We start from the raw sequence: 57,263 nt of genomic DNA on the forward strand, positions 1-57,263 counted from the left end.
CGCAATCTAAAAATTTATGAGCGAATAAGACGGTCAGCCAACCAGACGAGGCGCCGCAAGGACTCCGCTCGGCCGGCATCGGCTCCGGCGACATCCGATCCCGCGGTTGCCCCACGGTGGGTGCAGGTGGTATCGTCCGCGCGACACGCGGGAGAGAACTTCTATCTGAATGGCAGAAGTCGCCGAAGGCGCAACCCCCGGAACCGCTCAGGCAAAAGGACCGCGCGTGCAGTAAAAGTCTGGAGAGCGATACGAGCGCGCTGCGTTTGCGTATCCACCGAAGGGGCACTCCGTTGCCGCGCGCCTGAGTCTATATATATGTGGAGGACGGTGAGGACGGAAAATCTCTCAGGTACAAGGGACAGATGGGGCGAACCTGGCGATGCGCTGTGTTCGTCCCTTTTCGTTCACCCCTACGGAGCGCCTCCGCGATGACAACTGCTGCCAAGCAAACCCCACTCCACGCCGCCCATGTCGCTTCAGGTGCACGCATGGTCGACTTTGCCGGCTGGGACATGCCGGTCAACTATGGATCACAGATCGAGGAGCACCATGCAGTGCGCCGCGACGCCGGTATGTTCGACGTCTCGCACATGCTCGCCCTCGACCTCGCGGGCCCGGACGCCACCCATTGGCTGCGCCGGCTGCTCGCCAACGATGTGGCCAAGCTCAAGGAGAGTGGCAAGGCGCTCTACTCCTGCATGCTCAACCCGAACGGCGGGGTGATCGACGATCTCATCGTTTATCGCTTCAGTGAGGCCGACTACCGGATCGTTGTCAATGCGGGCACGGCGGACAAGGACGTGGCGTGGATGCGCCAACAGATCGCATCCACAGGGGTCAATGTGACCCTGCAGGCGCGCCGCGATCTGGCGATGATCGCGGTACAGGGCCCGCGCGCGATCCAGCGCGCAACCGCGGCGCTACCCGAACTTTCCACCGCTAGCGGCATTCCCGCCCCCTTCAGCGGCGCCCGGGTGGGCGACCTGCTGATCGCCCGCACCGGATACACCGGCGAGGACGGCCTCGAGATCGCCGTGCCGGCCGCCCGCGCCGAGGCAATGTGGAACGCACTTGCGGCCTCTGGGGTGAAGCCCTGCGGCCTCGGTGCGCGCGACACGCTTCGCCTTGAAGCAGGCATGAACCTTTACGGGCAGGACATGGACGACACCGTATCGCCGCTCGACGCCGGACTGTCCTGGACGGTGGACCTGAAAGACGAAGCGCGCGACTTTGTCGGCCGCACTGCACTGGGGGCCCGACCGGCCACCCAGCGCCTGCTCGGCCTCATCCTCGAAGACAAGGGCGTGCTGCGCTCGCACATGAAGGTCTCCACCGCTGCCGGCGAGGGTGAGACCACCAGCGGCAGCTTCTCCCCCACGCTCGAGAAATCCATCGCCTTCGCACGCGTTCCGCTGGGGAGCAAGGCCGGCGAAGACGTCGAAGTGGAGGTTCGCGGCAAGCGCCTGAGGGCGCGCACCGTAAAACTTCCCTTCGTGCGCAACGGCAAGCCACTCGTCTAACCCCCTCCCGGGCGCGGCGACACGCCGTCGCGCCCACTTCCACCGTCCGCAGCGAAGCAGCTCGGTCGGTAAGCAGTCATCCGGAATTCCCACCTTCACGATTGGAGCGCGCCATGAGCAACATCCCCGCCAACCTCAAGTACACCAAGTCGCACGAATGGATCCGCGTTGAAGACGACGGCACCCTGACCATCGGCGTCACCGACCACGCCCAGGAAGCTCTCGGCGACGTGGTCTTTCTCGAACTGCCCGACGCAGGTCGCAGCCTTTCGGCCGGCGAAGCGTGCGCGGTGATCGAGTCGGTCAAGGCCGCCTCCGACATCTACGCCCCAGTGGCAGGTGAAGTGATCGCCAACAACCAGGACGCGATCGACACCCCCGAGAGCATCAACGCCGACGCCTACGCCAACTGGCTGTTCAAGCTCAAGCCGGCCAACGCAGCCGACGTCGCCGCGCTGATGGATGCCGCTACCTACGAAGCGGAAATTGCCCAGGCCTGATCATGAGCGACTCCCTGCTTTCCGCCCCGCTCGCCCGGCTCGAGCAGCGCGACGCATTCATCGGTCGCCATCTCGGCCCCAACGCCGAAGAGATCGCGTGCATGTGCGCAGCGATCGGCGTACCCAATCTGGACACCCTGATCGCGCAGACAGTACCGGCCGATATCCGCCTCGCGTCGCCGCTGCCGCTCGCTAATCCGATGCCCGAGCATGAGGCCCTCGCCCGCCTGAAGGCCATCGCCGGCCGCAACGTGGTGAAGAAATCCCTGATCGGCCAGGGCTACTACGGCACCCACGTCCCCGCGGTCGTGCTGCGCAACGTGCTCGAAAACCCGGGCTGGTACACCGCCTACACGCCCTACCAGGCCGAGATCTCCCAAGGCAGGCTCGAAGCCCTGCTGAACTACCAGCAGATGGTGATCGACCTCACCGGCCTGGAACTCGCCAACGCCTCCCTGCTTGACGAAGCCACCGCCGCTGCCGAGGCGATGACGATGGCGCGCCGCGTGTCGAAGTCGAAGTCGAACGTATTCTTCATCGACGAGGCCTGCTTCGCGCAGACCATCAACGTGGTGCGCACGCGCGCGCACTATTTCGGCTACGAACTGGTCTATGGCAAGGCCGCCGAGGCCGGCAGCCACGACTGCTTCGGTGCGCTGCTGCAGTACCCGAACGCGCGCGGCGAGGTCGTCGACCTCACCATGCCAATCGCCGAGCTCAAGGCCAGGGGCACCGTGGTCGCGGTCGCCAGTGATCTGATGGCCCTGGTGCTGCTCAAGAGCCCCGGCAGCATGGGCGCCGACATCGCCCTCGGCTCGGCGCAGCGCTTCGGCGTGCCGATGGGTTTCGGCGGCCCGCACGCCGCCTTCTTCGCCACCCGCGAAGGCTACGTGCGCTCGATGCCGGGCCGCATCATCGGCGTCTCCAAGGACGCGCGCGGCAAGACCGCGCTGCGCATGACGCTGCAGACGCGCGAGCAGCACATCCGCCGCGAGAAGGCGAACTCGAACATCTGCACCTCGCAGGTGCTGCTCGCGAATCTCTCCGGCTTCTATGCGGTGTATCACGGCCCGCAGGGCCTGCGCACCATCGCCGCGCGCATCCATCGCCTCGCCGCCGTGCTCGCCGCCGGCCTGCGCGAGGCCGGCTTCGGCCTGCACGACCGCCCCTTCTTCGACACCGTCGAGGTCGAGGTCGGCGTGCGCGCGCCCGCCATCCTGCGCGCGGCCGAGGAAGCCGGCTTCAACCTGCGCAGCGTCTCCGGCACCACGCTCGGCCTCGCAGTGGATGAGACCACCACGCGCGAGGACATCGCGGCAATCCTGGGCTGCTTCGGCGCCTCCACCGACCTCAGTGCACTCGACGCTCGCGTCGCGGCCGCCGGCGGCGCGCTGCCCGTAGAGTTACTGCGTAGCGACGCCGTGCTCGCCCACCCGGTGTTCAACACGCACCACACCGAGCACGAGATGCTGCGCTACCTCAAGAAGCTGCAGAACCGCGACCTGGCGCTCGACCACTCGATGATCTCGCTCGGCTCGTGCACGATGAAGCTCAACGCGACCAGCGAGATGATCCCCATCACTTGGCCGGAGTTCGCCAACATTCACCCGTTCGCGCCGCGCGAGCAGGCTGCTGGCTACCTCGAGATGATCGAGGGCCTGGCCGACTACTTGCGCGCGGTCACCGGCTTCCCGGCGATCAGCATGCAGCCCAACTCGGGCGCCCAGGGCGAGTACGCCGGCCTGGTGGCGATCGCGCGCTACCACGCCAGCCGCGGCGAGGCCAACCGCAGGATCTGCCTGATCCCGAAGTCTGCGCACGGAACCAACCCGGCGACTGCGCAGATGTGCGGCATGCAGGTGGTGGTGGTCGAGTGCGACGACAACGGAAACGTGGACGTTGCGGACCTGCGCGCCAAGGCCGAGAAGCACGCCGCCGACCTGGCCGCGCTGATGATCACCTACCCGTCCACCCATGGCGTGTTCGAAGAGTCGATCCGCGAGATCTGTGACCTGATCCACCAATACGGCGGCCAGGTATACATGGACGGCGCCAACCTCAACGCCCAGGTCGGCCTGACCTCCCCGGCGACGATCGGCGCCGACGTGTCGCACATGAACCTGCACAAGACCTTCTGCATTCCGCACGGCGGCGGCGGTCCGGGCATGGGGCCGATCGGCCTGGCGGCACATCTGGCGCCCTTCATGGCCGACCACGTGATCCAGCCGACTGGCGACGCCGGACGGCCCAACCTGGGCCAGGGCGCAGTCTCGGCGGCACCCTTCGGCTCGGCGAGCATCCTGCCGATCTCCTGGATGTACATCACGATGATGGGCGGAGAAGGTCTCAAGCAGGCAACCGAGGTGGCGATACTCAACGCCAACTACCTTGCCGCGCGGCTGGTGGATCACTACCCGGTACTGTATTCCGGCAGCCAGGGTCGGGTCGCGCACGAGTGCATCCTCGACATCCGCCCAATCAAGGCGGCGACCGGCATCTCCGAGGTCGACATCGCCAAGCGCCTGATGGACTACGGCTTCCACGCGCCGACCATGTCCTTCCCGGTGCCTGGCACGATCATGGTCGAACCGACCGAGTCGGAGGACCTCGCAGAGTTGGAACGCTTCGTGGCCGCGATGGTTGCGATCCGCGAAGAGATCCGCCAGATCGAGACCGGGAACTGGCCCGCAGAGGACAACCCGCTCAAGCAGGCGCCGCATACCCAGGCCGACTTCCTCGGCGACTGGAACCGGCCGTACACGCGCGAGCAGGCGGTGTTCCCGCTGCCCTGGGTGGCGGAGAACAAGTTCTGGCCCAGCGTCAATCGCATTGACGATGTCTACGGCGACCGCAACCTGTTCTGCGCCTGCGTGCCCATGAGCGACTACGCGGCATGACGCAGTAGCGCTGTTAGAATCCGGCGAACCCGGGAGCAGGCCACGCCTTCGGGCGTGGCCTTTTTTCTTGCCGGCGCACGGCGATCGCCGTGCCCCCTCATCCTTGAACGGAAGCACCGAAGGTGTTCATCGCGCCCCGTACCGACCGCAAGCAGCTCTGGCTCGCTCTCCTGCTCTCGAGCCTTGGGGTTCTGCTGCTGCTCGCCCTGATGCTCTGGGATCAGAGCCGCCCCGTGCCCATGCACGACCTGCATCTCGCCGAGGGCGAAAAGCTGCGCTGTGTCTCCTACGCCCCCTACCATCGCCCCGGGCAGACGCCACTGCGGCCGGAAACGCGGATCGAGCGCGAACAGATCGCCACCGACCTTGCCGCACTGGCAGAGATCACCAACTGCATCCGCCTCTACTCGGTCAGCCAGGGGCTGGAGCAGGTGCCGGAACTTGCCCGCAACGTAGGGCTGAAGGTCCTGCTCGGCGCTTGGATCGGCTACGACAAGACGATCAACGCAGCGGAGCTCGAGCGCGCCCTGGCGCTCGCCAACGCCAACACCGACGTGGTGCGCGGACTGATTGTCGGTAACGAGGTCCTGCTTCGCCGCGAGCGCACCGAAGACGAGATGCGCGAACTCATCCGCCACGCCAAGACCCATGCCAAGGTCCCGGTCACCTATGCCGACGTGTGGGAGTTCTGGACCCGCCACGACAGCCTCGCCGCCGAGGTTGACTTCATCACCGTGCACATCCTGCCCTTCTGGGAAGACGAGCCGGTGGATATCGACCGGGCGCTAGAACACGTCGCGGCAACCCGCGAGCACGTCGGCCAACACTTCGCCGGCAAGCCCATCCTGATCGGCGAAACCGGATGGCCGAGCGCAGGCCGCCAGCGCGAGGAATCGAAGCCCTCGCGCGTGAATCAGGCACGCTACATCCGCGAGTTCGTCCACCGCGCCCATGCAGAAGACTGGGACTACAACCTGATCGAAGCCATCGATCAGCCCTGGAAGCGCGCCCTGGAGGGTACGGTCGGCGGCTACTGGGGCATGCTCGAGGCCTCGGAGCTCGCCCCCAAGTTTCCCTTTTCCGGGCCGGTGGCCGAGCGCGAGACCCTATTCGGTCCGATCGGCGGTGCGCTCCTCGGCGGAGTGCTCGGCTTCCTTCTCTCCGCCACCGGCCGGCGCACCTACTGCTTGCGCGTCAGCGCCCTCAGCCTCACCGGCGCAATGGGCGGGCTGGTCGCGGTGCTGCATTGGGAGCACGCCCACCTGGCCTACCGCAATGCACTCGAATGGTCGGTACTAGGCACCGTTGCGGCGCTGGCCGGGCTCCTGCCGCTGGTGCTCACACGTTGGTTCGGCGAGCCGGTTCCCTGCACGCGGCGCGCCGCACGGATCCTCTGGCACGCCGACCGCCTGCGCACCAAGGCGGCATCGATCGGCATGCTGCGCGGACTGCTGCTGTTCGCCGCGGCGGTCGCCGCCCTGCTGCTCTGGGTGGACCCGCGCTACCGGGACTTCCCGGTCCTGCTCTATCTGGCTCCGGCCGTGGTCCTCGGCGTCACCGGCTGGTGGCGCAACGGCACCACCCACGCCGAGCGCCTGTGCGCGGCTGTTCTGCTCTTCTCGGCGCTGGCCCGCTGGTCATCGGAACCGGCCAACCCCCAGGCCATCGCCTGGGCGCTGACCGGCGCCGCATTGGCCCTGCCGGTGCTCCTGGTGCGGCCGCATCAGCACGATCAGGCCTAGGAGCGTGCCGACCGCCGCCGGGTCGTAACTGTAGAGGATCAGCCCGACCAGGCCGGAGAGCCAGGCAAGCCACGCCACCGCCCGCCAGCCGGCAAGGAAGGAGGCCACGCCCGCAGCCAGGCTCAACCACCCCACGCGCTGGTGCTGGAAGCCCTGCACCAGCAGGTCGCGGGCAAGGCAGGCAGGTCCCCCGGAAGTCCCGTCGGAACATGCACTTGCGAGCACCCCGGCCTCGATCACCCGATACCGGAGCCAGAGTGCGACCAGCGCAAGTAGCGTGCCCCAGATCCAGACTGCTGCACCGCCGCATTTCGACCCAATATTTCGCGCCATCCACTGAATTCCCTGCAGAATCAGCCCGCTTTGGACAGGCTGCGACACTGTTGCAAATTGGCACGCTCACGTGCTCGTAAGCATATGAAATCGCGCATAAAATGCGCGCAGCTGCCGAGTTGCACCGGGCTTCGCAGCCATTCTCCGCATTGTGTCACAAGGCTTGCAGGACACGAGAAGCGCAGCGCAACAACACATTCCCCCTTCGGTGACGTCGCCCCTCGTCACCGAACACAAGACTCCGCTCAAAAGGCACTGTTGCAGCCCGCCCAACCGGCGGGTCAAGTACTGGAAACACGATGACCAAAGCCGTCTCCCACCTTGGCCGCCTGGCCATCGCGATCGCCATCGCAGCCGTCGTTGCGCTCACGCAATACTGGATCTGGCACCAGCTCAATCGCAGCGCCGAGTTCACAGGCACCAACCAGAGCATCAAGGGTTTCGCTTACAACGGTTTCCAGCGCGAGCAGAGCCCGCTCAAGGGCACCTTCCCCACGCGCGAGGAGATTGCCTCGGACCTCGACCTGCTCGGGCGCAAATCCGACGGGCTGCGCACCTACGGCGTTACCGACCTGCCCCCGCTGCTCGAACTCGCGGGTCAGCGTGACATGCTCGTCACCGCTGGCGCCTGGCTCGATGCCAACATGGAAACCAACGAGCGCGAGATCACGGCGCTGATCGACGCCGCTCGCAAGATGCGCCACGTCGAGCGCGTGATGGTCGGCAACGAGGCCATCCTGCGCGGAGATCTGAAAGTCGAGGAAATGATCGGCTATCTCGACCGCGTGCGCAAAGCGATCCGCAAACCCGTCTCTACCGCGGAGCCCTGGCACGTCTGGCTGCGCTACCCGGAGCTCGCCAAGCACGTCGACTACATCACCGTTCACCTGCTTCCCTACCACGAGGGGCTGCCCGTCGAGCAGGCGGTCGAATACGCCTTCCAGCGCTACGACGAGGTGGCGCAAGCCCATCCGCGCAAGAAGATCGTGGTGGGCGAGATCGGCTGGCCAAGCCGGGGGCCCACCATCGATGCCGCCGTACCCTCGCTCGACAACCAGGCGCGCTTCGTTCGCGAATTCCTCGCCCATCCTCGCACCGCACGCATCGACTACTTCCTGATGGAAGCCATCGACCAGCCCTGGAAGGTGGACGTCGAAGGCTGGGCCGGTCCCTATTGGGGCATGTTCAACGCCGACCGCGAGCAGAAGTACGCACTGGAAGGCATCGTCGAACGCGATCCGCACTGGTCGACCAAAGCGATCAACGCCGCCGCCCTAGCCTTCATCCCGATGATGCTCACCGCGTTCTTTCTGCCCGGCTGGAGCGTCTTCGGTCGCGTGTTCCTTGCCGCACTGATCCAGGCCTGCGTGTCGACGCTGATCATCGGCATCAACGTGCCGGTCGAGTACTACCTCACCCAGCGTGACCTGATCGGCCTCGCGCTGCTCATCGGCGCCACCGGCATGACCGCGGCGGTGCTGCTGTCCCACGGCTTCGAGTTCGGCGAGGTCCTGTTCAAGAAGAAGTGGCACCGCCGCTTCATGCCGCTGCCGCCGCACGCCCCCGACCAGCAACCCTTCGTATCCATCCACCTTGCGTGCTACAACGAGCCGCCCGAGATGGTGATCGCCACCATCGACAGTCTGGCGAAGATGAACTACCAGAACTTCGAAGTCCTGGTGCTGGACAACAACACCCGCGACGAGGCGCTGTGGAAGCCGCTCGAGCGCCGCTGCGCCGAGCTCGGCCCGCGTTTCCGCTTCTTCCACCTCGCCAACTGGCCCGGCTTCAAGGCTGGCGCGCTCAACTACGGACTCAAGGTCACCGACCCGCATGCCGAGGTCGTCGGCGTGGTGGACGCGGACTACGTCGTCGATCCCGACTGGCTCGCCTGTCTGATCCCGCACTTCGATCAGCCGGACGTCGCCGTGGTGCAGGCGCCGCAAGCGCATCGTGACTGGGAAACCCAGCCCTTCAAGCGCATGTGCAACTGGGAGTTCGACGGTTTCTTCCGCATCGGCATGCACCACCGCAACGAACGCAACGCGCTGATCCAGCACGGCACCATGACCCTGGTGCGCCGTCTGGCGCTGGAGGAGGTCGGCGGCTGGTCCGAGTGGTGCATCTGCGAGGACACCGAACTCGGCCTGCGCCTGATCGAGAAGGGCTATGACACCCGCTACGTCGACCACATCCTTGGCCGCGGCCTCACCCCCTCCGGCTTCGCCGCGATCAAGAGCCAGCGCTTCCGCTGGGCCTTCGGCGCGATGCAGATCCTGAAGGCGCACCTGCCACAGATGATCGGGCGCAGCAGCTTGAACCTCGCCCAGCGCTACCACTTCCTCACGGGCTGGTTCGCCTGGCTGGGCGACGCGCTGCAGCTGGTGTTCGCCTTCGGAAGCCTGCTCTGGACGCTTGGCATCCTGCTGTTTCCGAAGGCCTTCGGCCTGCCGGTGGTGTCCCTCGCGCTGCCGATCTTCGGCTTCATGATCTTCAAGGCGGCACTCGGCCCCATTCTGTACCGCCGCACCATGGACTGTCCCTGGAGGGACATCCTCGGCGCCTCGATCCTGTCGGTGGGGCTCGCACATGCGATCGCGCGCGGCGTGTTCGCCGGCCTGGTGAAGAAGAAAGGCGTCTTCGTGGTTACGCCCAAGGGCTGGCGCGGCGGCGGTGCGCTTGCTTTCTTCAACCCCATCCGCGAAGAGATCGGCATGCTGGTCGCACTGCTGATGGGCGCGGCAACGCTGGTCGCACAGCGTGGCGCGGACAACCTGGAGACGCAGCTATGGGTCGGCATCCTTTGCCTGCAGTGCATCCCCTACGTGGCCGCCATCTTGTGCCAGGTCGCCGCCTACATGCCCGAACGGCGCAACGCTGGGGCCTCATGCGCCCTGCCCGGCTCGGCCTGAGGAACCTGAGGAACAGGCAGCCGCACACGGGGCGCGGCACCGCCGCCCTGGCTTTGTGGCGCTGCACGCGTCAGTACAGCGCGAGCGCCAGGGCTGCAGCAACGATCAGTACTGGGTAGATAAGCGCTGTCACACGCAGGCCGCCAGCAATCATCGCCCTCTGCGGCACATGTCCGCTGCCGAAGATGATCGCATTGGGCGGCGTCGCCACCGGCAGCATGAAGGCGCAGGAGGTTCCCACCGCAACCAGCACCGCAAGCGGGACCTGATCCACCTGCGGCGCCAACCCCAGGAAAAGCGGGATCAGCAGCGCGGCGCTCGCGGTGTTGCTGGTGACCTCGGTGAGCAGCAGGGCGAACAGCACCATCAGCGCCAGACACAGCAGCGCAGGCATGCCTGCCAGCGGCCCGCCCAGCTGGGCCGCCAGCCAGCTCGCGGCGCCGCTTTCGCCCAGCACCTTGCTCAGGGTGAGCCCTCCCCCGAACAGCAGCAGCACGCCCCAGTCGGTACTCCGCTCCACGTCCTTCCACTCGGCCAGGCGCAGGCCATGCAGCAGCACCAGAGCCAGAACCGCCACCATCGCGTCATAGCCGCGCGCCAGCCCCAGCCAGTTCGAAAGCGGTGCACCGAGGACCCACAGCAGCACCGTGGCCCCGAACACAGCGATCATCCGTCGCTGCGCTTCCGTCCAGGCCGCCGGCGGCGGGGGAGGTGAAACACAGGCGCTCAGGCGCGGCTTCAGCGCCCAGCGCAACCCGAGCTCCATCAAGGGCATCAGCACCACGACCAGCGGCAGACCCCAGGCCATCCACTGCGCAAAGCCCAGCCCCACATTTGCGGCTGCGATCGCGTTCGGCGGGCTACCGACCAAGGTACCGATGCCGCCGATGTTGGCCGCAAAGGCCACCCCGAGTAGCACGTACATCCAGGTCCGGCGCTCGTCCTGCAGCGGTAGCGGCGCAAGCAGGCCGAGCGCAAGCGGCAGCATCATTGCCGCGGTGGCAGTATTGCTGATCCACATCGACAGCAAGGCGGTGAGCCAGAACAGCCAGCGCACCGCCCGGCCAAGATCCGAGCCCGCACGCCGCATCACATGCGCCGCAATCCAGCGATCCAGCCCCTGGCGCTGCAGACCCGCGGCAAGGGCGAAGCCGCCGAGGAACAGGAAGATGACCGGGTCCGCAAACTGCAGCAGCGCGTCGTCGAAGGCGAGGACGCCCGAGAGCGCCGCCAGCAGCGGCACCAGCAAGGCCGTCACGCTGACATGCAGTGCCTCGGTGATCCATAGCCAGGCGATGGTCACCAGCAGCGCGATCCCCGCCCCGCTCTGCTCGGGCAATCCCTGCAGTCCGGCGAGCAGCCCGACGTAGAGCACCAGCGCGAAGATCAGCTTGAAACTACGGTGCACGACCCTGGCTCCGTCAAAGCGAATGACACGCGCGCCAACCCTGCAGGACACTCGGCGTACCCGGTCGCGCCTCGGGGCACCGCACCCCGCCGCCTCAGCCCTGCCAGGGCGGCAGGCGGGCCGGTACCTGCGCCCAATCAAAGGGGCGATAGTCCGGCAGACCGCCGCGCACCGGCTGCACGACCTCGCCCGAGATCAGCGGGCGGATGTACTCACAGGCCGCAGGCGTGACGTGGAGGCCATCTGCAGCGATGAACCCGGGCGGCAGCGTGCGCTCGAGGTTTGCAATCCCGGCCGTGTCCACCGCCTCGATCGCCCATGCATACGGCTCACTCCCCAACCGCCGAATCCCCGGCATCATGCCACCCTGCCCAGCCAGCGCAAACCGGACCGCCGCCTCCCCGACCGCCAGCGCCTGGGCCTGGTCGGCGGCCGAGAGCCAGTGCCCGGCAGACCTCTGCATGTAATCGGGGATAGCCCAGTGGTACTTGTAGCCGAGCCGTTCGTGAATGAGGCGCGCGACCGCGAGCCCTGCGCCGCCGAGCTGCACGTAGCCACGCGCATCGCGCGATTTTTCCATCAGCAGCCCACCATCGGCACGACGAATCCCCTCGGACACCGTGACCGCGCAGTAGCCCAGTCGCTCGGTAACGCTCCGCACCCGGGCGAGAAAGGACGCTTCGTCGAAAGGCACCTCCGGCACCAGCACGATATGCGGCGGTCGGTCGGGGTCGCCGCCCGCGGCGAGTGCGGTGGCCGCGGCCAACCAGCCCGTGTTGCGCCCCATCACCTCCATCACGAACACGCTGCCCTTGGCGCCCACCATGGACGCGATGTCCAGCCCGGACTCGAGCATCGAGGTGGCGACGTACTTCGCAGCCGACCCGAAGCCGGGGCAACAGTCGGTGCCGACGATATCGTTATCCACCGTCTTGGGCACCCCGATGCAGATGAGCGGGTGAGCCCGCCGCCGCGCCTCGGCCTGAATGCGGGCCACGGCGTCCATCGAGCCGTTGCCCCCGTTGTAGAGCAACCAGCCGATACGATGTGCGTCGAAGGTCGCGAACAGGCGGTCCATCACGCGTCCGCCATCGTCGTGCGGCAGGTCGAATCGGCACGAGCCGAAGGCACCGCCCGGCGTACGCGCCAGACGCTCGACCGCCTCATCGTCGAGGGTGGAGGTGTCGATCAGATCCTCGTTCAGCACACCCGCGATACCCCGGTGGGCCGCATACACCTTCGCGATCCGCCCGCCCTGCGCACGCGCAGTGCGAATGACCGCCGCAGCGGTGGCATTGATGACCGCGGTCACGCCGCCCGAGTGTGCATACAGCAGCTTGTCGTGATTCATCGCACGCCGCTCCTGGCCGGCCTCGGGAAGCACATCCCGGGCATCGAAATGAAAGCGGCGCGGCCCGCCACCCCGCAGGGGGCGCAACCGCACCGCTGTTGCCGCACGCTTCGGGCGTCGCGGCACGTCCGCACCAGCGCTTACTTGAGCGCGTCGAATGCGCGTGTGGTGATCTCGTCGACCGCTCCCAGCCCCGAGATCTTGCGCACCTTGGGCGCCTTGGCATCCCCCGATGCAGCCCACTTGCTGTAGTACTCGACCAGCGGCTTGGTCTGCGAGTGGTAGACGTCGAGGCGCTTCTTGACGGTTTCTTCCTTGTCGTCGTCGCGCTGCACCAGGTCTTCGCCGGTGACGTCGTCCTTGCCCTCGACCTTGGGCGGGTTGTACTTGACGTGATAGGTGCGACCGGAGGCGAGGTGGGCGCGGCGGCCACTCATGCGTTCGACAATCTCGGCATCAGGCACATCGATCTCGAGCACGAAGTCGATCGGTACGCCAGCGTCCTTCATCGCGTCGGCCTGCGGAAGGGTGCGCGGGAAGCCGTCGAACATGTAGCCCGACTTGCAGTCGTCCTGCTGCAGGCGGTCCTTGACCAGGCCGATGATGATGTCGTCGGACACGAGGCCGCCGGCATCCATGACCTTCTTGGCCTCCAGGCCCAGCGGGGTGCCCGCCTTCACCGCGGCGCGCAGCATGTCGCCGGTGGAGATCTGCGGAATGCCGAACTTCTCCTTGATGAAGTTGGCTTGCGTACCCTTGCCGGCGCCCGGCGGTCCCAACAGAATCAGTCGCATACTCCCTCCCGTAAATGGACGGCCAGTGCATGGCCGTTTCCTTATTGATTGAACAGCAGAAACTTAACTGACGCGCGTCGGGTGGTCAAACCCCTCCAGCCGCGAAGAATGCGCGTACCCGCTCCAGATCCTGTGGGGTGTCGACCCCGGCCGCGGGAGCCTGCGCAAGCTCGAGCACCCGGATGCGGTGGCCATGCCACAGCGCACGCAGTTGTTCCAGCGCCTCCCAGTGCTCCAACGGCGAGGGCTCGAGACTTGCGTAGCGGCGCAGGAAGCCGACCCGGTAAGCGTACAGGCCGACGTGGCGCAGCACCGGCAGCGCTGGCGGCAGGTCGCGGCCGCCCTCCCCCCAGGCGTCGCGCGCCCAGGGAATCGGCGCTCGCGAAAAATACAGTGCGCGCCCCGCGGCATCACACACGACCTTGACCACATTGGGACTGAAGACCTCGGCGGGATCGTGGATCGCATGAGCGGCCGTGGCGATCGCAGCCTCTGCGTCCGCGGCCAGCGCCCGTGCAACCGCCACCACGACCGCAGGGTCGATGAGCGGCTCGTCGCCCTGCACATTCACCACGACGTCCTCGTCCGCCCAGCCGCGCAGCGCGGCGACCTCAGCGAGGCGGTCGGTTCCGCTCGGATGGTCCGGGCGGGTCATCACCACCGCGCCACCGGCCGCCTGCACCGCATCGCGCACACCTTCGTGGTCGGTGGCAACCAGGGTCTCGGCAGCTCCCGCCGCCTGCACGCGCTCCAGCACGCGCACGATCATCGGCTTGCCGCCGAGGTCGGCCAGTGGCTTGCCGGGGAGCCGGGTGGAGGCGTAGCGCGCCGGAATGACGATACGAAAGGCCGCGGATGCCATGGCAGCCATTACTTGCGCAGGGCGTCGACTTCCTCGGCGCTCATCGCGCGCGCTTCCTCGTCCAGCATGACCGGGATGCCGTCGCGGATCGGATAGGCCAGGCGATCAGCCTTGCACACCAGTTCCTGCTTGTCCTTCAGGTAGTCGAGCGGCCCCTTGCACAGCGGGCAGACGAGGATTTCAAGCAGTCGTGCGTCCATCTTCCAGTATCTCCAGGATGCGTTCGGCAGCGCCCGAACCGATCTGCGCCCGGACCGGATACTCCCAGCAGTCATCGGGCGCGAAAGCGGCGCATTTTACCGCATCCTTGGCCGTCATCAGGATCGGAAGTGGCTCGTCGAATGCGAGGTCAGCCGGAGTGAAGCGGTGATGGTCCGGGAAGGGGTGCGGAACCACGACCATGCCCTCGCTCGCGAGCTGGTCGAAGAAGCGCTGCGGACGCCCGATTCCGGCCACGGCATGCACTCGCTGACCACGCAGCTCCACAGCCGCGCGCCGACGCGCGGGCCCTGCGAGCGCATACAGTTCTCCACCGTGCAGGCGCATCGGATACGTGGGCACCGACTCAAGCGCTTCGCGCACGGGCAGCGACAGTGGGCCGTGCGCGACGACCAGATCGACCTCGCGAAGACGCGCGAGCGGCTCGCGCAGCGGCCCCGCCGGAAGCAGCAGACGATTGCCGAGGGTGGCTTCATCCACCACGGCAATCTCGATGTCGCGCCCGAGGCGGTAGTGCTGCATGCCATCGTCCGCGATGAGGACGTCGCACTCCGGGTGCAGGCGCATCAGCTCGCGCGCCGCAGCCGGACGGTCGCGGCCGATCACGAGCGGGCAGCCGGTGAGCCGCGCCAGGAGCACGGGTTCGTCACCGTAAAGCACTGGATCACCCTCGCGCGGCACCATCGCCACCCGGCCCTCGGTACTGATCCGCCCGCCATGCCCTCGACTGACGATGCCGGGGTGGCGCCCCGCGCCCCGCAACACGCTTGCGAGCCAGTCCACCACCGGGGTCTTGCCGCTGCCGCCCACGGCAATGTTGCCGACCACGATCACCGGTAGCGGAAGCCGCTCCGGCTGCACCGACCTGCGCCGCTGGGCAGCCAGTGCTCCGAACAGGCAGGCGAGCGGACGCAGGATCTGCGCGACCGGGCCGCGCTGCAGCCAGAACGCGGGCGCCCGTGCCGCCATGCTCAACGGCTCACTGCGCCGGGGCCTGGGTCGCGAACGTGATGTGCGGCAGGCCCGCACGCTGGGCGGCCTGCATTACATCCACCACACTCTGGTGCGCCGCCTTGGCATCCGCATTGATGACGATGACGGGCGGACTCCCCGCCTCCCCCGGCGCGACCTTGCCGAGCGCGGCTGCGATCGCGTCGATGCTGCGCTCGCCCACGGGCTGGCGGTTGACCAGCACCTCGCCTGCAGCGGTGACGGCGACGACGATCTCCCGCGAGACGGACTCCGCCCCATCGGACTCGGCCGTCGGCAGGTTGATCTCCAGCCCGGAAACCTTCGAGAAGGTCGTGGTGAGCATGAGGAAGATGATGATCACCAGCACCACGTCGATGAGCGGAATCATGTTGATCTCCGGCTCCTCGTTGCGGCTGCCGCGGCGAAAATCCATGGCTGTTCGTCCTCAGACCCGGCGGTCGCCGTGCACGACCTCGACGAGCTTGACCGCCTGCTGCTCCATGTCGATCACGAAGCTGTCGATCAGCGCCTTGAAGTGACGCCAGAAGATCATTGCCGGAATGGCGATGATGAGGCCGAGCCCAGTCGTGTACAGGGCGATCGAGATGCCGTGCGCAAGCTGGGCCGGATTGGCGCCGCTCACCCCCTGAGAGGCGAAGATGTCGATCATGCCGATGATGGTGCCGAGCAGGCCCATCAGCGGGCTGATCGCCGCAATGGTGCCGAGCGTGGTGAGGAAGCGCCCCAGTTCATGCACCACGGCACGGCCGGTTTCCTCGATGGCTTCCTTCATGACCTCGCGCGAACTGTTGACGTTGCGCAGCCCCGCAGCCAGGACGCGGCCGAGCGGAGAGTGCGCAGCCACGCGCTCGATCATCTCGAGCGAGGCCTCGCCCTGGCGGACGTCGGCAAGCACCTTGTCGAGCAGTCCGGCCGGAACGATGCGGGCGCGACGCAGGGAGATGGAGCGCTCGATGATCAGCGCAAGCGCAATGACCGACGCCAGAATCAAGGGCCAGATCGGCCAGCCGACGGCCTGGATGATCGCGAACACGCGCGGAAACCTCGTTTGGGTAAAGCGCGAACTCTAGCGCCGCATCCCTGCGCGGGCAAGCACGGCCGTCAATGCGGCCGGCACGCAGATCCATCCACAGAAGCTGTGGATAAGTATGTGGATCAATGAGGAATATTGCCCCGAATCGGCCTGCCTGCAGGCGACAGCACTCTTCGATGCAAAATTGTGCAACACATTAAACCTTTTTAAATCATAGACTTGCAAATTCACCCTTTATTGATCAAGGACTTGCGACATGTACCTTGACAGCGTCCAAAGGCTGTGGATTGAACTACAATCCCGCCATGACATTTCAAGCCTCACAGGCCGCAGGCGGCCTTTCCAGTGCGCCCGATTTCCTGTCCGCTCCGGTACTTAGCGTCGCCGAACTCAACCGCCTTGCACGACAGGCGCTCGAGTCCGCGCTACCGCTGATGTGGGTCGGGGGCGAGGTCTCAAACCTCACCCGCGCCGCCTCCGGCCACGTCTACTTCACCCTCAAGGATGCCGATGCCCAGGTGCGGTGCGCGATGTGGCGCAACCGTGCGCAGTTGCTCGCGTTCCGTCCGGAGAACGGCATGCGCGTGGAGGCCCGCGCGCTGCCGACGCTGTATGAGGCCCGTGGGGAGTATCAGCTCAACGTCGAAACGCTGCGCCCAGCCGGCATCGGCAGCCTGTTCGAAGCGTTCAACCGGCTCAAGGCCAAGCTCGCTGCGGAAGGGCTGTTCGACCCCGCGCTCAGGCGTCCGCTACCGCATCATCCGCGTGCGATCGGGATCGTCACCTCGCCGCAGGCCGCCGCGCTGCGCGACGTACTGGTCACCCTGCGCCGGCGTGCACCGCATGTGCCCGTGATCCTCTACCCCGCCCCGGTACAGGGCGGCGACGCAGCGGCACGACTGCGCGCCGCCATTCAGCGTGCAGGCCAGCGGGCCGGACAGGATGGCGCAGAGGTGCTGCTGCTGGTGCGCGGCGGCGGGAGCATCGAGGATCTCTGGTCCTTCAACGACGAGGCGCTCGCGCGCGCCGTGCGCGCGTGTCCGCTGCCAGTGGTATGCGGGGTGGGGCACGAAACCGACTTCACGATCGCCGACTTCGCCGCCGACGTGCGCGCCCCGACCCCCACCGGCGCAGCCGAACTCGTCAGCAGCGGCTGGCAGGCGGCCCCGGCCCGATTGGATGCCATCGACCAGGCCTTGCAGCGGGCCATGGCACGCCGCATCGCCGAGCTGGCCCAGCGCCTGGATCGCGCCGGACTGCGGCTCGTGCACCCGCGCGAGCGCCTGCAGCGCGCGGGCAGCACGCTCGACGCGCTGGCCATGCGACTGCGGGACGCCGGCAACCGCCACCTCGAGCGCGCCCGCCTCCGCGTTGCGCAGTCCAGTCTGCGGCTTGGTGCAGCTGTCCCCAGGCCAGCGGTGCAGCGCGAACGCATCGACACCCTCTCCCTGCGGCTGCGCACGGCGTTCCACACCCAGCTCGAGCGCCGCGGCGACCGCCTGCAGGCACTCGATTCGCACCTCCAGCATCTCGACCCGCAGGCCGTGCTCGGCCGGGGCTACGCAATCGCGCGTGACGAACACGGCAACGTACTGCGCAGCGCGGACGATATCGCGATCGGCAGCGTGGTCAGCGTGCAGCTCGCAAAAGGCCGGCTGGACACCCGGGTCATGCGCTGCGGCAGCGACCGGGCACGCGATGGGCGGGAAGCTGCGCCACGCGACTGATTTGCACAGTCGTGTTCCGCACGCGCCGCGATGGGCTTAACATGCGGGGCGCAACATTGTCAGCCCGTCTCAATAAAGACTAAAATGGTACGTCTTTATAGACCTACAGACAGACAAATCACAACAGGAGAATCCGTATGGAACACACCCTTCCCGCACTGCCCTATGCCAAGGACGCTCTGGCCCCGCACATCTCGGCCGAAACGCTGGAGTTCCACCACGGCAAGCACCATCAGGCCTACGTCACGAACCTGAACAATCTGATCAAGGGTACCGAGTTCGAGAACCTCGACCTCGAAGCCATCGTCAAGAAGGCGCCCGCGGGCGGCGTCTACAACAACGCGGCTCAAGTCTGGAACCACACCTTCTTCTGGAACTGCATGTCGCCCAACGGCGGCGGTGAGCCTGCCGGCGCGCTGGCCGATGCGGTCAAGGCCAAGTGGGGCTCTTACGAGGACTTCAAGAAGGCCTTCCAGACCTCCGCTGTCGGCAACTTCGGCTCGGGCTGGACCTGGCTGGTCAAGAAGGCAGACGGCTCGGTGGACATCGTCAACATGGGCGCCGCCGGTACGCCGCTGACCACCGGCGACACCGCGCTGCTCTGTATCGACGTCTGGGAGCACGCGTACTACATCGACTACCGCAACCGCCGTCCCGACTTCGTCGCCACCTTCCTCGACAAGCTGGTGAACTGGGACTTCGCGGCGAAGAACTTCGCCTGATTCCCACTGCCGGCATCCAGCCGGCCGCGTCGAATGCGAAAGCGACCCACGTGGTCGCTTTCGCGCTTTCCGGCCCCCTGCGCCGAGCAGGCGGCGCGCCACCGACGAGACGCCCCATGCTCGACATCCTCTACCGCGACGCGTCGCTGATCGCGATCCACAAGCCCTCGGGCCTGCTCGTGCATCGCAGCCCGATTGCGGCGCACGAGGCGCGTTTCGCAGTGCAGTTGCTGCGCGACCAGATCGGCCAGCGCGTGTATCCCGCCCACCGGCTGGACCGCGGCACCTCGGGCGTGCTGCTGTTCGCGCTCGAGCGCGAGGTTGCGCGCACACTCGCACAGCGCTTCGAGTTGCAGGCGGTCGACAAGCAATACCTCGCCATCGTGCGCGGCCATCCACCCGAACGGGGATGCATCGACCATCCCCTGGTGCGCCGCCTCGACCCGGTCGAAATCCACCGCGGCAAGGGGGCGGGCGCACGCGATGCGCTGCCCGAGGATCTCGATGCGCACGATGGGGTCGATGCCGCAGGGGGCACGCGCGCGACCGCCGAACCCGTCGCCCAGCCCGCACGCACCCGCTACCGCCGCCTGGCCACGGTCGAACTGCCGCACGCGGTGGACCGATATCCGAGCAGCCGTTATGCACTGCTGGAGCTGTGCCCCGAAACGGGCCGCCGCCACCAACTGCGCCGCCACCTCAAGCACATCGCCCATCCGATCATCGGTGACGCCACCTATGGCAAGGGCCGCCACAACCGGCTGTTTCAGCATCTGTTCGGCAGCCATCGCATGCTGCTTGCCTGCACGCGGCTGGCCCTCGCCCATCCGGTGACAGGAGAACCACTCGAGATCGTGGCGCCGGTGGCGGAGGATTTTGCAGCGGTGGTCGAGGCGCTGGGCTGGAGCCCCGCTTTCGGTGCACAATCGCCCTCTCCCGCACTGCGGATCCCAAGCTCCGAAACGACTCTCCAGGTAGAACGATGAACCCGCTGCTTCAGGTACGCCAGCACGGCCAGCAGATCTGGCTCGACAACCTCTCCCGCACCCTGCTCAACGAAGGCCAGCTCGCGCGCTTCATCGCCGAAGACGGCATTGCCGGCGTGACCACCAATCCGGCCATCTTCCACAAGGCCATCTCCGGCGGTCGCTACTACGAGGACGACCTGGCGGCACTCAAACAGCAGGACATCTGCGCCGAAACGCGCTACGAAGCGCTCGTCATTCCCGACGTGCAGCGCGCCTGCGACCTGCTCGCCCCCCTTCATCGCGACACGCAGGGCGCGGCCGGCTATGTGAGCCTGGAGGTGTCTCCCGCGCTCGCGCACGACGCTGAAGGCACGGTTACTGCCGGGCTACGCCTGAAGGCAGCGGTCGACCGCCCCAATCTGCTGATCAAGGTGCCGGCCACCACAGCGGGGCTGGTGGCGATCGAACGCCTGATCGGCGAGGGCGTCAGCGTCAATGTCACGCTGATGTTCTCCCTCGCACACTGCGAGGGCGTCGCGGAAGCCTACCTGCGCGGACTCGCCCGGCTGCAGGCGGCAGGCGGCGATGTCTCGAAGGTCATGTCGGTGGCCAGCCTGTTCCTCTCGCGGGTCGACACTTTGGTGGACAAACGGATCGAGGCACACGGCGGCGATCTGCTGTCACTACGCGGGCAGACCGCCGTCGCCATGGCGCGGCTGGCCTACGCAGCCTACCAGGAACGCTTCCACGGCGCCGGCTTCGAGGATCTCGCCAGCGCAGGCGCGCGGCCGCAGTACATGCTGTGGGCAAGCACCGGCACCAAGAACCCGGACTACAGCGACCTGCTCTACGTCGAACCGCTGATCGGCCCCGAAACCATCAACACCCTGCCCGACGCCACGCTCGCGGCGCTGCGCGACCACGGCCGCGTCGCCGACACGCTGGAGGAGGACGTCGAGCAGGCTGGACAGCACTTCGTCGCCCTCGCGGCGGCAGGCATCGATCTGGTCGCCATCGGCGAGCAACTGCAACGGGAAGGCCTGAACCAGTTCGAGGAGGCCTTCGCCGGGCTGCTGCAACTGACCGCCTGAAACGCACGGCCCCCGCGTCGCTGTATGCGAACGCGGGGGCCGGATGCAGGCGCGTGCCGCTCAGGCCGCTACGCTTTCCGGCTCGGCCAAGAGATTCGCGCGCGAGATGCCCCGGCGGTCGCCGGTCGAGTCGAGCAGTTCCTTCATGTCCAGGATGAGCACGATCTGACCGTTGGATAGCGTCGTGACGCCCGCCACGCCCTTGGGCCGGAAATCGTCCAGCGACTTGATCACCGCGTCCTCACGCCCGGAGAAATTGTCGATTGCGAGAATGAAGGACCAGTCGGCGGCCTGCATCAGCACGCCGTACTGCGGCACGCACTCGCGCGGCCAGCCAAGCAGCGTGGTGAGCGGCAGGATGGGGAGCACCTCGCCGCGCACGGTCATCGTCGCCTTGCCGCCAACGTCCTGGATGCTCTTCGGATCCATGGGCAGGATCTCCCGCACCATGGACAGCGGCACCGCAAAGGGCTGATTACCCAGCCCGACCAGCAGCACCGGCAGGATCGCCAGCGTGAGCGGCAGATTGATGACCAGCGTCGTGCCCTTGCCGAGCTGCGAGCTGACCTCGATGCTTCCGTTCAGTTTCTGGATGTTCGTCCGCACGACGTCCATGCCGACGCCGCGGCCCGACACGTCCGAAACCTTCTCCGCAGTCGAGAAGCCGGGCAGGAAGATGAGGTTGTAGCTCTGCCGCTCATCCATCGTGCTCGCTTCCTCATCGGTGATGAGGCCTTTCGAGAGCGCCTTGGCACGCAGCTTCTCGGCGTCCATCCCGCGCCCATCGTCGGCCACCACGATGACGATGTGGTCGCCCTCCTGGCGGGCTTCGAGGCGGACGGCCGAGCGCGAGGGCTTGCCCGCCGCAGCGCGCCCGGCGGCATCCTCGATGCCGTGGTCCACCGCGTTGCGGATCAGGTGGATGATCGGGTCGGAGAGATCCTCGATCATCGTCTTGTCGATCTCGGTGTCCTCGCCGACCAGCATCAGTTCCACGTCCTTGCCCAGACTGCGCGCAAGGTCGCGTGCAATGCGCGGATATTTCTGGAACAGGCGGCCGATCGGCTGCATGCGCGTCTTCATTACCGCGTTCTGCAGATCCGAGACGAGCAGGTCGAGCTGGCTGACCGCAAGGTCGAGCGCGTGCAGGGTATCGGTGTCCGTCCGGCCCGCGAGGATGTCGCTGCGCAGCGCATTGAGCCGGTTCTTCGTGAGCCCGATCTCGCCCGACAGGTTGAGCACCTGGTCCAGGCGCGAGGTATCGACCCGGATCGAGTTGTCGCGCTGGCGCTCCCCTTCCCGGCGGCCGATCGGTGCCGGCGCGCCCGGCACGTCCGTCGCCCGGCGACCGAAGGCCGCCTTGACGATCGCGTCCTCGACCGCGGCGACCGGCTTGGCTCCATGCGCGTCCGCAGGCGTAGGCGCAGCGGCCGCAGCAGGCTGCCCGACCACCGTTCCGGATGTGACCACCGCGTAGAGCGTATCCCAATCGGGCTCGCCCTGGCGCGGCACGTTCACCGCCTCCTTGGCCGCCGCCGGTGCAGCCGCACGCAAGCCGCCCGCCGCGGCATCGGTGCCTGCGATCGCGGCACGCAGGCTCTCCAGCAGCTCAGGGGCGGCCGCAGAGGGCTGGGTACTGCGCTCGAGCTCGGAGAACATGTCACGCACGGCGCCCGTTGCGGCGAGGATCACGTCCATACGCTCGGGCGTGATCGAGAGCTCGCCATTGCGCAGCTTGTCGAAGAGGTTCTCGGTGAGGTGGCACAAGGTGACGAGTTCGGCCGCATTCAGGAAGCCCGCCCCGCCCTTGATCGTGTGAAAACCACGAAAGATGTCGTTCAGCAAGCCCTTGTCGCCCGGCGACCGCTCCAGGTCCACCAGCTTGTTATCGACTCCCGACAGCAGGTCGCCTGCCTCGATGAGGAAGTCCTGCAGCAGATCTTCCATCCCTGCGAAGTCACTCATGATTCACCTTGCTCCACAATTCGGCGCCATCGACGATGACACCAGCCCGCTGCGCGCAAAGATCGTTGCGCAACGGGGCGATAGTTCAGAAGCCGAGGCTCTCGAGCAGGTCATCGACCTGGGCCTGGCTGGTCACGACATCCGTACGCCCTTCCGAATCGATGACAGGGCCGTTCATCAGCCCGGTGTGCCTTTCAGCCCGAACCTCGGGAGGCGCCGCCTCGAGCAGGACCTGGATCAGCTGCGTCTCCAGCGTCTGGGCCAGTTCGACCACGCGCTTGATCACCTGTCCGGTCAGGTCCTGGAAGTCCTGCGCCATCATGATCTCGTGCAACTGGGCGCCGGTCTCGCGGCTCCCCTCCGCCACCGAATCCAGAAAGCGGTGGGTGTCCGCGCTCAGGTCCTTGAACGCCTCGGGCGAGAGGCGGCCTGCATACAATTCGTCCCAGCGCGCGGACAGGGCCTTCGCACCGTCACAGAGCCGATCCTGGATCGGGTTTGCAATATCGGTCGCATTGAGCACGCGGCTGGCCGCCTGCTCGGTCGCCTGGGCGATATAGGCGAGCCGCTGGCGCGCATCGGGCACGGCTGCTGCAGCGTCCTTGATCGTCGCTTCGAGCCCGAGTTCGCGCAGGGTGTCATGCACCTGCCGCGTCAGGTGCCCGAGGCGGTTGAAAACGACGCCCGCCTCCTGATCTCCGGTCTCTCCCGCCGCCGGGGGCGCGGGAGCCACGTCGGCCTGGGGCTGCCCCTGTTCCGCAACCGCGTCGAACAGCGCCTGCAGTTCGTCGCTGTCGCCACTGTCGCCGCCCGATACGGGCGCGGGAGAGGGCGCTGCCGGGCGCGCGGGCGTGCTCACGGGGTCTGCAGCGATGCTGTCGAACAGTGCCTGCAGATCGTCCGAATCACCGTTTGCATCCATTCTCGACCTCTTGTTCATGGTTCTTTGCTCCGATTCCCACGCTCGCCCGCTCAACCCTGGGGACGCGCCATCTTCTCGAAGATCTTCTCGAGCTTCTCGGCGAGGGTTCCCGACGTGAAGGGCTTCACGATGTAGCCGCTGGCGCCTGCCTGGGCTGCAGCGATGATGTTTTCCTTCTTCGCCTCCGCGGTGATCATCAGCACCGGCAGATGCTTGAGCTGGGGCGTGCGCCGGATGGTCTGCAGCAGCGTCAGGCCATCCATGTTCGGCATGTTCCAGTCGGTGACGACGAAGTCGAACGCGCCGGCCTGCAGCTTCTGCAGCGCCACCTGTCCGTCTTCGGCCTCGTCGACATTGGTGAAGCCCAGTTCCTTGAGCAGGTTGCGCACGATGCGGCGCATGGTCGAAAAATCGTCGACGACAAGAAACTTCATTTTGGGGTCGGCCATCTGTGTTCTCCGGTTCGGCTGACAGGGTTCTGGGTGTTGCGCACCGTCAGCGCTGCAGCATCGGGCGAATCGTGTCAGCAAGCACCTCGGCGTCGAATTTTGCCACGTAGGCATCCACCCCGACGTTCCTGCCCATCGCCCGATTGGCCTCGGATGAGAGCGAGGAGTGCATCACCACCGGAATGCCGGCGAACCGCGCATCGGACTTGATGTTGCGCGTCAGCACGTAGCCGTCCATCTCCGGCATCTCGGCATCGACCATGATGAGGTCCACTTCGTCCAGCAGCACCCGTCCGGTCTGTTCGGCGTGGTCAGCCAGGCTCTGCAGCCGGTTCCAGGCCTCGAGGCCGTTCTGGGCGTGCTTGTGGCGCACGCCGAGCTTGTCCAGCACCTCACTGATCTTGCGCCGCGCAACCGCCGAGTCATCCACGAAGAAGACGTTGACATCATGTCCACCCGCAATCGGCGCGATGTCACCAATGACGCTGTCGCCGAAGGTGTTGGCGAGGATCGACTCCACATCGAGGATCGAGATCAGCCTGCCATCGGGCAACTCGGTGATCGCCGTGATGTAGCCCTGCTGGGTGCCGGCAGCGGAGACGTTTTCGGGCGCACGCACGCGATCCCACTCCACACGCACGATGCGATCGACCGACTCCACCAGGAAGCCCAGCGTGCGCTTGCTGTATTCGGTGACCATCATCGCCCCGCCAAGCGGCGCGCCGGGCTCGGTCAGCCCCAGGATGCGGCCGAGGGACAGCACCGGGATCACATTGCCCCGCAGCGAGATGAGCCCTTCCACACCGGCCGGCATGTTCGGCGTACGGGTGATGAACGGCGTCGTCGAGACCTCGCGCACCTTGAACACGTTGATGCCGAAGTTCTCGTTCGTTCCGAGCGAGAACAGCAGGATCTCCATCCGGTTCGAGCCCGCCAGCGTGGCGCGGCTATCGACCGTGTCGAACAGGCCCGACCCTTCGCGATCAGTCATTTGCATGTCGGCTCCTCACTTGTCCTTCTTTCTTGCGGCGCCTGCTGCACCGAGCAGGCGAAGCAGTGTCTGCGCGAGCCGCTGCGGCTCGAACTTGGGAACGTATTCATCCACCCCGACCGACAGCCCGAGCTGCTGGTTCGACATCCCCGAGAGCGACGAATGCATGATCACCGGAATGCCGGCGAAGCGGCGGTCCGCCTTGATCTGGCGGGTCAGCATGTAGCCGTCCATCTCCGGCATCTCGACGTCCGTGAGCACCAGGCTGACGAAATCGCTCACCGGCCGGCCGCAGGCGTCGGCGTGCGCGGCCACGCGGCGCAATTCTTCCCAGGCCTGGCGGCCATTGACCGAGCCGACATGCCGGACGTTCATCGCATCAAGGGTTTGCGTGATCTGCTTGCGCGCCACGGAGGAGTCGTCGGCGAAGTACACCACGTGCTCGCTGCCCTCCGGCACCGCGGGGATGTCGCGGAACAGGAACTCGTCGTCGTACTTCGAGGTTTCCGACAGCACCCGCTCCACGTCGAGCATCATCACCAGCTGGTTGTCGGCGAGTTCGGTGACCGCCGTAACCAGCCCCCCCAGGCGGGCGGTCAGCATCTCCGGGGGCACCCGCATCTGCGACCAGTCGAGGCGCAGGATCGTATCCACCCCCTCGACCAGGAAGCCCTGGGTGTGACCGTTGTATTCGGTCACGATCATGATGTCGCGCGCCGCATCTCCACCGATGCCCACATAGCTACCGAGATCGACCACCGGCACCAGCGCGCCGCGCAGACTCACCATGCCTTGCACCGCATCCGGCATGTCCGGGGCCGCCGTGATCTGCGGCGTACGCATCACCTCGCGCACCTTGAACACGTTGATCCCGAAAATTTCGCGCCGCCCCGTCCTCGCATCCACCCCGAGCGTAAACAGGAGGATCTCGAGCTTGTTCGTCCCCGCGAGTCGGGTCCGGGCATCAATGTTCTTCAGCAGTTCTGACATGATTTCCTGCTCTGCGGTCGGTTGTGCGCGTCCAGTTTCTCGCGCGATGTTGGTTTAATCGGCTACCGGGACGGGAACTTGAGCCCGTTTTCAACGCAGCATGGCTCCGGAGGGTGGCCCCCCTCCCGCCTGCGCTGCCTCAGCGCCCGAGGCGTCCGGAAATACAGACTCGAAGCCCGGCGCGCTATCCACTTCGATCGCCGCACGGCTGCCCTGCGTTCGGATCGCCTCTTCGGCAGCCCGGTTCAGGACCACGATGCTGATGCGCCGGTTGGCAGGATCGAGCGGATTGTCGAGCACCAGATGTTCGGTGTCCGCGAGCCCCACGACCCGCACCATCTTGCCTGATTCGAGCCCTCCGGCAACGAGTTCGCGCCGCGCGGCGTTCGCACGGTTGGACGACAGTTCCCAGTTCGAGAACCCTCGCTCCCCGCCCGCATATTGCGCCGAGTCGGTATGCCCGGACATGCTCAGGCGGTTCTCCACGTCGTTCAGGGCCTTCGCAATCTCACGCAGTAATTCACGCGTATAGGGGCGCAACTCTGCGCTCGCGGTGGTGAACATCGGCCGGTTCTGCGCGTCGATGAGCTGAATGCGCAGACCATCCTTGATGATATCGAGCAGGATCTGGTTCTTGAACTGGCGCAAGGTCGGATTGGCCTCGATGATGGCCTCGAGCTTGCCCTTCAGGTCGATCAGCTGCGCCCGCTCGCGCCGCGCCGCGGCCTCGACCGCCCCATCCGCCCCATGCTTCGCGCGCGATGGCGCCGCGTCGATGTTGATCGAGCGCGTGTTCGGCGTATCACCGCGCCGTACCTGCCCTACCTTGCGCGACAGGTCCTCGCCACCACCCTGAATGATGCTGGAGCTGTCGCCAGTGCCCTCGCCCCCCTGCATCGCGACCTTGAGCGGATTCTGGAAGTAGTCGGCGATCCCCTCCAGATCGCCCTGCGCTGTCGAGCCGAGCAGCCACATCAGCAGGAAGAAGGCCATCATCGCCGTGACGAAGTCCGCATACGCGATCTTCCATGCACCACCGTGGTGGCCGCCGCCGCCCTTCTTGATACGCTTGACGACGATTGGCTGTTGAGTATCGTCGCTCACGGCATGCTCCCGGACGGGTCCCCGGTCGTCGGCCGCTCAGCGGCACGATGAAGTGTTCGGTACGCGGCCATCGGCTCAACCCTTGCGGCTCTTGATTTCCTGCTCGAGCTCGAGGAACCCCGGACGATCGGACGCATAGAGCACCTTGCGGCCGAACTCCACCGCGACCTGCGGCGCATAGCCGTTCATGCTCGCAAGCAGCACCACCTTGATGACCTGGTAGATCTTGCCGCTCTCCTCCACCTTCTGCTCCAGCTGGCTGGCGATCGGCGCCACGAAACCGTATGAAAGCAGAATGCCGAGGAAGGTGCCGACCAGCGCGCCGCCGATCATCTTGCCCAGCACCGCTGGCGGCTGGCCGACCGAACCCATCACGTTCACCACGCCCATCACCGCAACCACGATGCCGAACGCCGGCAGTGCATCCGCCACCTTGGCGACGATATGCGGCGCCTGGTGCGCTTCCTGATGGTGGGTCTCGATCTCCATGTCCATCAGGTTCTCGATCTCGAAGGCGTTGAGGTTGCCACCCACCATCATGCGCAGGTAGTCGGTCATGAACTCGACGGCATGGTGATCCGCAGCCACGCTCGGATACTTGGCGAAGATCGGGCTGGATTCGGGATTCTCGATGTCGTTCTCGATCGACATCAGGCCTTCCTTTCGTACCTTGGCAAGAATCTCGAACAGCAGCGAGAGCAGATCGACGTAGAGCGCCTTGTTGTACTTCGAGCCCTTGACGGCCAGCGACAGCGAGCCGAGCGTTGCCTTGACCGCCTTGGGCCCGTTGCCGGCAACGAAACCGCCGATCATCAGGCCGATGATGGCGAGGTACTCCATCGGCACCCAGAGCGCGGCGAGGCTGCCGTGCACCGCGTAGGTGCCGAGCGAGGCTGCGAGGATGATGACGTAACCAATGATCAGGAACACCGCTTACTCCATGGAAAGGGCCCGGTGCGCGAAAGGGCGGGGCGGTCGTTGACGGCAGTAACGACCGCGCTGAACGGAACTTGAGCGTACCGGCCCATCCTGTTGCGCGGCACGAACGATGCGCGGAGCCGGCGTCGCTGCGCCACCGGATGACGCAACGCCACAACGAACAAGGGCCGCCTGTCTCCAGTGCGGCCCATATCGGTACTCGCGGCCCGGCGCCGCGACATGCAGTGCAGCCCCGTCAGGCGGTCTCGACCTGCTTCGCCGATTGACGTGTGCGCGAAACCGCCTTGCGGGCGCCGACCTTCTTGCGCGAGGAGCCCGCGCGCGAGGGCATGTTGCACAGCCCGCACACATAGTCCTGAACCGGATCGTGCGCATGCGCCACGAACTGACCACCGCAGCAGGTGCAAGCCGCGCTTTGCAGCAGATCCGCATCGAAGAAGCGCACCAGCGTCCATGCCCGCGTCAGGCTGAGCACCGGCTCCATCGCCGTGCTCTCGATGTGGTCAAGATACAGGTGATAGGCCTTGAGGGTCGCCTCCAGCCCCTGCACGCCGCCACGCCCGGTGAAGAAGCGGTGATAACCCATGAACAGCGAGGAATGCACGTTCGGCTGCCAGGTCATGAACCAGTCGGTGGAGAACGGCAGCATGCCCTTGGGGGGCGATGCGCCACGCACTTCCTTGTAGATCTTCAGCAGCTTCTCGCGGCTCAGGCGGGTTTCGACCTCGAGCATCTGCATGCGTGCGCCGAGTTGCACCATCTCCACCGCGCGGCGGACGTCCTCAGCTTCCTCGATGACACTCTTGTTCTTCATTACCGACTCCTCATGGCGTCTCTCCAGCTGCCCGCCCTGCGGCCAGAATCGCGGCATGCAGGCTTGCGCTGGTGGCGTCGCGCCCCTCACCCGACATCAGCCGGGCGATCTGCGCGTCATCGAAGCGAAAGCAGGGGATCAGGGTCTGCGAGGACGCCATCCGAACCAGCTTCGCTGCCGACATGGATTCGATCAGGTCGGCCAGTTCATCACCGATCCCGAGCCGGAACAGCGCCGTCGCCCTGTCGCTGCGCAACATCTGCTGCGCGAGCATGAGGTAGGCGAGATTCAACTCGCGGATTTCGGCCTGAAAATCTGGTCGCTCCATCACTTCCTATCCCGTTCAGGGACGAATGGCCCCGAACTTAAAGTACTTTCTGAGCAACAGCAAGTAACAAAGTCACGATTCGCGCCCGATCGTGCCCCTTGACTGTCGCTCGCCAGCAACATCCGCAGCTCCACCGGCCGATCAAACCTGGGTGGCCGCAGCCGGCTGCCGCTCGCGCTGCGGCGCAACGACCCGGTCGCGGCCGTGCTGCTTCGCGCGGATCGCGCCACGGTCCGCGCATTGGACGAGCGCCTCCGGGGTGCTCATGTCGACGGTCCGCTCCGCCACGCCTACGCTTACGCTCAAGTTCAGCTTCGGCATGTCGGACGCCAGCACCGTCGCACGCACGGACTCGCACACCCGCTGAGCCATGGCACAGGCAGCGGGAAGATCTGCATCCAGGCACAGCACGAGGAACTCGTCCCCCCCGGTACGACACACCACGTCCTGCACGCGCAAGGCCTTGCGCACCGCCTCCGCGGCCAGACGCAGCGCGATGTCGCCGATGTCATGACCATGGGTGTCGTTGATCGATTTGAAGTTGTCCAGATCGACCACCATCACCGACAGCGGGCGCGCGTGACGGACCGACTTGGACCACTCCATGCGCAGCGCCTCCCCTGCATGACGCCGGTTCGGCAAACCGGTCAGGGCATCGGTCAGCGCCGCTTCGTGCAAGCGGCGGTTCGAAATCGCCAGTTCGGCGGCGTGGCTGCGCAGTTCCTCACGCTCACGCTCCAGATCGCGCTGCAGCGCCACCGTGCGCAGGCAATTGCGCAGGCGCAACATCAGTGCGGCGTGCCCAAGCGGCTGCACGAGGAAGTCGTCCGCCCCCGCTGCCGAGGCCGACACCAGCATGGCGTCATCCTCGGACACGACCACCGCAAGCACGAGAATGCTGCGTCCCATGCGCAGGTCGCGAAGGCTGCGCACGAGCCTTGCAGCCGCCTCATCCCACTCCACGACGAGCACCTGGGGCTGCACGTCCAGCGCCCGCTCCAGCGCGCTCTCCGCATCCGGCACCTCGGACATCATCATGCCGAGCTCATTCAACCCCGTCCGCAAGAGCTTGCGGACAGCCTCATCGCGCACCAGCACAAGCGCGCGCGGCCTTGGAACGGCATCCTGCCCGCCCAGTCCGTCGCGCACCTCCCGGGCGTCCTGAGCGGAATCGGGGGAGGCACACGCCTGCGTCGTCTCTTCGACCTTGCCCAGCGCCTCGAAGCGCGGGCAGGCGCCCGTATTCATCTGCAGCAGGCGGCCCCACTCGCCCCAGCTGCGCCCGATGCGCTCGCAGATTGCAACGAGCTCTTCACGCGGCAGCCCCAGACGGCTCGCAAGACGCAGGATCGCCGGCATCAGCGCCTCGTGCTCGGCCTCCGGCAGCAGGCACAGGCGTGCGATCGCGCGCGAAAGCACAAGGCACTGCACGATACCCGATTCACGCGACCCCTCCGCAAAACCAGACAGATCGGGCTGCTCGTAGTAGCGCACCGGGTGCGCGAGCGACTCGGGCACCCCCCAATCCAGCAGCATCGCTGCCCCGAGTTCGCAGTGGTCGATGGCGAAGGCCTGATCTTCGAGCCTGCCCTGCTGCAGGCCCGGGTTCGCACGCAATTCGCCCAGAATTCTCGCGAACGCATCCGGATACGCGGAGGCGAGGCCGAGCTCGCCGACCCGTGCCAGCAGGCCGAGGCTGAAAGCCTCATCCGGCGAAACAACGCGCAGACGCAAGGTAAGCATCTGCATCGACAGCCCCATGAGCAGCGACGAGGACCAGAACTGTGTGTAGTCGAAACCCTTGCAGGCGCCCTTTCGGTAGCTGGAAAGCAAAGAGAAACCCAGCGCAAGCCCGCGCACCGCGGGCAGGCCGAGCACCATCAAAGCCTCCTGCACCGAGACGATCGGGCGCCGGCCCTCGTGGAACATGCCGTTGGCCGCCTTGATCAGCCGCCCGACAAGCGCCGGATCTGCCTTGATGGTGCGCCCGAGGTCCGCCAGCGACACCGTGCTCGACTGCGTCATGCGGATGACCGCGAGCGCGACGCCCCTGGGAGAGGGCAACTCCCCCGCGCTCTTGATCTGCGCGAAACGCTTCATGTCTATCGGTAGGGACATACTCATCCTGTGCAAATCGCTCACGCCGCGGCTGCGCGGACGCGCCGCGCTACCAGCCGCCCTGCCATTCTTCGTCACACATCGGCGGCAGGCAAGCGGAAGCGGGCTAGAATCGCCGAAAATCTCACAAGCGCAAGCCCATGAAATACTGTTCGAGCTGCGGTAGCCAGGTCGCCTTCCGCATTCCGGCCGGCGACACCTTCCCTCGCCACGTGTGCGAACACTGCGGAACCATCCACTACCAGAACCCCAAAGTCGTCGTCGGCGCGCTGGCAACCTGGGAGGATCGGGTCCTGCTCTGCCGGCGCGCGATCGAACCCCGCTATGGCAAGTGGACGCTGCCCGCCGGATTCATGGAAAACGAGGAAACGACCGCCCAGGCCGCCGCCCGAGAAACGCTGGAGGAAGCCTGCGCCCGCATCGAGGTGGGCGAACTCTATACCCTGATCGACGTTCCGCACATCAGCCAGGTGCACATCATCTACCGCGCCCGGCTGATCGAGCCCGAGTTCCGCCCCGGGGAAGAGTCGCTCGAGACGGCACTGTTCGCCGAGCAGGAGATCCCCTGGGAGCAGATCGCCTTCCGCTCCATCTCGCTCAGCCTGCGCCACTTTTTCGAAGACCGGCGGGCCGGACGCTGGCAGGTACACACCGCCAGCCTGCCGCCGCCACCGCTCGAATGGCGCTGAGTGCCGGAGCCAGCCGGCGACAGGCCTCAATCTGCCTGATAAACCTATTAGTGCATCAGGGTTGAGCCCCCCTGCCGCGCGGAGGATAATCGCGCTCAGAGTCAAAAGGCCGACCTCACCCACTCCTCCTTTCCCCTTCCCCACTCTGCGCGCGGATCATGACCAGCTACATCTTCGTCGTAATCGGCGCCGTCCTGGTGAACAACGTCGTACTCGTCCGTATCCTCGGGCTGTGCCCGTTCATGGGCGTGTCGAAGAAGCTCGAGACCGCAATCGGCATGGGCGCGGCGACGACCTTCGTGCTCACCCTAGGCTCCGGCACGAGCTACCTGATCGACCATTACCTGCTGCAACCCTTCGACCTCGCCTACCTGCGCACACTGTCCTTCATCGTCGTCATCGCGGCCATCGTCCAGCTCACCGAGCTCGTGATCCAGAAGACCAGCCCGCTGCTGCACCAGGTGCTGGGCATCTACCTGCCGCTGATCACCACCAACTGCGCGGTACTCGGTGTGCCGCTGCTCAACGTCGGCATGAAGCACAACCTGCTCGAGTCTCTGCTGTTCGGATTCGGATCCTCGGTCGGCTTCACGCTCGCGCTGGTGCTATTCGCCGGCATCCGCGAGCGCCTGGACGGTGCCGACGTACCCTTGCCCTTCAAGGGCACTGCGATCGCGATGATCACCGCCGGGTTCATGAGCCTGGCCTTCATGGGCTTCGCCGGCCTGGATCGTTTCCACTGAGGCCGCCGTAAGCATGCTCACTGCAATCCTCGTGATGACCGGTATCGCCATCGTGCTCGGCGTGGTGCTCGGTTATGCCGCAATCCGCTTCCGTGTCGAGGGCGATCCACTGGTCGAGAAGATCGACGCCATCCTGCCGCAGACCCAGTGCGGCCAATGCGGATACCCCGGCTGCAAGCCCTACGCCGAAGCCATCGCCAAGGGTGAGGCCGAAATCAACCAGTGCCCACCGGGGGGAGAGGAAGGCGTGCGCAAGCTCGCCGACCTGCTCGGGCGAGAGTTCAAGCCGCTCTCGGAAGAGCACGGCGTCGAGAAACCCAAGGCGGTGGCGGTCATCGACGAGCAGACCTGCATCGGCTGCACGCTGTGCATCCAGGCCTGTCCGGTCGATGCCATCGTGGGCGCCGCAAAGCAGATGCACACGGTGGTCAGCCCCCTGTGCACCGGTTGTGAGCTGTGCGTGGCGCCCTGCCCGGTCGACTGTATCGAAATGGTCGCCGTCCCGGATACCGTACAGACCTGGAAATGGAAGTACCCGGTGGTCGAAATCAGGAAGGCATCATGATCGGGCGACTGTTCAGATTCCACGGTGGCATAAAGCCCGACGCGCACAAGAATGAGTCCTGCACGCCGGCAATCCGGCGCGCGCCCCTGCCCGCCCGGCTGATCGTTCCCCTTCGCCAGAGCGCGCGCGCCAGCGCCGCATGCATGGTCGAACCCGGCCAGAAGGTGCTCAAGGGCGAGCGCATCGGCGAAGCCGAAGGCATGCTCGGCACCGCGGTCCACGCCCCGACCTCGGGCACCGTGCTGGAGATCGGCGATTACCCCATGGCCCACCCGTCCGGACTGGACACCCGCTGCGTGGTGATCAAGCCCGACGGCGAAGACCGGTGGGTCGAACTCGCCCCCTTCGACTACCACAACGCGAGCCGTGGCGAGGCGCTCGCCTGGCTGCGCGACTGCGGCATCGTCGGTCTGGGCGGCGCAACCTTCCCGAGTCACGTCAAGCTCGGCAAAGGGGCCGGCATCGAGATCCTGATCCTCAACGGCGCCGAGTGCGAACCCTGGATCACCTGCGACGACCGCCTGATGCGCGAGCGCGCGACCGACATCCTCGCCGGCGCGAGCATCCTGCGCGAGCTCATTGGCGCACGCGAGCTCGTGGTCGGCATCGAGGACAACAAGCCGGAGGCGATCGCCGCGATGCAGCAGGCAGCCGGTGCAGCTTCAGGTCCGGTGCGCATCGTGCCCGTGCCGGCGCTCTACCCGGCCGGTGGCGAGAAGCAACTGATCCGCGTGCTCACCGGCATCGAGATCCCCTACGGCAAGCTCGGCGGCGACTATGGCGTGCAATGCTTCAACGTCGGCACCGCGCATGCGGTGTATCGCGCGATCGCGCACGGCGAGCCACTGGTGAGCCGCATCGTCACCCTTACCGGCAATGCCGAAAACCCGGGTAACTGGGAAGTCCCGATCGGCACGCCGGTGGAGGACCTGCTCACGCTCGCGCACCCGAAAGCCGACACCGACCGCTACATCATGGGCGGCCCGATGATGGGCTTTGCCATGCCGCGCCTCGACGTTCCGGTGGTCAAGGGCAGCAACTGCATCATCGCCGCGTCCCCCAAACTGTTCCCGCCCGCCCCGCCGGAGCAACCCTGCATCCGCTGCACCGAATGCGCCAAAGCCTGTCCAGCCGAGCTGCAACCATTCGAGCTGTACTGGTTCAGCCGCGCGAAGAACTTCGGCAAGGCGCAGGAATACCACCTCTTCGACTGCATCGAGTGCGGCAGCTGTGCCTACGTCTGCCCCGCGCACATTCCGCTGGTCGATTACTTCCGCTTCGCCAAGAGCGAGATCTGGGCGCGCGAGCGCGAAAAGGCCGCCGCCGATCAGGCACGCGAGCGCTTCGAGTTCCGCAACTTCCGCCAGGAGCGTGAGAAGGCCGAAAAGGCCGCCAAGCTCGCGGCCAAAGCCGCAGAGACGCGGGCCAAGCTGGCCGAGAACCCGGCCGCGGGCGCATCGACCGCACCGGCTGCCGCCGAGGCCGAAGATCCGAAAAAAGCCCTGATCGCTGCCGCGCTGGCCCGCGCCAAGGCACAGAAGGCCGAGATCAAGCCGCAGAACACCGACAACCTCAGCCCGCAGACACAGGCCGAAATCGCCGACATCGAAGCGCGCCGCAAGGTGCTCGAAGCCGCAGACGCGCTGCCGCCCTCCGCGGAGGCCGCAGTTGCAGCCGCACCCGAATCCGAGTCCGCCGAAACGCGCGCCACGACCGACGCCGAGCCCCGCCCGTGAGCCCGAAATGATCCATTCTCCCTACGTCCGAAAGCCGGTCAGCGTGCAACGCACGATGGGTTTCGTGCTGGTCGCGCTCGTGCCCGGCATCCTCGCACACGTCATCAACATCGGCGCCGGCGTGCTGGTCAACCTGGCCATCTCCACCATCACCGCGGTTGCCGCCGAGGCACTGATGCTGGCGCTGCGTCGTCGGCCGGTGCTGATCGCGGTCACCGACCTGTCCGCGGTGGTCACCGCCTGGCTGGTCACGCTGTGCTTCCCGCCGATCGTGCCCTGGTGGCTGACGGTCAGTGCGGTGCTGGTGGCGATCGTCGCCGTCAAGCACCTCTACGGCGGCCTCGGCCAGAATCCCTTCAACCCGGCGATGGTCGCCTACTGCTCGATGATCGTCGCCTTCCCGGCGCTGATGTCGCAGTGGCCGCCCGCCGGCCATCTGCCTTTTGACACCCAGCTCTCGCTGATTCTGGGCGGACCTCGCGACATCGACGGCATCACCGGAGCCACCGCGCTGGATGCGCTGCGCACCGGCCTGCGCGCAGGCACCCAGACGGTAGACCAGGTCCTCAAGGGCGACGCCTTCGGCGCGCTCGGCGGGCGCGGCTGGGAATGGGTGCCGCTCGGCTACATCGCCGGCGGCCTGTTCCTGCTCGCGACCCGCATCGTCACCTGGCACATGCCGGTGGCCTTCCTCGGCACCCTGACGGTGGTGTCCGGTACTTTCTGGCTGGCCGCACCAGGCAGCTTCGCCTCGCCGCTGTTCCACCTCGCCACCGGGGGAGCGATGCTTGCGGCCTTTTTCATCGTCACCGACCCGGTGTCTGGCGCCACCACGCCGCGCGGCAAGCTGCTGTTCGCGGGCGGCATTGCGCTCATCGCATGGCTGATCCGCAACTTCGGCGCCTACCCCGAGGGCATCGCCTTCGGGGTGCTGCTGATGAACATCTGCGTGCCGCTGCTCGACATGAAGACGCAGCCACAGGTGTTCGGGCACCGCCACGAACCGCGGGAGGGCAAAAAATGACCGCTCGCTACTCGGCGACTCGCACAGCCCTTCGCACCGGCGCGATCATGGTGGTGTTCACGCTGCTGTTCACCGCGATGATGGCCGCCACCTACCAGCTCACGCGCCCCACCATCGAAGCCTCCGCCCAGGAAGCCCAGATGCGCCTGATCAACGAGGTTCTGCGCCCGCGCAGCTACAACAACGACCTGCTCGCAGACGTGGTGCGCTTCGGCCCTGCCCCGCAGATCGGCATGGACCAGGGCGGCCGTGTGTGGCGTGCGCGCAGGAACGGGCAACCGGTCGCACTCATCATCGAAGGTGCGGCCACCGACGGCTACGCAGGACGGATCTCGCTCATCGTCGCGGTTCACACCAGCGGCCTGCTCACGGGTGTGCGCGTCACGCATCACAAGGAAACCCCGGGCCTGGGCGACTACATCGACCCGAAGAAGGACCGCCGCAAGGACATGCCCTGGATCGGCCAGTTTGCCATCGCCACCTGGAAAGACGTTAACACCGCCGAATGGAAGGTGCGCAAGGATGGCGGCACCTTCGGCTATCGCACCGGTGCCACCATCAGTGCGCGCGCGGTGGTCGGCGCCGCCGGGCGCACCACTGCCTTCGCCGTCGAGCACATGGATGCGCTCTTTGCCGCGCCGGCCGGCAGCACGCTGGGAGAATGAACATGACTGCACACCCATTCCGCGAAATCGCCTGGAACGGCCTGTGGAAGCAAAACCCCGGCCTCGCGCAGCTCCTCGGCCTGTGCCCGATCCTCGCGATCAGCACCAGCGCGGTGAACGCGGTCAGTCTCGGCCTGGCCACCATCCTGGTGATGTCGGTCGCCAACCTCGCGATCGCAACCCTGCGCAACTTCATCCCCTACGAGATCCGCATCCCGGTGTTCATCCTGGTCATCGCGGCGCTCGTGACCGTGGTCGACCTCACGTTCAACGCCTTCTTCCACGACCTGTACCTGGTGCTGGGCATCTTCATCCCGCTCATCGTCACCAACTGCATCGTGCTCGCGCGTGTCGAGGCCTACGCCGCCAAGAACGATCCGCTCAGTTCCACCTTCGACGGCATCATGATGGGGCTGGGGCTGGTCTGGGTGCTTGGCCTGCTCGGCGCCATCCGCGAACTGCTCGGCGCCGGCACCCTGCTGTCGGGCATCGAGATGGTGATCCCGGGCGCATCGCCGATCAATGTTTTCGGCGACGACTATCCCGGCTTTCTGATCGCCATCCTGCCGCCCGGCGCCTTCTTCGCGCTCGGCATGCTGATCGCTGCCTTCAACGCCATCAACGCCCGCCTGGCCGCGCGCGCGCGCCGCAACCCGCCGCCCGCGCCCACGCCGGCGCCCAAGGCGGAGGAAGGCGCCGAACCGGCTGCGGGTTGACGCCCCGCATGGCATCGATGAAGCGCGAGGCGATCCGCGCGTTTTTCCACCGCCTGCACGAGGCCAACCCGAACCCGCAGACCGAGCTCGAGTACGCCTCGCCCTATCAGCTGCTGGTGGCAGTGGTGCTGTCGGCGCAGGCCACTGACCGGAGTGTCAACCTCGCCACACGCAAGCTGTTCGCGCTCGCGCCCACCCCCGAGGCCATGGTCACGCTCGGCGAGGAAGGCATCGCCGAGTGCATCAAGACCATTGGCCTGTTCCGCAACAAGGCGAAGAACACGCTCGCGCTGTCGCACCTGCTGCTCGAACGCCACGGCGGCGAGGTGCCGGCGACACGCGAGGCGCTCGAAGCCCTGCCCGGCGTTGGCCGCAAGACCGCCAACGTGGTGCTGAACACCGTGTTCCGCCAGCCGGCGATGGCGGTCGATACCCACATCTTCCGCCTCGCCAACCGTACCGGGCTGGCCCCCGGAAAGGACGTGCTGGAGGTCGAGAAGGCCCTGCTGCGGCGCGTGCCGAAGGACTACCTGCTCGACGCCCACCACTGGCTGATCCTGCACGGCCGCTACGTATGCACCGCTCGCAAGCCGAAGTGTGGCGCATGCATCGTGCGCGACCTGTGCCTGTGCCGCGACAAGACCGACTGAAGGTCCATGCGGGCGCCCACGGTCGCGCGACCGCAGCCTTCACCCGCATGAGAACACCCCCGCGCCCGAGGGCGCACGACACCGAGGACACGACATGTTCAACCCCAGCCGAGATCAGGTGCGCAGCTTCTTCATCGACACCTGGCGCAAGGCCCGCGCCCGGGAAGTGCTGACGCCGATGGAAACCATCGCCGCCGACATCATCGCGCTGCACCCCGAGTACCACCCGATCGTCGAGGACCCGGACGCGATCGACCGCGACTTCCCTCCCGAGGCCGGGCAGGTCAATCCCTTCCTCCACCTGTCGCTGCACCTGGCGATCGAGGAGCAGCTCTCGATCGACCAGCCCCCTGGCATCCGCGCCGCCTTCGAAGCCGCCTGCGCACACCGCGGGGATCGCCACCAGGCCATGCACGACGCGCTCGAATGCCTGGGCGAGATGCTGTTCAACGCCCAGCGCAACAACACCCCCCCCGATGGCGCGGCCTACGTCGCTGCCCTGCGCAAGCGTGCCGGACTGGCGCTCTGAGGCTCCGCACCGCGTCGCCCGCAAGTCGCGCGAAGCGCTAGAATGACCGCTTTGGGGCCAATGCACCGCCGCCGCACAGGCTGGCCGCGGTGCCTTACCCCCGGTCCTTTGCCCCACCCTGTTTTCCTCGAAGAATCCCCGCTCCCCAGGAGGTTTCCATGCCCGGTCTGCTGTCCAACGTCGATCCCGATGGCCTGCTCGAATACTCGGTGGTCTACACCGATCGCTCGCTCAACCACATGTCGCAGGCCTTCCAGGGCGTCATGCGCGAGCTGTCCGCGACGCTGAAGACGGTCTATCGCGCCCACGCCGTCGCCATCGTCCCGGGTAGCGGCACCTTCGGCATGGAAGCGGTCGCGCGCCAGTTCGCCACCGGCAAGAAGACCCTGGTGATCCGCAACGGCTGGTTCAGCTACCGCTGGACGCAGATCTTCGAGATGGGGAACATCCCCGCCGAATCCGTGGTGCTCAAGGCGCGCCAGGTACGCGCCGAGGCGCAGGCACCCTTCATCCCGGCGCCGATCGAAGAGGTCGTTGCCGCCATCCGCCAGCACCGCCCCGACGTGGTGTTCGCGCCGCACGTCGAAACCTCGGCCGGCATGATGCTGCCCGACGACTACCTGCGCGCGGTGGCCGACGCCACCCATGAGGTCGGCGGCCTGTTCGTGCTCGACTGCATCGCATCGGGCACCGTGTGGGTGGATATGGACGCAGTCGGCGTCGACGTGCTGGTGAGCGCGCCGCAGAAGGGCTGGAGCGCCTCGCCCTGCTGCGCGATGGTGATGCTCAGCGCCGCCGCACGCGAGCGCATCGAAGGCACCACCAGCACGAGCTTCGCATGCGACCTCAAGAAGTGGCTGCAGATCATGGAAGCCTACGAGGGCGGCGCCCACGCCTACCACGCCACCATGCCCACCGACGGCCTGGTGACGCTGCGCAACGTGATGCGCGAAACCAAGGCCTATGGCTTCGACAAGGTCAAGGAAGAGCAGCTTGAGCTCGGTCGCCGCGTGCGCGCCCTGCTCGAGGCACGCGGCTTCACCAGCGTGGCCGCCGCCGGCTTCCAGGCCCCCGGGGTGGTGGTGAGCTTCACCGCCGACGACGGCATCAAGACCGGCGCCAAGTTCGCCGCGGCCGGTCTGCAGGTCGCTGCCGGCGTGCCGCTCGCGCTCGACGAGCGCCCCGACTACAAGGCCTTCCGCGTCGGCCTCTTCGGCCTCGACAAGCTGCACCATATCGAGCGCAGCGTCGCCACGCTCGAGAAAGCGCTCGATCAGCTCGCCTGATCGGTGCCGCAGCACGCACGCCCGACACCGCCCGCATCCAGGTCCGCCAGGATCGGGCAGTCCGGGCGAGCATCGCCGTGGCAATGCGCAGCGAGCGTGCGCAGGGTATCCACCATCCCCTGCAGTTCCGCAATCTTGCGTTCGAGCGCGGCGACATGTCCGAGCGCGATGCGCTTCACGTCCGCGCTCGCCCGCCCCTGATCGCGCCACAGTGCGAGCAGTTCGCCGATGTCCGCCACCGAGAAACCGAGATCACGCGCACGGCGGATGAAGCGCAACACATGCACCGCCTCGTCGGTGTATGTGCGGTAGCCGGAGTCGGTGCGCCGCGCAGCCGGAAGCAGACCGATCGACTCGTAGTAGCGAATCATCTTCGCCGACACGCCCGATGCGGTGGCGGCCTTGCTGATGTTCATCATGACTCGCCCCCTCAGCCCGCCGCCGCCTCGGCGCTGAAGCGACGTAGCCTCAGCGCGTTGCCGAGCACGAACACGCTCGACATCGACATCGCCGCCGCGGCGAAAACCGGCGACAGCAATAGCCCGAAGGCCGGGTAGAAGGCCCCCGCGGCGAGCGGGATCAGCGCGCTGTTGTAGGCGAAGGCCCAGAACAGGTTCTGGCCGATGTTGCGCATGGTGGCGCGCGACAACGCGATCGCGCGCGGAACGCCCATCAGGTCGCCCGACATCAGCACCACATCGGCGCTCTCGATCGCCACATCGGTGCCGGTGCCGATCGCGATGCCGACATCGGCTTCGGCGAGCGCGGGCGCGTCGTTGATGCCGTCGCCGACGAAGGCAATGCGGCGGCCGGCCGCCTCCCCATCCTCACCGCGCCCAGCCAGCCTGCGCAGCGCCGCCACCTTGCCGTCGGGCAGCACCTCCGCGATCACCTCGTCGATCCCGGCCTGGCGCGCAATCGCGCGCGCGGTGCGTTCGTTGTCGCCGGTGATCATCGCCACCTTCAGGCCCAGCGCATGCAGCGCCTGCACCGCCGCCACCGAGGTCGGCTTGAGCGGATCGGCCACCGCGAGGATGGCCGCCAGGCGACCGTCGATCGCGGCGTAGAGCGGCGACTTGCCCTCGTCGGCGAGGCGAGCCGCGGTGTCGGCAAACACATCGACCTCCAGCCCAAGCCGGCGCATCAGGCGGTCGGCGCCAACCTCGACGCGCAGCCCGGCGACCATCGCGCGCACGCCGTAGCCAGCCTCCGCTTCGAAGCCCTCGGTGGCCGCGATGTCCAGCCCATCCGCGCGCGCAGCGGCAACGATGGCCTCGGCGATCGGATGCTCGGAAGCACGCTCCACCGCTGCCACCCGCGCCAGCACGTCCGCACGCGCGAAGCCCTCGGCCACCACCAGGTCGGTGAGCTGCGGCTTGCCCACGGTGAGCGTGCCGGTCTTGTCCACCGCCACCACGGCCGCATCGCGCAGCAACTGCAGCGCGTCGCCCTTACGGAACAGCACGCCCATCTGTGCCGCGCGCCCGGTGGCGACCATGATCGAGGTTGGCGTCGCCAGCCCCATCGCGCATGGGCAGGCGACGATCAGCACCGCCACCGCATTCACCAGCGCGAAGGTCAGCACCGGCACATCCGCCGGCAGCCAGGCCGCACCGAACAGCAGCCAGGCGAGGAAGGCGAGTGCCGCCAGCACCATCACCACCGGCACGAACACCATGGTGACCCTGTCGACCATGGCCTGGATCGGCAGCTTGGCGCCCTGCGCCGCCTCGACCATGCGGATGATCTGCGCCAGCACCGTGTCCGCCCCGACCCGCGTGGCGCGGAAGGCGAAGGCGCCACGGGCGTTGAGCGTACCGCCGACCACGGTCGCGCCCGCGCGCTTCTCCACCGGCACCGGCTCGCCGGTGATCATCGACTCGTCGACAAACGAAGCCCCCTCGACCACCTCGCCATCGACCGCCACCTTCTCGCCGGGGCGCACCTCGACCACGTCGCCCACCGCCACCTCGGCGATCGGAATCTCCACCACCTCTGCACCTGTCAGCCCGCCCCTGCGCACCCGCGCGGTGCGCGGCTGGATGCGCATCAGGCGGCGGATCGCGTCGCTGGTCTTGCCGCGCGCGCGCGCTTCGAGCAGGCGGCCGATCAGGATCAGGGTGATGATCACCGCCGCGGCCTCGAAATACACATTGACCGTGCCCGCCGGCAGCAGCCCGGGCGCGAACAGGGCCACCACCGAATAGCCCCAGGCCGCCGTGGTGCCCACCGCCACCAGCGCATTCATGTCGGGCGCGCCGCGCAGCAGGGAAGGCACGCCCTTGCGGAAGAAGCGCAGCCCCGGTCCAAACATCACCGCGCTTGTGAGCACGAACTGCAACAGCCAGCTCTCGCGGTGACCGATCGTGGCCATCACCCAATCGTGCATGCCGGGGATCAGGTGCGAGCCCATCTCGAGCACGAACACCGGCAGGGTGAGCGCAAGCGCGATCCACACCGCGCGCCGCAGCGCGGACGCTTCGGCCGCAGCATCGGCTTCACGCGCGTCCTCGCTCACCTCGGTCGCCGGGCGCGCACCGAAGCCCGCCTTCTGCACCGCGGCCACCAAGGCCGCCGTCGGTACGCCGCCGGCGAGCTCGACGTGCGCCTTGCGTGCCGCCAGGTTCACGTTCGCCGTCACCACGCCCGGCACGCGCTGCAGCACCTTCTCGACACGGCCCACGCACGCTGCGCAGCTCATGCCCTCGATGTCGAGTTCCAGCCTGTCGCGCCGCACCGCATAACCGGCCTTCTCCACCGCAGCGATCAGCACCGACAGCGGCACCGAGGCCGGCGCGCGCACGCTTGCCGCCTCGGTGGCCAGATTCACGCTCGCCGCCTGCACGCCCTCGACTTTCAGCAAAGCCTTTTCGACATGTGCCACGCACGAAGCGCAGTTCATGCCGGCGATGTTCAGGGTGCGCTCGACGCCCTTGGCGGGCGCGGCAGTGCTCGTATTCATGGCGGGTCCTTCCCGGGCGTTCAGCAACATGCCCACACTGTAAACCTTGCCAAGATAGGAAGGTCAAGCACGCAGCCGCGCCAGCGCCGATCGGGGTTCTCCGGATCTCAACGAAGCTGCGGCCCGGGTGGCCCCTGCCTGCCCGGGCCGCAAGCCCTCGGCACGCTCAGTTTCGAATCGCCTCGAGCGAAACGGTGATCGTCACCGCGTCCCCTACGTTGGGTGCGTACTTGCCGGCGTTGAACTCGCTGCGCTTGATCACGGCGCTGGCGTTGGCGCCGATGGCGTCCTTCTTCAGCATCGGGTGCGGCATGGTGGCGAAGTGGTTCACGGTCAGTGTCACGGGCCGGGTCACCCCCTTGATGGTCAGCTCACCATCGATCGTGACTGGCTTGTCACCATCGAAAGTGACCTGGGTCGACTTGAAGGTGGCGGTCGGATGCTTGGCAGTATCGAGGAAGTCCTCGCCCTGGATGTGCTCGTTGAAGGTCGCGTAGCCCGTGTTCACCGAGGTCATGTCGATGGTGATGTCGACCGCGCCGGTCTTGGCCGCCTTGTCCAGGGTGACGGTGCCGGAGGTCTTGTCGAACTTCGACACCTGGGTGGACATACCGAAGTGGCTGTAGGAGAAACTCGGGAACGTGTGCGTGGAATCGATGGTGTAGGTTTCGGGCGCCGCCAGTACCGGCGAAGCGGCAGCGACGGAGACGATCAGGGCAGCGGAAAATCGGGCGAAACGGTTCATGGTTCTATCCTCTCTGGGTTGGTTTGGGGTTGGGGTTGGGGTTGGGGTTGGGGTTGGGGTTGGGGTTCGCGTTGCTCTGCGCACGCAATGGACACGCGGTTCACTGGGTCGCCGCAACGATGCGGAACCGGATCACGACCTCGTTGGCGACCACGTCGAAGGCCCTCCAGGCGCCCTCGCCGATCGAGAAGTCACCGCGCTGGATAGTGAGGCTGCCTTCGAACACGCCGGTCTCGCCCTGAGGCGTGAAGCGTGCGGGAACGACCACGTCCCGGGTCGTCCCCTTGATCGTCAGCTTGCCCGCAACCTCGTACTGGTCCGCGCCGAGCGCCCTGACTGCGGTGGATTCGAAACGGGCGGACGGAAAGTCCTGGGTGTTGAACCAGGTCTTGCGTGCGGCCTCCTCATCGCCTTCTTCGCTGCCGGTGTCGATGCTGGCGAGCGCGACTTCGATCAAGGCGCTCGATGCCTCCGGCGCCGCAGGATCGAAGCGCAACTGGCTGGAGAACTGTCTGAAAGCGCCCTCCATCGACACGCCCATCTGCTGGTAGCCGAAGCCGATCTGGCTCTTGTCGGCCTGCACCTGGTTGTATTCCACCGCATGAGCCCCCGAGGTGGCGATGGCGAGGGTCGAAAACAGGGCAAGTGCGATGCGTTTCATGATGTCAGTCCTTTGATGATCGTTTGGAGGGGACAGCCGTCCAGCTCAGTCCGCGCGCTGGCGCAACATTCTGGTCAGCACGTCGTCCTTGTCGATGAAGTGGTGCTTGAGCGAAGCACCGACATGCGCAAGCAGCGTCGCGATCAACAACAGGTTCAGGCTTGCATGCACCGACTGCAGCAGATCGCCGAGCGCCTTGTCCCTGGACAGCAGATCGGGCAGCGGTAGCACCCCGAACCAGACGGTCTGGAAGCCCTTGGCCGAGCTCATCAGCCAGCCGGTCAGCGGGATCGCGAACATCAACACGTACAACAGGAAGTGGCCCGCATGCGCGGCGAAGCGTTCGAGCGGCCCCATGTGCAAGGGAAGTGGCGGCGGGCGGTGGCTTACACGCCAGGCCACGCGCAACAAGACGAGCAGGAACACGCTGACACCCGCCCACTTGTGCCACGAATACAACTGCAGCTTGGCCGGGGAGAGATCCAGCCCGGTCATGTAAAAGCCCAGCCCGAGCATGCCGAAGATCAGCACGGCCAGCAGCCAGTGCAGCGTCTTCGCGGTGGTGGTGTAGTGCGTGTTCATGAGCAGGGTTCCTCGATCGATCCGCGGGGTCTCATCCCCGCGCTATCCATGCATGAACTCTAGTCACTCATGGCGACGGGAAAAAGGCGGTTTTCGACAAAGGTTTATCCCGATCAGTGCAACAATCAGTATTTTCTGATGCCATTGATCACATAAACTCGACCAAAACCTGCCCTGGCAGCGCCCTCGATCAACGATCCACGCGCGTGGCGCCTCCCCGCTCCAACCCCCACTGCTTCGCCAGCGCATACAGCACCGGGATCACCACCAGGGTCAGCACGGTCGAGGACACCATGCCACCGACCATCGGCGCCGCGATGCGGCTCATGACCTCGCTGCCCGTGCCGGTGCCGTAGAGCACAGGCAGCAGGCCGAGAATGACAGTGATCACGGTCATCATCTTGGGCCGCACACGCTCGACGGCGCCCTCCATCACCGCGGCGTAGAGGTCCGCCACGCCCGGCGTCTCGCCCTGCGCGGCACGCTCGGCGCGGATGCGCGCCCAGGCCTGGTCCAGGTAGATCAGCATGATCACGCCGGTCTCGGCAGCCACGCCGGCAAGCGCGATGAAGCCCACCGCCACCGCCACGCTCATCTGGAACCCCATCCACCACATCAGCCACACCCCGCCGATGAGCGCAAAGGGCACCGACAGCATGACGATGAAGGTCTCGGTGAGGCGGCGGAAGTTGAGGTAGAGCAGCAGGAAGATCAGCGCCAGCGTCAGTGGCACGACGATGGCGAGCTTTTCCTTGGCGCGCTCCATGTACTCGAACTGCCCGCTCCACACCGCGTAGTAACCGGGCGGGAAGCGCACCTGCTCGGCCACCGCACGCTGGGCGCGCTCGACGAAGCGGCCGATGTCGGCTTCGCGCGTATCGACATACACGTAGGCGACGAGCGCGGCGTTCTCGGTGCGGATCGCCGGGGCGCCGCGGGTCAGCTTCACCTCGGCGAGCTGGCCAAGGGGCACCGGGCCGAGCCGGGTCGGCACCAGCACCTGGGCGGCGATGCGCTCGGGGTTCTCGCGCAGCGCACGCGGGTAGCGCACGCTGACGTTGTAGCGCTCCAGGCCCTCGACGGTGGTGGTCACCGCCTCGCCACCGAGCGCGGTGGCAACCGTCATCTGCAGGGCATCGATGGTGAGGCCGTGGCGCGCAAGCTGCTCGCGGCGCGGCTCGATATCGACGTAGTAGCCGCCGGCCACGCGCTCGGCGTAGGCGCTGGAGGCGCCCGGCACGTCGCGCACCGCGGCCTCGACCGCCTTCGCCAGTTGCTCCAGGGTGTCGAGGTCCTGGCCGAACACCTTCACCCCCACCGGCGTGCGGATGCCGGTGCTGAGCATGTCGATGCGCGCCTTGATCGGCATGGTCCACGAGTTGGCCAGGCCGGGAAACTTCACCGCGGCGTCCATCTCGGCGATCAGCGCGTCCACCGTCATCCCGGGACGCCACTGGTCATGGGGCTTGAGGTTGATGACGGTTTCGAACATCTCCAGCGGCGCGGGGTCGGTGGCGGTGTTGGCGCGGCCCGCCTTGCCATACACCGACTCCACCTCGGGGAAGGTCTTGAGGATGCGGTTGGTGGTGGCGAGCAGGCGCCCGGCCTCGGTCACCGACATGCCGGGCAGCCCCGCCGGCATGTAGAAGATCGCGCCCTCGTTGAGCGTGGGCATGAACTCGCTGCCGATCTGGCGCGCCGGAATCAGCGTCACCCCCATCGCCACCAGCGCGAGCAGCACGGTGGTGAGCTTGAAGCGCATCACCAGCGCGATCACCGGGCGGTAGAGCCAGATCAGCACGCGGTTGAGCGGGTTGCGATGCTCGGGGACGATCCGGCCGCGTACGAAGAACAGCATCAGCACCGGGACCAGCGTCACCGACAGGAAGGCGGCGCCCGCCATGGCGAGCGTCTTGGTCCACGCCAGCGGCGAGAACAGCCGGCCCTCCTGCCCTTCGAGCGTGAACACCGGCAGGAAGGACACGGTGATGATCAGCAGCGAGAAGAACAGCGCCGGCCCGACCTCGCGACAGGCGTGGATCAGCACTGCGGCGCGCTCGGCCGCGCTGGCGTCCGCACGCAGGGTCTCGAGCCGCTTGTGGGCGTTCTCGATCATCACGATCGCGGCGTCCACCATCGCCCCGATCGCGATCGCGATGCCGCCCAGGCTCATGATGTTCGAGCCGATGCCCAGTATCTGCATGCCGATGAAGGCCACCAGGATGCCCAGCGGCAGGGTCACGATCGCCACCAGCGCGCTGCGCACATGGAGCAGGAAGACGATGCACACCGCGGCGACGATCAGGCTTTCCTCGAAGAGCGTCCATTTGAGGTTCTCGATCGCGCGCTCGATCAGCGTCGAGCGGTCATAGACCGGCACGATCTCCGCGCCCTCCGGCAAGCCGGGGGCAATCTCGGCGATGCGCGCCTTGACGTTGGCGATCACCTCGAGCGCGTTCTCGCCGAAGCGCGCCATGACGATGCCCGAGGCCACCTCGCCCTCGCCGTTGAGCTCGGCGATGCCGCGGCGTTCGGCCGGCACGAGCTCGACACGGCCGATGTCGGCCACCCGCACCGGGGTGCCGGTGCCGCTGGCATCCAGCTTGAGCACGATGTCCTCGATGTCGGCCACGCTGCGCAGGTAGCCGCGGCCGCGCACCATGTACTCGCGCTCGGCAAGCTCGATGACGCGGCCGCCGACGTCGCGGTTGGACTCGCGGATCGCCCGCCCGACCTCGTCGAGCGCGATGCCGTAGCCGGCCAGCCGGTAGGGGTCGACGGTGACCTGGTACTCGCGCACGAAGCCGCCCACGCTCGCCACTTCGGCCACGCCCTCGGCCTGGGTCAGCGGGTAGCGCAGGTACCAGTCCTGGATGCTGCGCGTGTCGGCGAGCGACAGGTCCTTGCCGGCGATGGCGTACTGGTACACCCAGCCCACGCCGGTAGCGTCGGGCCCGATCTGCGGCGCCACGCCGGCGGGCAGGCGCGCGGCGGCGGTGCTGAGGTATTCGAGCACGCGCGAGCGCGCCCAGTAGAGGTCGGTGCCGTCCTCGAAGATCACGTACACGTAGGACGCGCCGAACATCGAGAAGCCGCGCACCACCCGCGCCTTGGGCACCGCCAGCATCGCGGTCGTGAGCGGATAGGTGACCTGGTCCTCGACCACCTGCGGCGCCTGGCCGGGGTAGTCGGTGTAGACGATCACCTGCACGTCGGACAGGTCGGGCAGCGCGTCGAGCGGGGTGTGCTTGATCGCGTAGAGGCCGCCGCCGATCAGGAAGGCGGTGGCCAGCAGCACCAGGAAGGCGTTGCGCGCCGACCAGTCGATGAGGCGATCGAGCCAGCCGGCGTCGGGCGCAGCACCGCCCGCCTGCCCTGCCCGCGACCCGACCAGGGCGTCGTCTGCGCGCTCAGTGCCCGGCATGGTCGTGTCCGCCGGCGTTGGTGTCGGCGCCTGCGTTGGCGTTGGCGTTGGCGTTGGCGTTGGCCGGCGCTGCAGCGCCTGCGCCCGATCCGGGCGGGTGCGCAAGGCGCTCGATGCGCGTCACCACGTACTCACCCGGCCCGCGGTCCTCGAAGCGGAAGCGGATCGGTGCGCCCGCTTCCAGGCCCTCGACCAGCGCCGGGTCGGCGAGGCCGAAATCCATGGTCATTTCCGGCCAGCCGAGCGTGGGGATCGGCTCGTGCGACAGGCTGATCCCGTCCGCGAAGGCCTCCTCGAACACGCCTTCGACCTCGTATGCGGGGTAATCCTGCGGCGCATCACTCAACCCGGCGAGCGCGGCACGGAGCTGGCTCTCGGAGTCGATCAGGAAGTTGGCCGACACCACCACGCGGTCGCCCGCCGCCACGCCGTCGAGCACCTCGACGAACGTGCGTCCGCGCTCGCCCAGGCGCACCGCCACCGGCTCGAAGTGCCCTTCGCCGAGCGCGCGCAGCACGACGCGGCGCTCGCCATCGTCGATCACCGCCGATGCCGGCAGCAGCAGGCCCTCGCGGCTGGCGCCGGGGGCGAAATCGAGCTGGGCGAACATGCCCGGGCGCAGCAGGCCCTCCGGGTTGTCGAGCTCGACGCGTACCGGCGTGCTGCGCGTCCCGGCATTCAGGGTCGGATACACGTAACCCACCCGGCCGGCAAAGCTGCGCCCGGGGACGGCGTCCACCTTCACCTCTACCGCATCGCCCGGCTGCACACGGGCGAGGTCGCGCTCATACACCTCGGCGATCACCCACACCCGCGACAGATCGGCGATGCGGAACAGCGCCTCACCCGCCATGAAACGTGCGCCCTGGGTGGCCAGGCGTTCGAGCACGATGCCGTCGGCAGGCGCGTGCACGGTCTGGCGCGCACCGGTCTGGCCGGCGACCTGCAGGTTGGCGAGCCGTGCGCGGGCAGCGTCGGCCAGCCGCGACGCGGCGGCGCGGGCCTCGGTGTCAGCGGCGCTGTCCTGCAGCAGGCGTTCGGCGATGCGCACCTCCTCGCCGGCCGTCTGCAGCGCCGGGCTCCACGCGGTGGCCATCGGCTGACCGCGGCGCACGACGTCGCCCACGGCGTTGACATGCAGGCGCTCGATCCAGCCCTCGAAACGCGGCGCCACCACCACCTGCGCGCGCTCGTCGATCTCGATGCGGCCCGCGGCGCGCAGCACGCCGTCGAGCGCGCCGCGCATGACCTCGGCGGTGCGCACGCCCAGGGTCTGCATGCGCGCCGGGCTCACCCGCACCACGCCGGCGTCGTCCTGCGCTTCGTCGGCATAGACCGGGATGTAATCCATGCCCATCGAATCCTTCTTCGGCACCGGCGAGGTGTCGGGCAGGCCCATGGGGTTGCGGTAGTACAGGATCTGGCGCTCACCGGGCTGCCCGGCAACTGGCGCTGCAGCCGACTCCGAACCTGCCTGGACACCCACAGCGGACGCATCCGGTTCGAGCGCAGACGGCAGTACGCCGTCGGCCAGGCCGCTGCTCCCCGCCCAGTAGGCCAGCACAGCAACGCCCGACAGTGAAAGTAGCAGCGCCAGCATGGCGACGACGCTGAAACCGCCCGTCTGCCGACGGATGCCGCACGTTTCGCACATGTCGCACATGTCGCACATGTCACGACTCGCGGCGCCAGGGCACTTCGACGCGAATCGCATCTCACGGGCAAGGCCCGAGTCGGAACAGCGCTGCGGGCCGACTGCAGCGTCTGCGTCCACGGCCATATGGTCTGGAATCACTCGATTTCTCCGGAGAGTCGGCCGATCTCGACCAGCGCCAGGCGCGCCTCGGCTTCGGCCTGCAGCAACGCGAACTCGGTGTCGAGCACCTGGCGCTCGGTCATCAGCACGGCTTCGAAAACATCGGTCGAAGACGGCGCACCGGCAGCGAGCGCCGCACGGGCAGCGTCACGCCCGGCGCGGGCCTGTGGCAGCAGGCTGGTGCGCACCAGGCGCAGACGGTCCGTGGCGGATTGCCAGGCAGACCACGCTGTGCCGAGTTCGCCCGCAAGGCGGGTTTCGGTCGCCAACCGGCGCGCGTCGGCGGCCAGACTCAGGGCCGCAGTCTCACGCTCACGCGCGTCGCGAACACCTTGCTGCAGCGGGATCATCACCTCGAACATCAGATCCCAGCTCTCCTGCCCTCCGCGCGGGCGGTTGTAGGTGAGGCCCACGGCGTAGTCGGGCTGGCGCTCGCGGCGGGTGCGTTCGCGCTCGATGCGCGCGGCTTCGACGCCCACGGCCTCGGCCCTTGCCTCGGGATGCGCCTGCCGCACGCGTTTGACGAGACTTGGAAAGTCGAGCTTCGCAGGCAGGGGCGGCGGGTCGTCCGGGAGGGCAAGCGGCGCATCCGGCGTCCGCCCGAGCAGGGCGTTGAGGGCTGCCGCTGCGCCCTCCCTGCGCTGCGCGATGGAGAGCGCGGCAAGGCGTTCGGCAGCGTGGGCACGCTGCGCCTGCAGCACCTCCTGCTGGCTGCCGATGCCATTGCGGTAGCGCGCCAGCGCGCTCTCTTCCACGCTTTTCAGCAGGCGCTGCTGAGCGCCGTTCAGCCTGGCCTCGCGATCAGCCTGCCAGTACCGCAGCCAGACGGCACGCACCTGCGCTTCGAGTGTGCGCCAGGCGGCATCCTGCCCCGCCTCCGCCCGTGCGGCCGCCGTCCGCGCAGCATCGCGCTCCAGGGCGCGCTTGCCCCAGCCGGGCAAGGGCTGCACCACGCGATAGCGGGTCTCGCCGACCTCGCCGGGCAGCAGCGCGGTGTTGCCGCCGCGCATGGTATTAGTGACATCCATCAGTTCCACCTGGAAGCGCGGATCGGGCAGCGCACCGGCGGCGCCGAAGCGCTCGCGCACGGCCTGGGTCTGGTGGCGCTCGGCCGCGAACGCCGGGTTCGTCGTGCGGGCGAGCGCAACCAGCCCTTCCGCGCTCGCACCGGGCGAATCCTGCGCAGCGGCGAGCGGGGACGCGCCCAGGGACACCCCCAGCGACAACAACGCCGCGACACAAACCCGGCGCCACGCGGCACGTGTTGGCCGCCGCGTGGCGCACGCGGTCATGCCTGAAACCGGCAGGATCCCCGCCCCGCATCGCCGCTCCGTCCAGGCCGCGAAAGAAGTGTCCATCCCGAGACCCCGTCAGTCCTGTACGCGGATCTCGCTCGCCGTATAACGGCGCCCGTCCTTGCCGGCGATGAAGCGGACACGATCACCGACCTTCAGGGCCTCGAGCTGGGCCGACTCATCCACCTCGAAGGCCATGGTCATCGGCGGCATGCCGAGGTTCTCCAGCGGGCCATGCGCGATGGTCACGCGCTTGCGCGCAACGTCGAGGCGCTTGACCTCCCCCTCGGAGGGCGCGAACTTCGCCCCGTCCTCGGCCTCCACGATCGCCGGGGTTCCGTGGCCGTGATGGGCATCGTGCCCCTGTGCCGCCCCGGCGCGCGTCGTGGCAAGCGATGCGGCGAGCGCAACCCCGCAGGTGAGCATCACCCACAGCGCAGCCACCGGTCGATGCGCGGCCGCATCCTGAACCGCTGCGTCACGGGAAGGTGCAGATCGCGCACCTGCGTTGAAAGCCCGCGCATGGCGCGCTGCGCCGGCCGGAGGGATGTCGTGATGCATGTGCCTTCTCCTGTTCTCTTCGGTGGGGTTCGGACGGTGGATTCAGGGCCATCGATTCCGCCAATACGAACCGAGTATGGAGAGCGGCGGTCGACCGCCTGCTTACGCGCGCATTACATTCCTGTCAGTTTCGTCCGCCGCGACCGCAGCGAGGCAGAATCACGGCCATGAAGATCCTGATCGTCGAAGATGAACCGAAGACCGGCGACTACCTGCGCCAGGGCCTGATCGAGGCCGGGTTCGTGGTCGACCTCGCGCGCGACGGCGCAGATGGCCTGCATCTGGCACTCACGGGCAGTTACGACCTCATCGTGCTCGACGTGATGCTGCCGACCCTGGACGGCTGGGGCGTGCTGCAGGTGCTGCGCCGCAGCGGCCAGGACGTGCCGGTGCTGTTCCTCACCGCACGCGATCAGGTCGAGGACCGGGTGCGCGGGCTGGAGCTCGGTGCCGACGACTACCTGGTCAAGCCCTTCGCATTCTCCGAACTGCTCGCCCGCGTGCGCACCCTGCTGCGCCGCTCACGCACCAAGGAGCCCGAGCAGTTGCGCGCCGCCGACCTCGAACTCGATCTGCTGCGCCGCCGCGTGAGCCGCGCCGGCCAGCGCATCGAGCTCACCGCCAAGGAATTCGCCCTGCTCGAGTTGCTGCTTCGCCGCCAGGGCGAAGTGCTGCCACGCGCATTGATCGCCTCGCAGGTGTGGGACATGAACTTCGACAGCGACACCAACGTGATCGAGGTTGCGGTGCGGCGGCTGCGCGCCAAGGTGGACGATGCCTTCGAGCCGAAGCTGATCCGCACCGTACGCGGCATGGGATACGTGCTCGAGGCGCCGCCGGAGCATGCGCGCACGATGCGGCCGGAGGGCGCATGAGCTTGCCGCGCAGCCTGTCGCTGACCGCCCGCCTCGCGCTGCTGTTCGCGGCGATGACGGCGAGCCTGCTGATCGTGGTCGGGGTGGTGATCGGGCGCGCGGTGGAGCACCACTTCCACGAACTCGACGATCACGAGCTCGCCGGCAAGCTGACCCTGGTCGGCAACCTGCTGCAGGGCGCGGACCCGGCGCACCCGCTGGACGAACGCCTGCTGCAACTGGACGACGCCTTCGCCGGCCAGGACACGGTGGCGGTGCTGCTGCGCGATGGCGACGGCCGCGTGCTGCATGCGATCCAGCCCCACTTCTTCACCCGCGCCCAACGCGAGGGCGGCGAGTTGCCCGCGGCGAGCACACCCTGGTCGCAGGACGGCCATGAGGTCATCGGCCGGGCGGCGCGCATCACGCTGCCTGAAGGGGCGGCGGAAGGCGGCGCCGTGCTTGCCCTGGTTGCCCTCGACGTTTCTCACCACATCCACTTTCTCGACACCTTGCGCCGCGGCCTGTGGCTGGGCATCTCGGCCGCGGCGATCGCCGCCGCGCTGCTCGGCTGGCTCGCCGCACATCGCGGCCTGGCGCCACTGCGCCGGGTCACCGCCACCGCCGGCCAGCTCTCGGCCGAGCGCCTGGGCGAGCGCCTCGCCGAGGACGACGCGCCTGCCGAGGTGCGCGAGCTGGTGGAAGCCTTCAACGGCATGCTGGCACGACTGGAGGGCTCGTTCCGCCGCCTGTCGGAGTTCTCCGCCGACATCGCGCACGAGCTGCGCACACCGATCTCCAACCTGATGACCCACACCCAGGTGGCGCTTGCGCAGACCCGCAGCAACGAAGAGTACCGCGACGTGCTGGCATCGAACATGGAAGAGTTCGAACGCATCGCGCGCATGGTGGGCGACATGCTGTTTCTAGCGCGCGCCGAGGACGGGCGCCTGCCGCGCGGCGACGAGGCCGTCGCGCTGGAGGCCGAAGCGCACGCCCTGGCCGAGTTCTACGAGGCGCTGGCCGAGGCGCAGCAGGTCAGCCTCACCGTACGGGGCACCGCCAAAGTGCGCGGCGACCGCCTGATGCTGCGCCGCGCACTGTCCAACCTGGTGTCGAACGCGCTGCGCCACACCCCCGCGGGCGGTAGCGTGCGGATTCGCCTGCGCACAACCCACCGCCGCGGCACGCAGGCCGCAGCCGGCGCCGACAGCGCCGCTCAGGAACCCGGCTGCGCCGCGCCGACGGTCGCCGAGATCGAGATCGAGAACGACGGCGAGCCGATCCCGCCCGAACAGCTCGAGCGCATCTTCGACCGTTTCCATCGCGCCAGCGCCAACCGCCGCAGCCATGGCGAAGGTGCGGGGCTCGGCCTGGCGATCACACGCTCGATCGTGCACGCCCACGGCGGACACATCCGCGCACGCTCCGCAGCGGGCACCACGACCTTCAGCATTTTTCTTCCTGCCGAGGCCTCATCCTCGGCGCAGTCCCCGAACCCACAACGAAGCACACAGGAGCCCACCTCATGAGCACCAGCCATTACGACAGGCGCCCCCTGCCGCGCACCCCACTGCGCAGCTTCTTCGCTGCCGCACTTCTCGGCCTCGCCACCCTCTCTCCGGCCCTCGCCGCCGATGAGGAGGTCGTCATGTACAAGGACCCCAACTGCGGCTGCTGCGGCAAATGGGCCGAGCACATGCGTGCGCAAGGTTTCACGGTGAAGGAAGTCGCGAGCCCGCAGATGAGCCTCGTCAAGGAGGAGGCCGGCGTGCCGCAGGCGCTGGGCTCCTGCCACACCGCCCGGGTCGGCGGCTATGTCGTCGAGGGCCACGTCCCCGCCGCCGACGTGCGCCGCATGCTCGACGAAAGGCCGGCCATCACCGGCCTATCGGCACCCGGCATGCCGCTCGGCTCCCCTGGAATGGAAGGCCCCTACCCGGCCGCCCGCTACGACGTGGTCAGCTTCGACGCGCAAGGCAGGACGGCGGTCTTTTCCAGCCACTGAGCGCCGGCTCCCCGGTACACGCGGCCCGAGGCCCTTCACGACGCGGCCCCGCCCGGCCGCCGCTGGACTGCGCAGAGGGCACGACGGGCGCAGCTACGAGGCGGCCCCGGAGGGCCGCACCGTCGGCGCGCGTCTTGCCTCGCGCTGGACGAAACCCAGCTTGATCTCGCGCGCGCGTAGCTGTCCGCAGCCCGCATCCACGTCCTGCCCGGCCGACTGGCGCAGCTTGGTGAGGATGCCGCGGCGATGCAGCGTGCGCGCGATCTCGGCCGCGCGATCGGCACTCGGTCGTCGGTAGGCCAGCCCATCCACGGCATTGAACGGGATCATGTTCATCACCGCGTACTTTCCGGCGAGCAGGCGCACGATGCCCTCGATCTCATCCGCGCCGTCATTGACGCCTTCGATCAGCGTCCATTGGTACTGGATCGGATAGCCGCTGGCGCGCGCCCAGGCCTCGCCGCACTCGACCAGCGTGGCGGGGTCGATGCGCGGCGCACGGGGCAGCAGTTCGGCCCGCAAGTCCGCCTTCGTGGTGTGCAGCGACAGCGCGAGCGCGGGCTTCACCGCCATCTGCGGCAGGCGCTCGAACACGCGTAGGTCGCCTACGGTGGACAGCACCAGGTTCTTGTGCGGCACCGCACCCTCGGTACCGAGCAGCTCGATCGCCTCGACCACTGCGTCAAGGTTGTGCGCCGGCTCGCCCATGCCCATGAACACCACCTTGTGCACCCGGCGGCGCCGGCGTGCCAGCGCCACCTGCGCGACGATTTCGGCGCTGCCGAGCTGGCGCAGCAGGCCGTCCTTGCCCGTCATGCAGAACACGCAGCCCACCGCGCAGCCGAGCTGGGTGGACACGCACAGCCCCTCACGCGGCAGCAACACGCTCTCCACGGTCTGGCCGTCGGCAAGCTCGACCAGCAAGCGCGTACCCTCCTCGCCCGGGTGCTCGGAGCGCACGCGGGCAAGCGCGAGCAGCCCCGCCTCGAGTTCGGGCAGCGCCATCTGCAGGGCCTTGGGCAGGCGATTGGATTCGGTGTGCGGACCGCCATCCAGCGCGCGACCCTGCAGCCAGGCGCGCAGCAGCCGGCCTTCGTGGCTGGGACGGGCGCCAAGCGCGCGCAGGCGCTGGCGAATCTGTTCGACGTTCATGGCGCGCGATGCTAGCACCTCGACCGGCCCCATGTGCGCACGATCGTGCCCGGGGGCGGGACCGCACGACCCGCCCCCCCGGAAACACGGCCCCTGGTGTCCGACCGGAGGCATCCGCCCTCTATAATCGACGCTAACCGTTTCGAGGAAACCTGCATGTCCGATCTGCGCTTCGAAGGCTCACAAGACTACGTCGCCACCCCCGACCTGATGCTCGCGGTCAACGCGGCAATCCGCCTGCAACGACCCCTGCTGATCAAGGGCGAGCCCGGCACCGGCAAGACCATGCTCGCGGAGCAGGTGGCCGCCGCCCTGGGCCTGCCACTGCTGCAGTGGCACATCAAGTCCACCACCAAGGCGCAGCAGGGTCTGTACGAATACGATGCAGTCTCGCGCCTGCGCGACTCGCAGCTCGGCGACGACCGCGTCAAGGACATTGGCAACTACATCGTCAAGGGCGTGCTGTGGCAGGCCTTCGAGGCCGAGCAGCCAACCGTGGTACTCATCGACGAGATCGACAAGGCCGACATCGAGTTCCCCAACGACCTGCTGCGCGAAATCGACCGCATGGAGTTTCATGTGTACGAGACGCGCCAGACCATCCAGGCGCGCCACCGACCCATCGTCTTCATCACCTCGAACAACGAGAAGGAACTGCCCGACGCCTTCCTGCGCCGCTGCTTCTTCCACTACATCCGCTTCCCCGACCGCGACACGATGCAGCGCATCGTGGACGTGCATTTCCCGGGCCTGAAGAAGGCGCTGCTCGCCGAGGCGCTGGAGGTTTTCTTCGGGCTGCGCGACGTCCCCGGACTGAAGAAGAAGCCCAGCACCTCGGAGCTCATCGACTGGCTCAAGCTGCTGGTGGCCGAGGACATCCCGCCCGAGGCGCTGCGCAGCAGCGA

52 protein-coding genes and 1 riboswitch (1 of these 53 running past the window's edge) are annotated in these 57,263 nt (G+C 67.3%); of the genes, 23 read left to right on the plus strand and 29 right to left on the minus strand.

Annotated features, from left to right (window positions below):
* Nucleotides 1–138 precede the first annotated feature (138 nt).
* A riboswitch (glycine riboswitch) is annotated at nt 139–233 on the plus strand.
* Between the two features lie 198 nt (nt 234–431).
* From gcvT to ACNKW1_RS04285, 4 genes are all read left to right on the plus strand, one after another.
* Nucleotides 432–1,523 (plus strand): glycine cleavage system aminomethyltransferase GcvT, encoded by a 1,092-nt coding sequence (gene gcvT / locus ACNKW1_RS04270; protein ID WP_418363363.1) that lies wholly within the window; start codon nt 432–434, stop codon nt 1,521–1,523.
* A gap of 113 nt (nt 1,524–1,636) precedes the next feature.
* On the plus strand, nt 1,637–2,023 hold the full coding sequence (gcvH, locus tag ACNKW1_RS04275) for a glycine cleavage system protein GcvH (protein ID WP_418363364.1): 387 nt from the start codon (nt 1,637–1,639) through the stop codon (nt 2,021–2,023).
* 2 nt (nt 2,024–2,025) lie between these two features.
* Nucleotides 2,026–4,920, plus strand: coding sequence for an aminomethyl-transferring glycine dehydrogenase (gcvP, locus tag ACNKW1_RS04280; protein WP_418363365.1), 2,895 nt, complete (start codon nt 2,026–2,028; stop codon nt 4,918–4,920).
* Between the two features lie 122 nt (nt 4,921–5,042).
* Nucleotides 5,043–6,662, plus strand: a complete 1,620-nt coding sequence (locus ACNKW1_RS04285; RefSeq protein WP_418363366.1) for a beta-1,6-glucan synthase — start codon at nt 5,043–5,045, stop codon at nt 6,660–6,662.
* Here the strand turns inward: ACNKW1_RS04285 and ACNKW1_RS04290 are convergent.
* A complete protein-coding gene (locus ACNKW1_RS04290; RefSeq protein ID WP_418363367.1) occupies nt 6,558–6,995 on the minus strand; it encodes a hypothetical protein in 438 nt (145 codons plus the stop codon). The two genes, ACNKW1_RS04285 and ACNKW1_RS04290, sit on opposite strands and share 105 nt — an antisense overlap.
* 299 nt (nt 6,996–7,294) lie before the next feature.
* Between ACNKW1_RS04290 and ACNKW1_RS04295 the strand changes: the two genes are divergently transcribed.
* On the plus strand, nt 7,295–9,907 hold the full coding sequence (locus ACNKW1_RS04295; protein WP_418363368.1) for a glycosyltransferase family 2 protein: 2,613 nt from the start codon (nt 7,295–7,297) through the stop codon (nt 9,905–9,907).
* Nucleotides 9,908–9,977: 70 nt separating this feature from the next.
* Here ACNKW1_RS04295 and ACNKW1_RS04300 read toward each other — a convergent pair whose 3' ends face one another.
* The 8 genes from ACNKW1_RS04300 to ACNKW1_RS04335 form a co-directional block, all read right to left on the minus strand.
* Nucleotides 9,978–11,315, minus strand: a complete 1,338-nt coding sequence (locus ACNKW1_RS04300) for an SLC13 family permease (RefSeq protein ID WP_418363369.1) — start codon at nt 11,313–11,315, stop codon at nt 9,978–9,980.
* A gap of 94 nt (nt 11,316–11,409) precedes the next feature.
* Nucleotides 11,410–12,666: a 6-phosphofructokinase gene (locus tag ACNKW1_RS04305; RefSeq protein ID WP_418363370.1), complete on the minus strand. Its 1,257-nt coding sequence runs from the start codon at nt 12,664–12,666 to the stop codon at nt 11,410–11,412.
* A gap of 140 nt (nt 12,667–12,806) precedes the next feature.
* Nucleotides 12,807–13,460 (minus strand): adenylate kinase, encoded by a 654-nt coding sequence (adk, locus tag ACNKW1_RS04310; RefSeq protein ID WP_418363371.1) that lies wholly within the window; start codon nt 13,458–13,460, stop codon nt 12,807–12,809.
* A gap of 85 nt (nt 13,461–13,545) precedes the next feature.
* Nucleotides 13,546–14,331, minus strand: coding sequence for a 3-deoxy-manno-octulosonate cytidylyltransferase (gene kdsB / locus ACNKW1_RS04315; RefSeq protein ID WP_418363372.1), 786 nt, complete (start codon nt 14,329–14,331; stop codon nt 13,546–13,548).
* Nucleotides 14,331–14,522 (minus strand): Trm112 family protein, encoded by a 192-nt coding sequence (locus ACNKW1_RS04320; protein WP_004312605.1) that lies wholly within the window; start codon nt 14,520–14,522, stop codon nt 14,331–14,333. The genes kdsB and ACNKW1_RS04320 overlap by 1 nt, the downstream gene beginning before the upstream one ends.
* Nucleotides 14,503–15,510, minus strand: a complete 1,008-nt coding sequence (lpxK, locus tag ACNKW1_RS04325) for a tetraacyldisaccharide 4'-kinase (protein WP_418363768.1) — start codon at nt 15,508–15,510, stop codon at nt 14,503–14,505. Before lpxK ends, ACNKW1_RS04320 begins: the two co-directional genes overlap by 20 nt.
* Nucleotides 15,511–15,520: 10 nt before the next feature.
* Entirely contained in the window at nt 15,521–15,946 is a 426-nt protein-coding gene (locus ACNKW1_RS04330) for an ExbD/TolR family protein (RefSeq protein ID WP_418363373.1), read from the minus strand.
* A 12-nt stretch (nt 15,947–15,958) separates the two neighbouring features.
* The gene (locus ACNKW1_RS04335; protein ID WP_418363374.1) at nt 15,959–16,567 is read right to left on the minus strand and encodes a MotA/TolQ/ExbB proton channel family protein; all 609 of its coding nucleotides are present in this window, start codon (nt 16,565–16,567) and stop codon (nt 15,959–15,961) included.
* 305 nt (nt 16,568–16,872) lie between these two features.
* Between ACNKW1_RS04335 and xseA the strand changes: the two genes are divergently transcribed.
* The 4 genes from xseA to tal all read left to right on the plus strand — a co-directional run bounded on the left by xseA (nt 16,873) and on the right by tal (nt 21,075).
* Nucleotides 16,873–18,294 carry an exodeoxyribonuclease VII large subunit gene (gene xseA / locus ACNKW1_RS04340; RefSeq protein ID WP_418363375.1) on the plus strand — a complete coding sequence of 474 codons (1,422 nt, stop codon included), beginning with the start codon at nt 16,873–16,875 and terminating at the stop codon, nt 18,292–18,294.
* 137 nt (nt 18,295–18,431) lie between these two features.
* Nucleotides 18,432–19,016 (plus strand): superoxide dismutase, encoded by a 585-nt coding sequence (locus tag ACNKW1_RS04345; RefSeq protein ID WP_418363376.1) that lies wholly within the window; start codon nt 18,432–18,434, stop codon nt 19,014–19,016.
* A gap of 116 nt (nt 19,017–19,132) precedes the next feature.
* A complete protein-coding gene (locus ACNKW1_RS04350) occupies nt 19,133–20,002 on the plus strand; it encodes a pseudouridine synthase (protein ID WP_418363377.1) in 870 nt (289 codons plus the stop codon).
* Nucleotides 19,999–21,075, plus strand: coding sequence for a transaldolase (tal, locus tag ACNKW1_RS04355; protein WP_418363378.1), 1,077 nt, complete (start codon nt 19,999–20,001; stop codon nt 21,073–21,075). The genes ACNKW1_RS04350 and tal overlap by 4 nt, the downstream gene beginning before the upstream one ends.
* 60 nt (nt 21,076–21,135) lie before the next feature.
* Here tal and ACNKW1_RS04360 read toward each other — a convergent pair whose 3' ends face one another.
* From ACNKW1_RS04360 to ACNKW1_RS04405, 10 genes are all read right to left on the minus strand, one after another.
* Complete coding sequence (locus ACNKW1_RS04360; RefSeq protein ID WP_418363379.1) at nt 21,136–23,040, minus strand: chemotaxis protein CheA; 1,905 nt, start codon at nt 23,038–23,040, stop codon at nt 21,136–21,138.
* Between the two features lie 85 nt (nt 23,041–23,125).
* Nucleotides 23,126–23,980: a protein phosphatase CheZ gene (cheZ, locus tag ACNKW1_RS04365; protein ID WP_418363380.1), complete on the minus strand. Its 855-nt coding sequence runs from the start codon at nt 23,978–23,980 to the stop codon at nt 23,126–23,128.
* Between the two features lie 32 nt (nt 23,981–24,012).
* Nucleotides 24,013–24,411, minus strand: a complete 399-nt coding sequence (gene cheY / locus ACNKW1_RS04370) for a chemotaxis response regulator CheY (RefSeq protein WP_418363381.1) — start codon at nt 24,409–24,411, stop codon at nt 24,013–24,015.
* A 46-nt stretch (nt 24,412–24,457) separates the two neighbouring features.
* A complete protein-coding gene (locus ACNKW1_RS04375; RefSeq protein ID WP_418363382.1) occupies nt 24,458–25,408 on the minus strand; it encodes a chemotaxis protein in 951 nt (316 codons plus the stop codon).
* 9 nt (nt 25,409–25,417) lie between these two features.
* Nucleotides 25,418–26,392, minus strand: a complete 975-nt coding sequence (locus tag ACNKW1_RS04380; protein WP_418363383.1) for a chemotaxis protein — start codon at nt 26,390–26,392, stop codon at nt 25,418–25,420.
* A 90-nt stretch (nt 26,393–26,482) separates the two neighbouring features.
* A complete protein-coding gene (gene motB, locus ACNKW1_RS04385) occupies nt 26,483–27,496 on the minus strand; it encodes a flagellar motor protein MotB (RefSeq protein ID WP_418363384.1) in 1,014 nt (337 codons plus the stop codon).
* Nucleotides 27,497–27,571: 75 nt separating this feature from the next.
* A complete protein-coding gene (motA, locus tag ACNKW1_RS04390; RefSeq protein ID WP_418363385.1) occupies nt 27,572–28,426 on the minus strand; it encodes a flagellar motor stator protein MotA in 855 nt (284 codons plus the stop codon).
* 244 nt (nt 28,427–28,670) lie between these two features.
* On the minus strand, nt 28,671–29,249 hold the full coding sequence (gene flhC / locus ACNKW1_RS04395; RefSeq protein ID WP_418363386.1) for a flagellar transcriptional regulator FlhC: 579 nt from the start codon (nt 29,247–29,249) through the stop codon (nt 28,671–28,673).
* 10 nt (nt 29,250–29,259) lie between these two features.
* Nucleotides 29,260–29,577 carry a flagellar transcriptional regulator FlhD gene (gene flhD, locus ACNKW1_RS04400; RefSeq protein ID WP_418363387.1) on the minus strand — a complete coding sequence of 106 codons (318 nt, stop codon included), beginning with the start codon at nt 29,575–29,577 and terminating at the stop codon, nt 29,260–29,262.
* Nucleotides 29,578–29,718: 141 nt separating this feature from the next.
* Nucleotides 29,719–31,695, minus strand: a complete 1,977-nt coding sequence (locus ACNKW1_RS04405; protein WP_418363388.1) for a diguanylate cyclase — start codon at nt 31,693–31,695, stop codon at nt 29,719–29,721.
* 140 nt (nt 31,696–31,835) lie between these two features.
* Here ACNKW1_RS04405 and ACNKW1_RS04410 point away from each other — a divergent pair, with 140 nt between their 5' ends.
* The 10 genes from ACNKW1_RS04410 to ACNKW1_RS04455 all read left to right on the plus strand — a co-directional run bounded on the left by ACNKW1_RS04410 (nt 31,836) and on the right by ACNKW1_RS04455 (nt 40,298).
* On the plus strand, nt 31,836–32,384 hold the full coding sequence (locus tag ACNKW1_RS04410) for an NUDIX hydrolase (protein WP_418363389.1): 549 nt from the start codon (nt 31,836–31,838) through the stop codon (nt 32,382–32,384).
* Between the two features lie 158 nt (nt 32,385–32,542).
* Complete coding sequence (rsxA, locus tag ACNKW1_RS04415; protein ID WP_418363390.1) at nt 32,543–33,127, plus strand: electron transport complex subunit RsxA; 585 nt, start codon at nt 32,543–32,545, stop codon at nt 33,125–33,127.
* A 13-nt stretch (nt 33,128–33,140) separates the two neighbouring features.
* On the plus strand, nt 33,141–33,692 hold the full coding sequence (gene rsxB / locus ACNKW1_RS04420; protein ID WP_418363391.1) for an electron transport complex subunit RsxB: 552 nt from the start codon (nt 33,141–33,143) through the stop codon (nt 33,690–33,692).
* Complete coding sequence (gene rsxC / locus ACNKW1_RS04425; RefSeq protein ID WP_418363392.1) at nt 33,689–35,428, plus strand: electron transport complex subunit RsxC; 1,740 nt, start codon at nt 33,689–33,691, stop codon at nt 35,426–35,428. Before rsxB ends, rsxC begins: the two co-directional genes overlap by 4 nt.
* Before the next feature lie 7 nt (nt 35,429–35,435).
* Entirely contained in the window at nt 35,436–36,452 is a 1,017-nt protein-coding gene (locus ACNKW1_RS04430) for an RnfABCDGE type electron transport complex subunit D (protein WP_418363393.1), read from the plus strand.
* A complete protein-coding gene (locus ACNKW1_RS04435; RefSeq protein ID WP_418363394.1) occupies nt 36,449–37,117 on the plus strand; it encodes an RnfABCDGE type electron transport complex subunit G in 669 nt (222 codons plus the stop codon). Before ACNKW1_RS04430 ends, ACNKW1_RS04435 begins: the two co-directional genes overlap by 4 nt.
* 2 nt (nt 37,118–37,119) lie before the next feature.
* Nucleotides 37,120–37,833 carry an electron transport complex subunit E gene (locus ACNKW1_RS04440; protein WP_418363395.1) on the plus strand — a complete coding sequence of 238 codons (714 nt, stop codon included), beginning with the start codon at nt 37,120–37,122 and terminating at the stop codon, nt 37,831–37,833.
* 17 nt (nt 37,834–37,850) lie between these two features.
* A complete protein-coding gene (gene nth / locus ACNKW1_RS04445; protein WP_418363769.1) occupies nt 37,851–38,483 on the plus strand; it encodes an endonuclease III in 633 nt (210 codons plus the stop codon).
* A gap of 94 nt (nt 38,484–38,577) precedes the next feature.
* On the plus strand, nt 38,578–39,012 hold the full coding sequence (locus ACNKW1_RS04450; protein WP_418363396.1) for a DUF1841 family protein: 435 nt from the start codon (nt 38,578–38,580) through the stop codon (nt 39,010–39,012).
* Between the two features lie 158 nt (nt 39,013–39,170).
* Entirely contained in the window at nt 39,171–40,298 is a 1,128-nt protein-coding gene (locus ACNKW1_RS04455) for an aminotransferase class V-fold PLP-dependent enzyme (RefSeq protein WP_418363397.1), read from the plus strand.
* Here the strand turns inward: ACNKW1_RS04455 and cueR are convergent.
* The 9 genes from cueR to ACNKW1_RS04500 form a co-directional block, all read right to left on the minus strand.
* The gene (gene cueR / locus ACNKW1_RS04460; protein ID WP_418363770.1) at nt 40,286–40,714 is read right to left on the minus strand and encodes a Cu(I)-responsive transcriptional regulator; all 429 of its coding nucleotides are present in this window, start codon (nt 40,712–40,714) and stop codon (nt 40,286–40,288) included. The genes ACNKW1_RS04455 and cueR overlap by 13 nt on opposite strands.
* Nucleotides 40,715–40,728: 14 nt before the next feature.
* Entirely contained in the window at nt 40,729–43,260 is a 2,532-nt protein-coding gene (locus tag ACNKW1_RS04465; protein WP_418363398.1) for a heavy metal translocating P-type ATPase, read from the minus strand.
* 166 nt (nt 43,261–43,426) lie between these two features.
* A complete protein-coding gene (locus tag ACNKW1_RS04470; RefSeq protein ID WP_418363399.1) occupies nt 43,427–44,005 on the minus strand; it encodes a YceI family protein in 579 nt (192 codons plus the stop codon).
* Between the two features lie 100 nt (nt 44,006–44,105).
* Nucleotides 44,106–44,666 carry a YceI family protein gene (locus ACNKW1_RS04475; RefSeq protein WP_418363400.1) on the minus strand — a complete coding sequence of 187 codons (561 nt, stop codon included), beginning with the start codon at nt 44,664–44,666 and terminating at the stop codon, nt 44,106–44,108.
* Nucleotides 44,667–44,711: 45 nt separating this feature from the next.
* Nucleotides 44,712–45,248 carry a cytochrome b gene (locus tag ACNKW1_RS04480; protein WP_418363401.1) on the minus strand — a complete coding sequence of 179 codons (537 nt, stop codon included), beginning with the start codon at nt 45,246–45,248 and terminating at the stop codon, nt 44,712–44,714.
* Between the two features lie 190 nt (nt 45,249–45,438).
* Nucleotides 45,439–48,672, minus strand: a complete 3,234-nt coding sequence (locus ACNKW1_RS04485) for an efflux RND transporter permease subunit (protein ID WP_418363402.1) — start codon at nt 48,670–48,672, stop codon at nt 45,439–45,441.
* Nucleotides 48,659–50,272, minus strand: coding sequence for an efflux RND transporter periplasmic adaptor subunit (locus tag ACNKW1_RS04490; protein WP_418363771.1), 1,614 nt, complete (start codon nt 50,270–50,272; stop codon nt 48,659–48,661). The genes ACNKW1_RS04485 and ACNKW1_RS04490 overlap by 14 nt, the downstream gene beginning before the upstream one ends.
* Before the next feature lie 191 nt (nt 50,273–50,463).
* Complete coding sequence (locus ACNKW1_RS04495; RefSeq protein ID WP_418363403.1) at nt 50,464–51,780, minus strand: TolC family protein; 1,317 nt, start codon at nt 51,778–51,780, stop codon at nt 50,464–50,466.
* Between the two features lie 78 nt (nt 51,781–51,858).
* On the minus strand, nt 51,859–52,344 hold the full coding sequence (locus ACNKW1_RS04500; RefSeq protein ID WP_418363404.1) for a copper-binding protein: 486 nt from the start codon (nt 52,342–52,344) through the stop codon (nt 51,859–51,861).
* Nucleotides 52,345–52,511: 167 nt separating this feature from the next.
* On the opposite strand from ACNKW1_RS04500, the gene ACNKW1_RS04505 reads away from it, so the two are divergent.
* From ACNKW1_RS04505 to ACNKW1_RS04515, 3 genes are read left to right on the plus strand one after another with little or no spacing between them, the layout of a single operon-like run.
* Entirely contained in the window at nt 52,512–53,219 is a 708-nt protein-coding gene (locus ACNKW1_RS04505; protein ID WP_418363405.1) for a heavy metal response regulator transcription factor, read from the plus strand.
* Nucleotides 53,216–54,730, plus strand: a complete 1,515-nt coding sequence (locus tag ACNKW1_RS04510; protein ID WP_418363406.1) for a heavy metal sensor histidine kinase — start codon at nt 53,216–53,218, stop codon at nt 54,728–54,730. Before ACNKW1_RS04505 ends, ACNKW1_RS04510 begins: the two co-directional genes overlap by 4 nt.
* The gene (locus ACNKW1_RS04515) at nt 54,727–55,206 is read left to right on the plus strand and encodes a DUF411 domain-containing protein (protein ID WP_418363407.1); all 480 of its coding nucleotides are present in this window, start codon (nt 54,727–54,729) and stop codon (nt 55,204–55,206) included. Before ACNKW1_RS04510 ends, ACNKW1_RS04515 begins: the two co-directional genes overlap by 4 nt.
* Nucleotides 55,207–55,299: 93 nt before the next feature.
* On the opposite strand, the gene ACNKW1_RS04520 is transcribed toward ACNKW1_RS04515, so the two are convergent.
* Nucleotides 55,300–56,358, minus strand: a complete 1,059-nt coding sequence (locus tag ACNKW1_RS04520; RefSeq protein ID WP_418363408.1) for an RNA methyltransferase — start codon at nt 56,356–56,358, stop codon at nt 55,300–55,302.
* 156 nt (nt 56,359–56,514) lie between these two features.
* Between ACNKW1_RS04520 and ACNKW1_RS04525 the strand changes: the two genes are divergently transcribed.
* Nucleotides 56,515–57,263, plus strand: partial view of an AAA family ATPase gene (locus tag ACNKW1_RS04525; RefSeq protein ID WP_418363409.1) — the 5' portion only. 103 nt of this gene lie beyond the right edge of the window; 749 of the gene's 852 nt are visible here — the first part of the coding sequence; its start codon is at nt 56,515–56,517; its stop codon lies off the right edge, out of view.

The organism is Thauera sp. WH-2 (genome assembly GCF_048321015.1).
GTDB lineage: Bacteria > Pseudomonadota > Gammaproteobacteria > Burkholderiales > Rhodocyclaceae > Thauera.

Bases quoted from the DNA above. Each gene is read 5' to 3' on its own strand.
- lpxK (WP_418363768.1), bottom strand. From the start codon at position 15,510: ATGGCGGCACGGGCGCCCGCGTTCTGGCTGCAGCGCGGCCCGGTCGCG.
- rsxB (WP_418363391.1), top strand. From the start codon at position 33,141: ATGCTCACTGCAATCCTCGTGATGACCGGTATCGCCATCGTGCTCGGC.
- ACNKW1_RS04320 (WP_004312605.1), bottom strand. From the start codon at position 14,522: ATGGACGCACGACTGCTTGAAATCCTCGTCTGCCCGCTGTGCAAGGGG.
- flhD (WP_418363387.1), bottom strand. From the start codon at position 29,577: ATGGAGCGACCAGATTTTCAGGCCGAAATCCGCGAGTTGAATCTCGCC.
- cheZ (WP_418363380.1), bottom strand. From the start codon at position 23,980: ATGAACAAGAGGTCGAGAATGGATGCAAACGGTGATTCGGACGATCTG.
- ACNKW1_RS04515 (WP_418363407.1), top strand. From the start codon at position 54,727: ATGAGCACCAGCCATTACGACAGGCGCCCCCTGCCGCGCACCCCACTG.
- ACNKW1_RS04475 (WP_418363400.1), bottom strand. From the start codon at position 44,666: ATGAAACGCATCGCACTTGCCCTGTTTTCGACCCTCGCCATCGCCACC.
- ACNKW1_RS04375 (WP_418363382.1), bottom strand. From the start codon at position 25,408: ATGCAAATGACTGATCGCGAAGGGTCGGGCCTGTTCGACACGGTCGAT.
- ACNKW1_RS04520 (WP_418363408.1), bottom strand. From the start codon at position 56,358: ATGAACGTCGAACAGATTCGCCAGCGCCTGCGCGCGCTTGGCGCCCGT.
- ACNKW1_RS04455 (WP_418363397.1), top strand. From the start codon at position 39,171: ATGCCCGGTCTGCTGTCCAACGTCGATCCCGATGGCCTGCTCGAATAC.
- ACNKW1_RS04495 (WP_418363403.1), bottom strand. From the start codon at position 51,780: ATGACCGCGTGCGCCACGCGGCGGCCAACACGTGCCGCGTGGCGCCGG.
- ACNKW1_RS04360 (WP_418363379.1), bottom strand. From the start codon at position 23,040: ATGAGTGACTTCGCAGGGATGGAAGATCTGCTGCAGGACTTCCTCATC.
- ACNKW1_RS04290 (WP_418363367.1), bottom strand. From the start codon at position 6,995: ATGGCGCGAAATATTGGGTCGAAATGCGGCGGTGCAGCAGTCTGGATC.
- ACNKW1_RS04510 (WP_418363406.1), top strand. From the start codon at position 53,216: ATGAGCTTGCCGCGCAGCCTGTCGCTGACCGCCCGCCTCGCGCTGCTG.
- ACNKW1_RS04430 (WP_418363393.1), top strand. From the start codon at position 35,436: ATGATCCATTCTCCCTACGTCCGAAAGCCGGTCAGCGTGCAACGCACG.
- gcvH (WP_418363364.1), top strand. From the start codon at position 1,637: ATGAGCAACATCCCCGCCAACCTCAAGTACACCAAGTCGCACGAATGG.
- ACNKW1_RS04435 (WP_418363394.1), top strand. From the start codon at position 36,449: ATGACCGCTCGCTACTCGGCGACTCGCACAGCCCTTCGCACCGGCGCG.
- cueR (WP_418363770.1), bottom strand. From the start codon at position 40,714: ATGAACATCAGCAAGGCCGCCACCGCATCGGGCGTGTCGGCGAAGATG.
- ACNKW1_RS04295 (WP_418363368.1), top strand. From the start codon at position 7,295: ATGACCAAAGCCGTCTCCCACCTTGGCCGCCTGGCCATCGCGATCGCC.
- ACNKW1_RS04485 (WP_418363402.1), bottom strand. From the start codon at position 48,672: ATGCCGGGCACTGAGCGCGCAGACGACGCCCTGGTCGGGTCGCGGGCA.
- ACNKW1_RS04330 (WP_418363373.1), bottom strand. From the start codon at position 15,946: ATGGATTTTCGCCGCGGCAGCCGCAACGAGGAGCCGGAGATCAACATG.
- gcvT (WP_418363363.1), top strand. From the start codon at position 432: ATGACAACTGCTGCCAAGCAAACCCCACTCCACGCCGCCCATGTCGCT.
- kdsB (WP_418363372.1), bottom strand. From the start codon at position 14,331: ATGGCTGCCATGGCATCCGCGGCCTTTCGTATCGTCATTCCGGCGCGC.
- rsxA (WP_418363390.1), top strand. From the start codon at position 32,543: ATGACCAGCTACATCTTCGTCGTAATCGGCGCCGTCCTGGTGAACAAC.
- ACNKW1_RS04345 (WP_418363376.1), top strand. From the start codon at position 18,432: ATGGAACACACCCTTCCCGCACTGCCCTATGCCAAGGACGCTCTGGCC.
- adk (WP_418363371.1), bottom strand. From the start codon at position 13,460: ATGCGACTGATTCTGTTGGGACCGCCGGGCGCCGGCAAGGGTACGCAA.
- ACNKW1_RS04500 (WP_418363404.1), bottom strand. From the start codon at position 52,344: ATGCATCACGACATCCCTCCGGCCGGCGCAGCGCGCCATGCGCGGGCT.
- ACNKW1_RS04440 (WP_418363395.1), top strand. From the start codon at position 37,120: ATGACTGCACACCCATTCCGCGAAATCGCCTGGAACGGCCTGTGGAAG.
- cheY (WP_418363381.1), bottom strand. From the start codon at position 24,411: ATGGCCGACCCCAAAATGAAGTTTCTTGTCGTCGACGATTTTTCGACC.
- ACNKW1_RS04470 (WP_418363399.1), bottom strand. From the start codon at position 44,005: ATGAACCGTTTCGCCCGATTTTCCGCTGCCCTGATCGTCTCCGTCGCT.
- tal (WP_418363378.1), top strand. From the start codon at position 19,999: ATGAACCCGCTGCTTCAGGTACGCCAGCACGGCCAGCAGATCTGGCTC.
- ACNKW1_RS04465 (WP_418363398.1), bottom strand. From the start codon at position 43,260: ATGAATACGAGCACTGCCGCGCCCGCCAAGGGCGTCGAGCGCACCCTG.
- ACNKW1_RS04405 (WP_418363388.1), bottom strand. From the start codon at position 31,695: ATGTCCCTACCGATAGACATGAAGCGTTTCGCGCAGATCAAGAGCGCG.
- ACNKW1_RS04305 (WP_418363370.1), bottom strand. From the start codon at position 12,666: ATGAATCACGACAAGCTGCTGTATGCACACTCGGGCGGCGTGACCGCG.
- ACNKW1_RS04490 (WP_418363771.1), bottom strand. From the start codon at position 50,272: ATGCTGGCGCTGCTACTTTCACTGTCGGGCGTTGCTGTGCTGGCCTAC.
- xseA (WP_418363375.1), top strand. From the start codon at position 16,873: ATGACATTTCAAGCCTCACAGGCCGCAGGCGGCCTTTCCAGTGCGCCC.
- ACNKW1_RS04380 (WP_418363383.1), bottom strand. From the start codon at position 26,392: ATGTCAGAACTGCTGAAGAACATTGATGCCCGGACCCGACTCGCGGGG.
- gcvP (WP_418363365.1), top strand. From the start codon at position 2,026: ATGAGCGACTCCCTGCTTTCCGCCCCGCTCGCCCGGCTCGAGCAGCGC.
- ACNKW1_RS04505 (WP_418363405.1), top strand. From the start codon at position 52,512: ATGAAGATCCTGATCGTCGAAGATGAACCGAAGACCGGCGACTACCTG.
- ACNKW1_RS04450 (WP_418363396.1), top strand. From the start codon at position 38,578: ATGTTCAACCCCAGCCGAGATCAGGTGCGCAGCTTCTTCATCGACACC.
- nth (WP_418363769.1), top strand. From the start codon at position 37,851: ATGAAGCGCGAGGCGATCCGCGCGTTTTTCCACCGCCTGCACGAGGCC.
- rsxC (WP_418363392.1), top strand. From the start codon at position 33,689: ATGATCGGGCGACTGTTCAGATTCCACGGTGGCATAAAGCCCGACGCG.
- ACNKW1_RS04410 (WP_418363389.1), top strand. From the start codon at position 31,836: ATGAAATACTGTTCGAGCTGCGGTAGCCAGGTCGCCTTCCGCATTCCG.
- flhC (WP_418363386.1), bottom strand. From the start codon at position 29,249: ATGAAGAACAAGAGTGTCATCGAGGAAGCTGAGGACGTCCGCCGCGCG.
- ACNKW1_RS04350 (WP_418363377.1), top strand. From the start codon at position 19,133: ATGCTCGACATCCTCTACCGCGACGCGTCGCTGATCGCGATCCACAAG.
- ACNKW1_RS04480 (WP_418363401.1), bottom strand. From the start codon at position 45,248: ATGAACACGCACTACACCACCACCGCGAAGACGCTGCACTGGCTGCTG.